General features: G+C 73.4%; 56 protein-coding genes, 2 tRNA genes and 1 pseudogene (1 of these 59 only partly in view). 23 read left to right on the top strand and 36 right to left on the bottom strand.

The features are described from left to right. Positions 1 to 180: 180 nt before the first annotated feature. From IEZ06_RS18940 to galU, 8 genes are all read right to left on the bottom strand, one after another. Positions 181 to 591 carry a VOC family protein gene (locus IEZ06_RS18940; protein WP_189238030.1) on the bottom strand — a complete coding sequence of 137 codons (411 nt, stop codon included), beginning with the start codon at positions 589 to 591 and terminating at the stop codon, positions 181 to 183. A 250-nt stretch (positions 592 to 841) separates the two neighbouring features. After that, positions 842 to 915, bottom strand: a tRNA-Ala gene (locus IEZ06_RS18935). Between the two features lie 57 nt (positions 916 to 972). Continuing rightward, positions 973 to 1,716, bottom strand: a complete 744-nt coding sequence (sepX, locus tag IEZ06_RS18930) for a divisome protein SepX/GlpR (RefSeq protein ID WP_189238029.1) — start codon at positions 1,714 to 1,716, stop codon at positions 973 to 975. A 124-nt stretch (positions 1,717 to 1,840) separates the two neighbouring features. Next, positions 1,841 to 2,485 carry a GNAT family N-acetyltransferase gene (locus IEZ06_RS18925; RefSeq protein WP_189238028.1) on the bottom strand — a complete coding sequence of 215 codons (645 nt, stop codon included), beginning with the start codon at positions 2,483 to 2,485 and terminating at the stop codon, positions 1,841 to 1,843. A gap of 75 nt (positions 2,486 to 2,560) precedes the next feature. Continuing rightward, positions 2,561 to 3,034 carry a MogA/MoaB family molybdenum cofactor biosynthesis protein gene (locus tag IEZ06_RS18920; RefSeq protein ID WP_189238027.1) on the bottom strand — a complete coding sequence of 158 codons (474 nt, stop codon included), beginning with the start codon at positions 3,032 to 3,034 and terminating at the stop codon, positions 2,561 to 2,563. 138 nt (positions 3,035 to 3,172) lie between these two features. After that, positions 3,173 to 3,643 (bottom strand): cyclic pyranopterin monophosphate synthase MoaC, encoded by a 471-nt coding sequence (gene moaC / locus IEZ06_RS18915; RefSeq protein ID WP_189238026.1) that lies wholly within the window; start codon positions 3,641 to 3,643, stop codon positions 3,173 to 3,175. A 43-nt stretch (positions 3,644 to 3,686) separates the two neighbouring features. Continuing rightward, positions 3,687 to 4,874, bottom strand: a complete 1,188-nt coding sequence (glp, locus tag IEZ06_RS18910; RefSeq protein WP_189238051.1) for a molybdotransferase-like divisome protein Glp — start codon at positions 4,872 to 4,874, stop codon at positions 3,687 to 3,689. A 38-nt stretch (positions 4,875 to 4,912) separates the two neighbouring features. Next, complete coding sequence (gene galU / locus IEZ06_RS18905) at positions 4,913 to 5,812, bottom strand: UTP--glucose-1-phosphate uridylyltransferase GalU (RefSeq protein ID WP_068902356.1); 900 nt, start codon at positions 5,810 to 5,812, stop codon at positions 4,913 to 4,915. 24 nt (positions 5,813 to 5,836) lie between these two features. Between galU and IEZ06_RS18900 the strand changes: the two genes are divergently transcribed. The 3 genes and pseudogenes from IEZ06_RS18900 to IEZ06_RS37500 form a co-directional block, all read left to right on the top strand. Continuing rightward, positions 5,837 to 6,424: a 5-formyltetrahydrofolate cyclo-ligase gene (locus IEZ06_RS18900; RefSeq protein ID WP_189238025.1), complete on the top strand. Its 588-nt coding sequence runs from the start codon at positions 5,837 to 5,839 to the stop codon at positions 6,422 to 6,424. Between the two features lie 208 nt (positions 6,425 to 6,632). Continuing rightward, positions 6,633 to 8,138 carry a potassium/proton antiporter gene (locus IEZ06_RS18895; protein WP_189238024.1) on the top strand — a complete coding sequence of 502 codons (1,506 nt, stop codon included), beginning with the start codon at positions 6,633 to 6,635 and terminating at the stop codon, positions 8,136 to 8,138. A gap of 292 nt (positions 8,139 to 8,430) precedes the next feature. After that, a pseudogene (locus IEZ06_RS37500) lies at positions 8,431 to 8,571 on the top strand (FmdB family zinc ribbon protein); the annotation flags it as partial. 201 nt (positions 8,572 to 8,772) lie between these two features. Here IEZ06_RS37500 and IEZ06_RS18885 read toward each other — a convergent pair. Beyond that, positions 8,773 to 10,818 carry an MFS transporter gene (locus IEZ06_RS18885; protein WP_189238022.1) on the bottom strand — a complete coding sequence of 682 codons (2,046 nt, stop codon included), beginning with the start codon at positions 10,816 to 10,818 and terminating at the stop codon, positions 8,773 to 8,775. Positions 10,819 to 10,928: 110 nt separating this feature from the next. Here IEZ06_RS18885 and IEZ06_RS18880 point away from each other — a divergent pair, with 110 nt between their 5' ends. The 3 genes from IEZ06_RS18880 to mscL all read left to right on the top strand — a co-directional run bounded on the left by IEZ06_RS18880 (position 10,929) and on the right by mscL (position 13,046). Then, on the top strand, positions 10,929 to 11,738 hold the full coding sequence (locus IEZ06_RS18880; RefSeq protein ID WP_189238021.1) for an S-methyl-5'-thioadenosine phosphorylase: 810 nt from the start codon (positions 10,929 to 10,931) through the stop codon (positions 11,736 to 11,738). Positions 11,739 to 11,904: 166 nt separating this feature from the next. After that, positions 11,905 to 12,555 carry an RcpC/CpaB family pilus assembly protein gene (locus IEZ06_RS18875; protein ID WP_189238020.1) on the top strand — a complete coding sequence of 217 codons (651 nt, stop codon included), beginning with the start codon at positions 11,905 to 11,907 and terminating at the stop codon, positions 12,553 to 12,555. Positions 12,556 to 12,641: 86 nt separating this feature from the next. Further along, positions 12,642 to 13,046, top strand: coding sequence for a large conductance mechanosensitive channel protein MscL (gene mscL / locus IEZ06_RS18870; protein WP_189238019.1), 405 nt, complete (start codon positions 12,642 to 12,644; stop codon positions 13,044 to 13,046). A 59-nt stretch (positions 13,047 to 13,105) separates the two neighbouring features. On the opposite strand, the gene IEZ06_RS18865 is transcribed toward mscL, so the two are convergent. Both IEZ06_RS18865 and IEZ06_RS18860 read right to left on the bottom strand, forming a co-directional pair. Next, a complete protein-coding gene (locus tag IEZ06_RS18865; protein WP_229798346.1) occupies positions 13,106 to 14,062 on the bottom strand; it encodes a M15 family metallopeptidase in 957 nt (318 codons plus the stop codon). A 471-nt stretch (positions 14,063 to 14,533) separates the two neighbouring features. After that, a complete protein-coding gene (locus tag IEZ06_RS18860; protein ID WP_203872001.1) occupies positions 14,534 to 15,235 on the bottom strand; it encodes a hypothetical protein in 702 nt (233 codons plus the stop codon). A 205-nt stretch (positions 15,236 to 15,440) separates the two neighbouring features. On the opposite strand from IEZ06_RS18860, the gene IEZ06_RS18855 reads away from it, so the two are divergent. Next, a tRNA-Arg gene (locus tag IEZ06_RS18855) sits at positions 15,441 to 15,516 on the top strand. 164 nt (positions 15,517 to 15,680) lie between these two features. On the opposite strand, the gene IEZ06_RS18850 is transcribed toward IEZ06_RS18855, so the two are convergent. The 4 genes from IEZ06_RS18850 to IEZ06_RS18835 all read right to left on the bottom strand — a co-directional run bounded on the left by IEZ06_RS18850 (position 15,681) and on the right by IEZ06_RS18835 (position 17,668). After that, positions 15,681 to 16,178, bottom strand: coding sequence for a hypothetical protein (locus tag IEZ06_RS18850; RefSeq protein ID WP_189238016.1), 498 nt, complete (start codon positions 16,176 to 16,178; stop codon positions 15,681 to 15,683). Positions 16,179 to 16,394: 216 nt separating this feature from the next. Beyond that, positions 16,395 to 16,742 carry a VOC family protein gene (locus IEZ06_RS18845; protein WP_189238015.1) on the bottom strand — a complete coding sequence of 116 codons (348 nt, stop codon included), beginning with the start codon at positions 16,740 to 16,742 and terminating at the stop codon, positions 16,395 to 16,397. Positions 16,743 to 16,925: 183 nt separating this feature from the next. Next, positions 16,926 to 17,216 carry a hypothetical protein gene (locus tag IEZ06_RS18840; protein ID WP_189238014.1) on the bottom strand — a complete coding sequence of 97 codons (291 nt, stop codon included), beginning with the start codon at positions 17,214 to 17,216 and terminating at the stop codon, positions 16,926 to 16,928. 11 nt (positions 17,217 to 17,227) lie between these two features. Beyond that, positions 17,228 to 17,668: a carboxymuconolactone decarboxylase family protein gene (locus IEZ06_RS18835; RefSeq protein WP_229798344.1), complete on the bottom strand. Its 441-nt coding sequence runs from the start codon at positions 17,666 to 17,668 to the stop codon at positions 17,228 to 17,230. A 109-nt stretch (positions 17,669 to 17,777) separates the two neighbouring features. Here IEZ06_RS18835 and IEZ06_RS18830 point away from each other — a divergent pair, with 109 nt between their 5' ends. Continuing rightward, entirely contained in the window at positions 17,778 to 20,693 is a 2,916-nt protein-coding gene (locus IEZ06_RS18830) for an AfsR/SARP family transcriptional regulator (protein ID WP_203872002.1), read from the top strand. 145 nt (positions 20,694 to 20,838) lie between these two features. On the opposite strand, the gene IEZ06_RS18825 is transcribed toward IEZ06_RS18830, so the two are convergent. Continuing rightward, complete coding sequence (locus IEZ06_RS18825; RefSeq protein WP_189238012.1) at positions 20,839 to 21,234, bottom strand: RidA family protein; 396 nt, start codon at positions 21,232 to 21,234, stop codon at positions 20,839 to 20,841. A gap of 136 nt (positions 21,235 to 21,370) precedes the next feature. On the opposite strand from IEZ06_RS18825, the gene IEZ06_RS18820 reads away from it, so the two are divergent. Next, positions 21,371 to 22,345: a helix-turn-helix transcriptional regulator gene (locus tag IEZ06_RS18820; protein ID WP_189238011.1), complete on the top strand. Its 975-nt coding sequence runs from the start codon at positions 21,371 to 21,373 to the stop codon at positions 22,343 to 22,345. Between the two features lie 152 nt (positions 22,346 to 22,497). On the opposite strand, the gene IEZ06_RS18815 is transcribed toward IEZ06_RS18820, so the two are convergent. Next, positions 22,498 to 23,031, bottom strand: a complete 534-nt coding sequence (locus tag IEZ06_RS18815) for a DUF4240 domain-containing protein (protein ID WP_189238010.1) — start codon at positions 23,029 to 23,031, stop codon at positions 22,498 to 22,500. Positions 23,032 to 23,282: 251 nt separating this feature from the next. On the opposite strand from IEZ06_RS18815, the gene IEZ06_RS18810 reads away from it, so the two are divergent. Beyond that, the gene (locus IEZ06_RS18810) at positions 23,283 to 24,338 is read left to right on the top strand and encodes a lytic transglycosylase domain-containing protein (protein WP_189238009.1); all 1,056 of its coding nucleotides are present in this window, start codon (positions 23,283 to 23,285) and stop codon (positions 24,336 to 24,338) included. A gap of 209 nt (positions 24,339 to 24,547) precedes the next feature. Here the strand turns inward: IEZ06_RS18810 and IEZ06_RS18805 are convergent, their stop codons facing one another. After that, complete coding sequence (locus tag IEZ06_RS18805; protein ID WP_229798343.1) at positions 24,548 to 26,713, bottom strand: DEAD/DEAH box helicase; 2,166 nt, start codon at positions 26,711 to 26,713, stop codon at positions 24,548 to 24,550. Between the two features lie 205 nt (positions 26,714 to 26,918). On the opposite strand from IEZ06_RS18805, the gene IEZ06_RS18800 reads away from it, so the two are divergent. Next, positions 26,919 to 27,305 (top strand): nuclear transport factor 2 family protein, encoded by a 387-nt coding sequence (locus IEZ06_RS18800; RefSeq protein ID WP_189238007.1) that lies wholly within the window; start codon positions 26,919 to 26,921, stop codon positions 27,303 to 27,305. Positions 27,306 to 27,451: 146 nt separating this feature from the next. On the opposite strand, the gene IEZ06_RS18795 is transcribed toward IEZ06_RS18800, so the two are convergent. Beyond that, positions 27,452 to 28,081: a TetR/AcrR family transcriptional regulator gene (locus IEZ06_RS18795; protein ID WP_189238006.1), complete on the bottom strand. Its 630-nt coding sequence runs from the start codon at positions 28,079 to 28,081 to the stop codon at positions 27,452 to 27,454. 38 nt (positions 28,082 to 28,119) lie between these two features. Here IEZ06_RS18795 and IEZ06_RS18790 point away from each other — a divergent pair, with 38 nt between their 5' ends. Continuing rightward, the gene (locus IEZ06_RS18790) at positions 28,120 to 28,470 is read left to right on the top strand and encodes a rhodanese-like domain-containing protein (RefSeq protein WP_189238005.1); all 351 of its coding nucleotides are present in this window, start codon (positions 28,120 to 28,122) and stop codon (positions 28,468 to 28,470) included. A gap of 20 nt (positions 28,471 to 28,490) precedes the next feature. Here IEZ06_RS18790 and IEZ06_RS18785 read toward each other — a convergent pair whose 3' ends face one another. The 11 genes from IEZ06_RS18785 to IEZ06_RS18735 all read right to left on the bottom strand — a co-directional run bounded on the left by IEZ06_RS18785 (position 28,491) and on the right by IEZ06_RS18735 (position 38,505). Beyond that, positions 28,491 to 31,262 (bottom strand): AfsR/SARP family transcriptional regulator, encoded by a 2,772-nt coding sequence (locus IEZ06_RS18785; protein ID WP_189238004.1) that lies wholly within the window; start codon positions 31,260 to 31,262, stop codon positions 28,491 to 28,493. Further along, positions 31,259 to 31,648, bottom strand: a complete 390-nt coding sequence (locus tag IEZ06_RS18780; RefSeq protein WP_189238003.1) for a hypothetical protein — start codon at positions 31,646 to 31,648, stop codon at positions 31,259 to 31,261. Before IEZ06_RS18780 ends, IEZ06_RS18785 begins: the two co-directional genes overlap by 4 nt. Further along, entirely contained in the window at positions 31,645 to 32,181 is a 537-nt protein-coding gene (locus tag IEZ06_RS18775; protein ID WP_189238002.1) for a TadE/TadG family type IV pilus assembly protein, read from the bottom strand. Before IEZ06_RS18775 ends, IEZ06_RS18780 begins: the two co-directional genes overlap by 4 nt. Further along, positions 32,178 to 32,567 (bottom strand): TadE/TadG family type IV pilus assembly protein, encoded by a 390-nt coding sequence (locus IEZ06_RS18770; RefSeq protein ID WP_189238001.1) that lies wholly within the window; start codon positions 32,565 to 32,567, stop codon positions 32,178 to 32,180. Before IEZ06_RS18770 ends, IEZ06_RS18775 begins: the two co-directional genes overlap by 4 nt. Before the next feature lie 27 nt (positions 32,568 to 32,594). Continuing rightward, complete coding sequence (locus tag IEZ06_RS18765) at positions 32,595 to 33,482, bottom strand: type II secretion system F family protein (RefSeq protein WP_189238000.1); 888 nt, start codon at positions 33,480 to 33,482, stop codon at positions 32,595 to 32,597. An 87-nt stretch (positions 33,483 to 33,569) separates the two neighbouring features. Further along, positions 33,570 to 34,478: a type II secretion system F family protein gene (locus IEZ06_RS18760; RefSeq protein WP_189237999.1), complete on the bottom strand. Its 909-nt coding sequence runs from the start codon at positions 34,476 to 34,478 to the stop codon at positions 33,570 to 33,572. After that, positions 34,475 to 35,167, bottom strand: coding sequence for a CpaE/TadZ family protein (locus IEZ06_RS18755; protein ID WP_189237998.1), 693 nt, complete (start codon positions 35,165 to 35,167; stop codon positions 34,475 to 34,477). Before IEZ06_RS18755 ends, IEZ06_RS18760 begins: the two co-directional genes overlap by 4 nt. Then, positions 35,164 to 35,745, bottom strand: a complete 582-nt coding sequence (locus IEZ06_RS18750; protein WP_189237997.1) for an SAF domain-containing protein — start codon at positions 35,743 to 35,745, stop codon at positions 35,164 to 35,166. The genes IEZ06_RS18755 and IEZ06_RS18750 overlap by 4 nt, the downstream gene beginning before the upstream one ends. 142 nt (positions 35,746 to 35,887) lie before the next feature. Beyond that, the gene (locus IEZ06_RS18745) at positions 35,888 to 36,976 is read right to left on the bottom strand and encodes a hypothetical protein (protein WP_189237996.1); all 1,089 of its coding nucleotides are present in this window, start codon (positions 36,974 to 36,976) and stop codon (positions 35,888 to 35,890) included. Further along, positions 36,970 to 37,530 (bottom strand): hypothetical protein, encoded by a 561-nt coding sequence (locus IEZ06_RS18740; protein WP_084008895.1) that lies wholly within the window; start codon positions 37,528 to 37,530, stop codon positions 36,970 to 36,972. Before IEZ06_RS18740 ends, IEZ06_RS18745 begins: the two co-directional genes overlap by 7 nt. Positions 37,531 to 37,704: 174 nt before the next feature. Beyond that, a complete protein-coding gene (locus IEZ06_RS18735) occupies positions 37,705 to 38,505 on the bottom strand; it encodes an oxygenase MpaB family protein (RefSeq protein WP_189237995.1) in 801 nt (266 codons plus the stop codon). A 126-nt stretch (positions 38,506 to 38,631) separates the two neighbouring features. Between IEZ06_RS18735 and IEZ06_RS18730 the strand changes: the two genes are divergently transcribed. Then, complete coding sequence (locus IEZ06_RS18730) at positions 38,632 to 40,395, top strand: histidine kinase N-terminal 7TM domain-containing diguanylate cyclase (RefSeq protein WP_189237994.1); 1,764 nt, start codon at positions 38,632 to 38,634, stop codon at positions 40,393 to 40,395. Positions 40,396 to 40,523: 128 nt separating this feature from the next. Here IEZ06_RS18730 and IEZ06_RS18725 read toward each other — a convergent pair whose 3' ends face one another. Genes IEZ06_RS18725 through IEZ06_RS18715 form a run of 3 tightly spaced genes read right to left on the bottom strand, consistent with a single transcriptional unit; the run spans position 40,524 to position 42,510 of the window. Beyond that, complete coding sequence (locus IEZ06_RS18725) at positions 40,524 to 41,264, bottom strand: DUF3618 domain-containing protein (protein WP_189237993.1); 741 nt, start codon at positions 41,262 to 41,264, stop codon at positions 40,524 to 40,526. Then, complete coding sequence (locus IEZ06_RS18720) at positions 41,240 to 41,638, bottom strand: phage holin family protein (protein ID WP_189237992.1); 399 nt, start codon at positions 41,636 to 41,638, stop codon at positions 41,240 to 41,242. The genes IEZ06_RS18725 and IEZ06_RS18720 overlap by 25 nt, the downstream gene beginning before the upstream one ends. Further along, a complete protein-coding gene (locus tag IEZ06_RS18715; protein WP_189237991.1) occupies positions 41,635 to 42,510 on the bottom strand; it encodes an ATP synthase subunit B family protein in 876 nt (291 codons plus the stop codon). Before IEZ06_RS18715 ends, IEZ06_RS18720 begins: the two co-directional genes overlap by 4 nt. Positions 42,511 to 42,790: 280 nt before the next feature. Between IEZ06_RS18715 and IEZ06_RS18710 the strand changes: the two genes are divergently transcribed. From IEZ06_RS18710 to IEZ06_RS18695, 4 genes are read left to right on the top strand one after another with little or no spacing between them, the layout of a single operon-like run. Then, positions 42,791 to 43,921 carry a sugar ABC transporter substrate-binding protein gene (locus IEZ06_RS18710; protein ID WP_229798341.1) on the top strand — a complete coding sequence of 377 codons (1,131 nt, stop codon included), beginning with the start codon at positions 42,791 to 42,793 and terminating at the stop codon, positions 43,919 to 43,921. Further along, positions 43,918 to 44,718: an ATP-binding cassette domain-containing protein gene (locus IEZ06_RS18705; RefSeq protein WP_189237990.1), complete on the top strand. Its 801-nt coding sequence runs from the start codon at positions 43,918 to 43,920 to the stop codon at positions 44,716 to 44,718. The genes IEZ06_RS18710 and IEZ06_RS18705 overlap by 4 nt, the downstream gene beginning before the upstream one ends. Next, positions 44,711 to 45,991, top strand: coding sequence for a sugar ABC transporter permease (locus tag IEZ06_RS18700; RefSeq protein WP_189237989.1), 1,281 nt, complete (start codon positions 44,711 to 44,713; stop codon positions 45,989 to 45,991). Before IEZ06_RS18705 ends, IEZ06_RS18700 begins: the two co-directional genes overlap by 8 nt. A gap of 31 nt (positions 45,992 to 46,022) precedes the next feature. Continuing rightward, the gene (locus IEZ06_RS18695; RefSeq protein ID WP_189237988.1) at positions 46,023 to 46,445 is read left to right on the top strand and encodes a hypothetical protein; all 423 of its coding nucleotides are present in this window, start codon (positions 46,023 to 46,025) and stop codon (positions 46,443 to 46,445) included. Between the two features lie 29 nt (positions 46,446 to 46,474). Here IEZ06_RS18695 and IEZ06_RS18690 read toward each other — a convergent pair whose 3' ends face one another. Then, on the bottom strand, positions 46,475 to 47,557 hold the full coding sequence (locus tag IEZ06_RS18690; protein WP_189237987.1) for an anti-sigma factor RsbA family regulatory protein: 1,083 nt from the start codon (positions 47,555 to 47,557) through the stop codon (positions 46,475 to 46,477). Next, on the bottom strand, positions 47,554 to 47,850 hold the full coding sequence (locus IEZ06_RS18685; protein WP_189237986.1) for an STAS domain-containing protein: 297 nt from the start codon (positions 47,848 to 47,850) through the stop codon (positions 47,554 to 47,556). Before IEZ06_RS18685 ends, IEZ06_RS18690 begins: the two co-directional genes overlap by 4 nt. 417 nt (positions 47,851 to 48,267) lie before the next feature. Here IEZ06_RS18685 and IEZ06_RS18680 point away from each other — a divergent pair, with 417 nt between their 5' ends. From IEZ06_RS18680 to IEZ06_RS18665, 4 genes are all read left to right on the top strand, one after another. After that, positions 48,268 to 49,563 carry an RNA-guided endonuclease TnpB family protein gene (locus IEZ06_RS18680; protein ID WP_229798339.1) on the top strand — a complete coding sequence of 432 codons (1,296 nt, stop codon included), beginning with the start codon at positions 48,268 to 48,270 and terminating at the stop codon, positions 49,561 to 49,563. A 169-nt stretch (positions 49,564 to 49,732) separates the two neighbouring features. Beyond that, on the top strand, positions 49,733 to 50,707 hold the full coding sequence (locus tag IEZ06_RS18675) for an NAD-dependent epimerase/dehydratase family protein (protein WP_189237985.1): 975 nt from the start codon (positions 49,733 to 49,735) through the stop codon (positions 50,705 to 50,707). Between the two features lie 451 nt (positions 50,708 to 51,158). Continuing rightward, positions 51,159 to 51,923: a hypothetical protein gene (locus tag IEZ06_RS18670; RefSeq protein ID WP_189237984.1), complete on the top strand. Its 765-nt coding sequence runs from the start codon at positions 51,159 to 51,161 to the stop codon at positions 51,921 to 51,923. 50 nt (positions 51,924 to 51,973) lie between these two features. Beyond that, positions 51,974 to 52,342: a VOC family protein gene (locus IEZ06_RS18665; protein WP_189237983.1), complete on the top strand. Its 369-nt coding sequence runs from the start codon at positions 51,974 to 51,976 to the stop codon at positions 52,340 to 52,342. On the opposite strand, the gene IEZ06_RS18660 is transcribed toward IEZ06_RS18665, so the two are convergent. After that, positions 52,323 to 53,129 carry an aspartate/glutamate racemase family protein gene (locus tag IEZ06_RS18660; RefSeq protein WP_229798337.1) on the bottom strand — a complete coding sequence of 269 codons (807 nt, stop codon included), beginning with the start codon at positions 53,127 to 53,129 and terminating at the stop codon, positions 52,323 to 52,325. The genes IEZ06_RS18665 and IEZ06_RS18660 overlap by 20 nt on opposite strands. Positions 53,130 to 53,207: 78 nt before the next feature. Between IEZ06_RS18660 and IEZ06_RS18655 the strand changes: the two genes are divergently transcribed. Then, positions 53,208 to 54,164, top strand: coding sequence for a LysR substrate-binding domain-containing protein (locus IEZ06_RS18655; RefSeq protein WP_203872010.1), 957 nt, complete (start codon positions 53,208 to 53,210; stop codon positions 54,162 to 54,164). A gap of 32 nt (positions 54,165 to 54,196) precedes the next feature. Then, on the top strand, positions 54,197 to 54,670 hold the 5' portion of the coding sequence (locus tag IEZ06_RS18650) for a GNAT family N-acetyltransferase (protein WP_189237982.1). The gene runs 93 nt beyond the window's last position; 474 of the gene's 567 nt are visible here — the first part of the coding sequence; its start codon is at positions 54,197 to 54,199; its stop codon lies beyond the right edge, outside the window.

Raw genomic sequence — 54,670 nt, 5'->3', positions numbered from 1 at the left:
CCGCTCTGACGGCGCGTTGGAGCAGGCCGACGGGTCGCACTCATGATCGGCCAAGCCGGCCTGGAGTTCCCCGTCGAGCTGCTGACGGCAGTGGATGACGCACCGCTCGGTCATGTGGCCGATCGGTCATGTGGCCGAAGCTCCTCACCCCGACCACATGGTCCGAGCCCCGAACGGCTCCTAACCGCGACCGGGCCAGACCGGGCCCTCGTCGGTCCAGATGACACCCTTGTTGCGGCACAGGCAGAAGGGGTGGCCGATCGGGTCGGTGTAGATCCGCCAACCGTAGCCGTCGGGGCCGATGAAGTCCTGCCGCAGCGTCGCGCCGAGGCCGAGGACGCGGCGCTGCTCGAACTCGATCTCGTCCACTTCGAAGTCGAGGTGGAACTGCTTGGGGTGCTCACTGTCGGGCCACTGCGGAGCGCGGTAGTCGTCCACCCGGATGAAGGCCAGCTCGACCTCGCCGAACTTGATGCCGGCCCAGTTCTCGTCGCTGCCTTCCTTGATCGGACGGCCCGTCACCTCAGCGTAGAAGGCCGCCAGCTTCATCGTGTCCGGGCAGTCGATGATGAAATCGGTGAGTCGCAGCATCCCGCGATCCTGCCACAAGCCCTCCGATACAGACGCTCAGCCGGAACACGCCCGACGGTTACCGCGCGCCCTCGCCCAGGAAGACCCACACGGCCACGGGACCGGAATCGCTCACCGCTGAGACATCCCGTCACCGGACTCCGCGAAACCCGGAGAGGCACGGTCCGGTGGATGGACCGTGGTCACCGGTTGGTCACCCGGCAACGCAGAAGGCCGCTCCCGATCTCTCGGAAGCGGCCTCTGGCCTGGGTGGAGATGAGGGGATTCGAACCCCTGACCCCTTCGATGCGAACGAAGTGCGCTACCGGACTGCGCTACATCCCCAAGACGTGGACTAGATTAGCAAACATCCGGGGGCGCTCGCGCCATCCGGGGCACCGATCAGTCTCCGACCGCGCGGCGGGACGGCTCGGCATACTGGTCGAAGAGCTCGTCGCGGTGCTCGGAGAGGTCGATGATCTCCGCCTGCGGAGCCGCAGCCCGCCGGGCCGCAGCCTCCGCGGCCCGGCGCCGGGCGCGCCTGGCACGTTCCGCGCGGGCCTGGGCGACGGCTCTGCGCCGTTCGGCGTCGACCTGGACCGCGACCCGCAGGACCGCCAGATGGACGCCCAGGAGGACCACCGAGGGCGCCACGCCCCACCAGGGGATCACCCGGACCGCCGCGGTCACCACCGAGGCCAGGAGCAGCAGCGCGCACCAGAGCGTCAGCCGCCGCCGCTTGGCCACGAGAGCCGCCCGGCGGCGCTGTGCGGCACGGCGGAGCTCCGCCCGCCGGTGAGTCTGGGCGCCCTCCCCGGCCGGGGACACGGCACCGGGCACGGCACCGGGCACGGCACCGGAAACGGCGCCCGGCGGCACCCGGGACGCGGCACCCGGCACCGAGACGGCCGCGGAGCCGGATGGCGCCGCGAACCCCACAGCGGGCCCCGTGGTCCCGGTGAGGGAGCCGGACGGGCCCTCCTCGCTCGGATCCTCGGACGGCACGCCGGTGAGGTCGTACGCCCCGGTGGCCTCGTCACGCTCGTCGACCTCGACGAGCGTGGCCCGGTCACGGCGCAGCCACATGGGCACGAGCACGCACAACCACATGACGACGATGGCGAGGTAGAGGAGGACGCTGCTCACAGTCGCCTCCGGGCAGCACGAAGGCACGCCTGACCGCGGGGCGTCCTCACTGTGCTCACGTCACGCACCGTAAGACCGCGTGTCACTATTTGACGAGTATTCAATTCGGTGTGTCGCCAGATCGTCACACCTCTTCGTGCGAGGGACCGCCGGAGGCCGTGGCCTCCCGGGCGTGTCGCCACCGCGCGAGCAGGCCCCTGGGCGCGTCCTCGACCGTGAGGGCGTAGCAGATGTGGTCGCGCCAGGCCCCGTCGATGTGCAGATGCCGGCGCCGGATGCCTTCTTCCCGGAAGCCGAGCTTCTCAACCACCCTGCGGCTGGCCTGGTTCTCCGGCCGGATGTTGGCCTCGATCCGGTGCAGCCCGGTGGTGAAGAAGCAGTGGTCCACCGCCAGGGCCACGGCGGTCGGGATGATCCCCCGGCCGGCCAGCGCGCCGTCCACCCAGTAGCCGATCTGGGCGGACCTGGCCGACCCCCAGACGATCGCACCCACGGTGAGCTGGCCCGCGAAGGCTCCCTCGTACGTGACGACCCACGGCAGCGCCAGCCCCTGCCTGCCCTCCCTGCGCAGCGTCCCGGCCATCGAGATGTACGGGCCCAGCCCGGTCCGGAACAGGGGCGTCTCCGGATTGCTCGGCTCCCACGGCCGGAGCCAGTCGGCGTTGCGCAACCGCGAGTCCCGCCAGACGCGCACGTCCCGCAGACGCAGCGGCCGGAGTCCCACCGGGCCCTCCGTCAGGGTCACCGGCCAGCCACGAAGTCGATCCACCCCTTCATCATCCCCCCAAGCCGCACCGGCGTGCCACGGAGAGGCCGCGAGAGGTCACGGAGAGGCCGCCGGAGGTCACCGGGGATGGTCTCCCCCGCGGATCTGGTCCACGGCGTGCCGCAGCACGGGCGCCAGTACGGCCATGCCGTCGCGGACCCCGCCGGAGGAGCCGGGGAGGTTCACGATCAGAGTGGAGCCCGCCTGGCCCGCCAGCCCGCGGGACAGGACGGAGGCTGGCACCTTCTCCCGGTTCGCCTGCCGGATCGCCTCGGCGATGCCGGGGATCTCGCGGTCGAGCACCCGCGCGGTCATCTCGGGGGTCAGGTCGGCCGGGGTCAGGCCGGTGCCGCCGGTGGTGACGATCACGTCGTAGCCGTCGGCCACCCCGGAGCGGAGCGCCTCCTCGACCGGCTCGCCGTCGGGGACCACCACCGGGCCGTCCACCTCGCACCCGGCCTCCGTGAGCAGCCCGGCCAGGAGCCTGCCCGAGGAGTCCTCGTACACCCCGGCGGCGGCCCGGTCGGACGCCGTGATCACCAGAGCCCTCATGGGCGACCCGCCTTCCCCGTCGCGACTCTCCCCGCACCGCGGCAGGCGTTCTTCTCCATCACGACTTCCCCCGCACCGCGGCAGGCGTTCTTCTTCATCACGACTCTCCCGCACCGCGGCAGGCGTTCCCGCCCCCGGTCAGGACCTCGTCCAGACGCCGGTCTTGCCGCCGGTCTTCTCCTCGACCCTGACGTCCGTGATGACCGCCGCCGGGTCGACCGCCTTCACCATGTCGATCAGCGCCAGCGCGGCGACGGCGACCGAGGTCAGCGCCTCCATCTCGACGCCGGTCCGGTCGGCCGTCTTCACCCTGGCGGAGATCTCCACGCCGTCGTCGACCACGGTCAGCTCGACCTTCACGCCGTGCAGCGCGATCGGGTGGCAGAGCGGGATCAGGTCGGGGGTGCGCTTGGCGCCCATGATGCCCGCGATCCTCGCGGTGCCGAGCGCGTCCCCCTTGGGGATCTCACCCGACCTCAGCAGGGCCACCGCCTCGGCGGACAGCAGCACCCTGCCGGTCGCGACGGCCGCGCGCGCCGAGACGTCCTTGGCCGAGACGTCCACCATGCGCGCCGCGCCGGTCTCGTCGAGATGTGAGAAACCGCTCATCCGCCTGCCCCGTCTCCTGTCCGATGCGGTCCGCTGCCCCCGTTCACAGGGGGATGATCTCCACGGTCGTGCCCTCGGGGAGTTCGGTGACGTCCTCGGGGACCACGATCAGCGCGTCGGCCTCGGCCAGGGCGGCGAGCTGGTGGGAGCCCTGCCGCCGCACCGGGGTCACGGCGCCCTGCGGACCGAGTTTCCCACGCAGGTAGGAACGCTTGCCCGCGGGCGAGCGGAGCGGCGCCGCGGTCACGGCCGTCACGGTCTCCGCGGGACCTGCGGGCAGGCCCTGCATCTTCCGCAGCGCCGGGCGGACGAACAGCATGAACGACACGAAGGAGGAGACCGGGTTGCCGGGCAGCGCGAAGATGGGCACCTGGTCGTCACCCACCACGCCGAACCCCTGGGGCATGCCCGGCTGCATGGCGACGCGCTCGAAGCGTACGGTGCCCAGCGGCCCGAGGGCCTCCTTGACCGGTTCGTACGCGCCCATCGAGACCCCGCCACTGGTGATCACCACGTCGGCCCTGACCAGCTGGGCGTCGAGCTGCTCGGCGAACCCCGCCGCGTCGTCGCCGACGATCCCGGCGCGGTAGCCCTCCCCGCCGGCCTCCCGGACCGCGGCGATCAGGGTGTAGCTGTTGGACTCCCAGATCTGGCCGGGGGCCAGGGTCGTGCCCGGCTCGGCCAGCTCCGCCCCGGTGGAGATCACCACGACCCGCGGGCGGGGCCGTACCAGCACCCGCCGGCGGCCGACTCCGGCCAGGATGCCGAGCTGGGCGGGACCGATCCGGGTGCCCGCGGTCAGGACCACCTCCCCCGCGCGCACGTCCTCGCCGGACAACCGGATCGCGTTGCCCTTCTGGACGGGCCGGTCGATCGTGACCCGGGCGGTGCCGCCGTCGGTCCACTCCACCGGGACCACCGCGTTGGCCCCGGCCGGCAGCGGCGCGCCGGTCATGATCCGCAGGGCCATCCCCGGCCCGAGCGCGTGCAGGCGGCCGTCCCCGGCCGCGACGTCGTCGACCACCGGCAACGTCACCGGGACGTCGGCGACGTCCTCGGCCCGTACGGCGTAGCCGTCCATCGCCGAGTTGTCGAAGGGCGGCAGCGGGACCGGGGAGGTGACCTCCTCGGCCAGAGTCGTGCCCAGCGCCCGTTCCAGCTCCAGCTCCAGCGGGGCGAGCGCCCGCACGGTGCGCAGGATGTCGCCGAGGTGCTCGTCGACCGATCTCATCGGGCTCATGTGGGCCGCCTGCAGGCTCGTCGGAAGGGTCATCGCGAGGCCAGGAACTCCTTGAGCCAGGGCATGAACTCCGGCGCGAGGTCGGGGCGGTCCGCGGCGAACTGCACGACCGTGCGCAGGTAGTCGAGCTTGTTGCCGGTGTCGTAGCGGCGGCCGCGGAACAGCACGCCGTGGACCGGCCCGCCGCCCTCGCCGCCGCGTCCGGCCAGGGTGCGCAGGGCGTCGGTCAGCTGGATCTCGCCGCCCCGGCCCGGCGGCGTGTTCTCCAGGACCTCGAAGACGGCCGGGTCGATCACGTAGCGGCCGATGATGGCCCAGTTGGACGGCGCCTCCTCGGCCGGGGGCTTCTCCACCAGGTCGGTCACCCTGACCACGTCGTCCTCGGCGGTGGCCTCGATGGCCGCGCAGCCGTACAGGGAGACGTGGTCCTCGGGGACCTCCATCAGCGCGATGACGCTGCCGCCGTAGGTGTTGCGGACGTCGATCATGCGCTTGAGCAGCTCGTCGCGGGGGTCGATCAGGTCGTCGCCGAGCAGGCAGGCGAACGGGCTGTCGCCCACGTGCTGCTTGGCGCAGAGCACCGCGTGGCCGAGCCCCTTGGGCTCGCCCTGCCGTACGTAGTGGAGGGTCGCCAGGTCGGCGGGCTCGCGGACCTGGGAGAGGCGCTCGTCGTCGCCCTTGGCCTCGAGGACCTCCTCCAGCTCGACGGCCCGGTCGAAGTGGTCCTCGATCGAGCGCTTGTTCTTGCCGGTCACCATGAGCAGGTCGAGCAGCCCGGCGGAGACGGCCTCCTCGACGACATACTGGATCGCGGGTTTGTCGACGATCGGCAGCATCTCCTTGGGCGTCGCCTTGGTCGCAGGCAGGAAGCGGGTGCCCAGACCCGCCGCCGGCACGACGGCTTTCGTCACGGGATCGAAGTCGGCCATATCAAAACCTTAGTGGAGGGACCTGTGGACAAGCTGAAGCTGCGCGCGTCGATCCGGCAGCGGCGTGCCTCTATCCCGGAGAACGAGCGTTATGCGGCCTCTGTCCAGATCCGGGAGGCGCTGCTGGACCAGCCGTGGGTGCAGATGGCCGGGCTGGTCGCCTGCTACTGGTCGACCGGGGCCGAACCGGCGACGCACGGGCTGGTCTTCGCGCTGTGGAAGCACGGCGCGACGGTGCTCCTCCCGGTGCTCCGCGACGACCTGGACCTCGACTGGGCGGTGTACGACGGGCCGGACACCCTCGCCCCCGGCCGCTTCGGGATCATGGAGCCGGTGGACGTACGGCGCGGCGTCGACGCGGTCAGGACCGCGGCCCTGGTGATCGTCCCGGCGTTGGCGGCCGACCGCTCCACCGGCGTACGGCTCGGCCAGGGCGGCGGTTCCTACGACCGGGCCCTGGCGCGGGTGGGGCCGAACGTGCCGACGGTCGCGCTGCTCCACGACGGCGAGCTGCTCGACGGCGTCCCCGCCGAGCCGCACGACCGGCCGGTCCGCTACGCCGCGCTGCCCGGCGGCATCGTCCGCCTGGGGGAGGGCCGATCCGCCGAATAGGACAGAATGGTCCCCGAAGCGAGAGGAGGGGACAGGTGACTCTTCGCTCCCGGCAAGGGAGCGGTTCCCCGCTTTTCCCGTCCGGGACGGGCGGCCCACACGCCCCGGCGGTTCCGCGCGGGGGCCCGCCACCAAGGGAGCGAACCCTCCGTTGCACGAACGCGCCGACCGTCTCACCGGATCCTGACGGACAGCCGATGGACATCCGATGGACATGAACGTCTGGCTGCTGCTCGGCGCGGGGATCGTCATCGCCTCCATCGTCGCGGTGCGCGTCGCCCACCGCAGCGGCCTCCCCAGCCTCCTCATCTTCCTCGGATTCGGCCTGGTCATCGGCGAGTCCGGGTTCGGCCTGCAGTTCGAGGACACGGGACTCGCCCAGCAGATGGGCCTGATCGCGCTGGCGATCATCCTGGCCGAGGGAGGCCTGACGACCACCTGGAGCCACGTCAGGGGATCCATCCCCACCGCCGTGGTGCTGGCCACCGCGGGCGTCGCGGTGAGCATCACCGCCGTCGCGCTCCCGGTGCACTTCCTGCTCGGCATGGACTGGCGGACCGCGCTCCTGCTCGGCGCGGTCCTCGCCTCGACCGACGCCGCGGCGGTCTTCTCCGTCCTGCGCCGCCTGCCCCTGCCGCCGCGCCTGTCGGGCATCCTGGAGGCCGAGTCCGGGTTCAACGACGCCCCCGTCGTCATCGCGGTGGTGCTGCTGAGCACCAACGCCTCACCCAGCCTCGGGGTCGCCCTGCTGGAGGTGGTCTTCGAGCTCGTGGTGGGCGCGGCCGCCGGCCTCGCGGTCGGCCCGGTGGGCGTGTACGCGCTGCGCCGCGTCGCGCTGCCGGCCGCCGGCCTGTACCCGATCGCGGTGCTCGCGCTGGCCTTCGTCGCCTACGCCGGCGCCGCGTCCCTGCACGGCAGCGGCTTCCTGGCGGTCTACCTGGCGGCGTTGGTCATGGGCAACTCGCAGATGCCGCACCGGGCGGCCAGCCGGGGTTTCGCCGAGGGCGTCGCCTGGCTGGCCCAGATCGGCCTGTTCGTCATGCTCGGTCTGCTGGCGAGCCCTTCGGAGATGTCCACCGCCCTCGTGCCGGGGCTGGTCGCGGGACTGATCCTGGTCGCGGTCGCCCGGCCGCTGTCCATCGTGGTCTCCGCCCTCCTGCTGCGGATCACGGGGGTCGACCGGCTGAACTGGCGGGAGCAGGCGTTCCTGTCGTGGGCCGGGCTCCGGGGCGCGGTGCCCATCGTGCTGGCCACCATCCCCTGGGCCGCCACGTCGATCGACGACGCCACCGCCAAGCTCGTGTTCAACGAGGTCTTCGTCATCGTGGTCGTCTACACCCTGCTCCAGGGGCCCACCCTGCCGTGGGTGGCCCGCAGGCTCGGGGTCACCGCGCCGGAGGAGGCCCGCGACCTGGCGGTGGAGTCGGCCCCGCTGGAGGAGCTCAACGCCGACCTCCTGCAGATCAGGGTGCCGCCGGCGTCCAAGCTGCACGGCGTGGAGGTGTTCGAGCTCAGGCTGCCGACCGATGCCCAGGTCACGCTCGTCGTCAGGGACGGCAAGTCGTTCGTGCCGTCGGAGTCCACCCGGATCAGGGCCGACGACCAGCTCCTCGTGGTGGCCACCGCCGCCTGCCGGGAGGTCGTCGAGAAGCGGATCCGCGCGATCAGCCGCCGGGGCAAGCTGGCCGGCTGGTTCGGCGAGCACGGCGCCTGACCTCCGGCGGACCGGGCCGGAGGACTCCGCGGACCAGGCCGGAGGACTTCGCGGGCAGGGCGGAGGGCTCCGTGAAGCGGGCCGGAGGGCTCCTGCGGACCGACCGGGGAACCCCCGCGAGCCGGCCGGGGAACCCCCGCGGGCCCGGTTGCAGGACGGTTGCGGGACCCCGGCCGGAAGGCGCACGCCGGAATGTGACATCCTCCGCTCGCGTTTATGCTTGTCGACGCCGTACCATTAGCAGTCGCGCCAGTCGAGTGCCAATCGGCGCGGACCGAATGAGGAGGAGAGCGTGCCCACTTACCAGTACGCCTGCACCGCCTGTGACAACCAGTTCGAGATCGTCCAGAAGTTCTCGGACGACGCGCTCACCGTGTGCCCGAGCTGCCAGGGTGAGCTGCGCAAGGTGTTCTCTGCGGTCGGCATCGTCTTCAAGGGATCCGGCTTCTACCGGACGGACAGCAGGTCGTCCGGTTCGAGCACGGTGAGCTCCACCACGTCGAGCTCCTCGAACTCGTCGTCGTCCTCCACGTCCTCCTCGGGGTCGACGGAGTCCAAGCCCGCCGCCGCACCCGCGGCCGCGGCCTCCTGACGGACGGGCTCACCCGCCGGCCCGACCCCACGACGACCGGGCTCAGCGCGGCGCGGGGCGGTCGGTCATCGCGCCGAGCATCTCCCCGGGCAGCCGGTCCAGCAGTTCGCGCAGCCCGGGGTGCTCCTCCGGATGCCAGTCCTGGATCACCCGGGCGAGCCCCTCCCTGGCCTCCGAGACCAGGCGGTCGGCCACCTGCTCCCCCTCCGGGGTCAGCTCCAGGCCGAGTCCGTCCGCCGCCCGGCGGACCAGGTCGCGCTCCACCAGGTGGGCGACGTACGGCCGTCCCCGGTCGATGGTCACGCCCGCCCGCTCCGCGAGGTCCGCGCCCGCCTGCCGGCCCCGGGTGCCCAGGCGGGCGATCAGCCAGACCGAGCCGGACGGCAGGTCGCGCAGGCCCGCCAGGTCGCCGAGCCGCCGGTAGTAGTCGCGGCGCATGGCCTCGTCCGCCAGCCGCCACAGCCCCCTCTCCACCTCGTCGAGCGACGACCGCTCGGTCGGCACGGCGCCGTAGCCCTCGCCCGGGTCGGTCGCCTTGGTGGTCTCCCGCAGCGGAAGCTCGGGCAGGAGCCAGGCCACCGCGAAGGCCAGCAGCGCCACCGGGGCTCCGAACAGGAAGACCCTGGCGATCGCGTCGGAGTACGCCTCCAGGAAGGCCCCGGCGACCTCCGGGGGCAGCCGCCGGATGACCGTCGGGTCCTGCTGGACCGCGATCTCGATGCCCGGCGGGAGCCGTACCGTCCGGGAGAGCGCGGCCAGGTCGTCGGCGAGCTGCGCGGTGAAGATCGACCCGGCCAGCGCGACGCCGAACGAACCGCCGATCGCGCGGAAGAACGTGGCTCCCGAGGTCGCCGTCCCCAGGTCCTCGAAGCCCACGGCGTTCTGCACCACGATCACCAGGACCTGCATGACCATGCCGATCCCGACGCCCAGGACGAGCAGGTAGGCGCTCAGCTCCAGGGCCCCGATGCCGGGGTGGATGCGGGAGAGCAGGAACAGGCCGAGCGCCGCGGTCGCGGTGCCCGCGATCGGGAAGACCTTGTACCGCCCGGTGCTCGTGATGACCTGGCCGCTGACGATCGAGGCGACGAGCAGGCCGCCCATCATCGGCAGCAGGTGCAGGCCCGACATCGTGGGCGAGACCCCCTGCACGACCTGGAGGAAGAGCGGCATGTAGGTGAGGGAGCCGAACATCGCCAGGCCCATGATGAAGCCGATCAGCGACGCCACGTTGAAGACCCGCAGCTTGAACAGGTGCAGCGGGAGCACCGGCTCCGGGGCCCGCTTCTCGGCCAGCCACCAGAGCACCCCCAGCACCGCTGCGGCGACGCCCAGCCCGATGATGACCGGGTCGCCCCACGGGTAGGTGCTCCCGCCCCACGTGGTCATCAGCACCAGGCAGGCGGTGGCGCCGCCGAGGAAGACGATGCCGCCGTAGTCGATGACGTGCCCGGTGGAGCGCACGCCGGCCGGCAGCGCCCAGGCCACCACGGCCAGCGCGAGCAGGCCGATCGGCAGGTTGACGTAGAAGACCCAGTGCCAGGACAGGTGGTCCACGAACAGTCCGCCGAGCAGCGGGCCGGCGACGCTGGAGACGGCGAAGACGGCGCCGAAGAACCCCTGGTACCTCCCCCGCTCGCGGGCGGGCACGACGTCCGCGACGATCGCCTGGGCGAGCACCATGAGGCCGCCGCCGCCGAGCCCCTGCAGCGCCCGGAACCCGATCAGCTGCCCCATGTCCTGCGACAGGCCGCACAGGGCCGAGCCCACCAGGAAGATCACGATCGCGGCCTGGAAGAGGGCCTTGCGGCCGTACTGGTCGCCGAGTTTGCCCCACAGGGGCGTGGAGACCGTCGAGGCGAGCATGTAGGCGGTCACCACCCAGGCGAGGTGGTTCAGGCCGCCCAGGTCTCCGACGATGGTCGGGAGCGCGGTGGCGACGATGGTCTGGTCGAGCGCCGCGAGCAGCATGGCGAGCATGAGCGCCCCGATGATGAGCCCCAGCCCCCTCCCGGGCCTCCGCTCCGCCTCTCCGGACGCCGTCCGCCGGGTCCGCCGCGCACTCGTCTCGTTCCCCCGATCGACCATGGGGCAGGTCATACCCCGTGTGTCCACACGGTCACATCGGCCGGCGGAGTTGTCCACAGGCTCCGCTCTCCGCCCTCTCGCGGGGCGGCCGTGACGCTAGTGTCTGCGCCATGGTCAATCGCGCGGACGTCGGGGTCATCGGCGGTTCAGGGTTCTATTCGCTGCTCGACGACGTCACGGAGGTCACGGTCAGCACGCCGTACGGCCCGCCGAGCGACGTCGTCAGCATCGGCCGCGTCGGCTCGCGGGAGGTGGCGTTCCTCCCCCGCCACGGGCGGGACCACCGCTTCCCGCCGCACCGCATCCCCTACCGGGCCAACCTGTGGGCCCTGCGCTCCCTCGGCGTGCGCCAGGTCCTCGCGCCCAGCGCGGTCGGCTCGCTCCGCCCCGAGATCGGTCCCGGCGCCCTCGTGGTCCCCGACCAGCTCGTCGACCGCACCTCCGGCCGCGCCCAGACCTACTACGACGCCGGCGGCGTGGTCCACGTCGCCTTCGCCGACCCCTACTGCCCGGTGGGCCGCGCCGCGGCCGTCGCCGCGGGCCGGGCCGCCGACTGGGAGACGGTCGGCGGCGGCACGCTGGTCGTCATCGAGGGCCCCCGCTTCTCCACCCGGGCCGAGTCCCGCTGGTTCACCGCCAACGGCTGGACGATCGTCGGCATGACGGGTTTCCCGGAGTCCGTCCTCGCCCGCGAGCTCGCCATGTGCTACACCTCGCTGTCCCTGGTCACCGACCACGACGCGGGCATCGAGACCGGCGAGGGGGTCACCCACGAGGAGGTCCTGGCCTTCTTCGCCGCCAACGTCACCCGCATGCGCGCCCTGGTCACCGACGTCGTCGGAGCCCTCCCCAGAGACCGCGCCTGCCACTGCGCCAAGACCCTGGACGGCCAGCAGCTCCCCTTCGACCTGCCCCGGTGACCTTCCCCGGTCCTGCCCGGTGCCCTTCGCCCCGCCTCCGGTGACCCTGCAGTCCTGCCCGGTGCCCTTCGGCCCCGCCTCCGGCGCCCTTCCGTCCGGCCTGCCTTCAGCCCCACCCGTCCGGCCTGCCTTCAACCCCGTCCGGTGACCTTCCGTGGAGCCAGCCATGCCCGTCGCCAGCCTCCTTCCCGGCCTGCGCCCGCAGGGCCGGCGCCTTCCCGTTCGCCGTCTCCTCGGCCGCCGCCACCGCCTCCTCGCCACCGTCCTCGCCGCCCTGGCCACGGCGTGCGCCGTGACCGGCCTGCGGCCCGAGACCTCGTCGGTGACCGTGCTCGCGGCGGCCCGCGACCTGCCCGGCGGCGTCCTGTCCGCCGCCGACGTGAAACCGGTCGCCCTACGACCCGGCACGGCCCCCGAAGGCGCCCTGAGGCCGGGCACGCCGGTCGCCGGGCGGGTCCTGGCCGGTCCCGCGCGGCGCGGGGAGCCCCTCACCGACGTCCGCCTGCTCGGCCCGAGTCTGCTGGCCGCCCATCCGCCCGGCACGGTCGCCGCGCCGGTCCGCGTCGCCGACCCCGAGAGCGCCCGCCTGCTGTCCCCCGGAGACGTGGTCAACGTGCTCGCCGCGCCGACCGGCTGGGACGGCTCCTCCGCCCCGGCCCGGATCGTGGCCGAGGGCGTGCCCGTCCTCACCGTCCCGGCGAGCGGGAGCGACCGGGGCGCGCTCCTCATGCTCGCCACGACCTCGGATCAGGCGGTCGAGCTGGCCTCCGCCCAGTCCGGCGGCCGGTTGTCGATCACGATCGCCCCTCCCCGGTGATGATCCGGCCGTGACAGGGTAATAGCGCCCGCACCCCCGAAAGTGAACGACCCCGGAGGCCTGGAGGCCCCGGGCAAGGAGTGGTCATGCTGAGTGGATTCAAGAAGTTCCTGATGCGCGGCAACGTGCTCGACCTCGCCGTCGCGGTGGTGATCGGCGCCGCTTTCACCGCCATCGTGAACTCCTTCGTCAAGGACCTCATCAACCCGCTCATCGCCGCCATCGTCGGCAAACCCGACTTCAGCCACCTGACGCTGAAAGTCGGCTCCGGCACGCTCACGTACGGCAACTTCCTCAATGCGACGATCTCGTTCCTGCTGATCTCGGCGGTCGTCTACTTCCTGGTCATCACCCCTTACGAGAGGATCACCGCCCGGTTCGCCACGCCGGAGGAGACGAAGCTGCGCGAGTGCCCCGAGTGCCTCTCGGAGATCCCCAAGGCCGCCGTCCGCTGCCGTCACTGCACCGCCCAGGTCTCCCCGATGACGTGACCCGACCCGAGGGAGGGATCGGCCGGGGAGAGCCCGGTCGACGGGAGGTCAGCGGGCGCTCAGAGGAGCGAGCCGAGCTTCGGGTCGTACTCCCAGTGCCACGGCTCGAAAGGGCTGGAGTAGGCCCACTGGGGGTGGAACCACCCGAACTTCTTGCCGTTGGCCTCCACCCAGTTGAACTCCGCCGAGCGGAAGTTCTGCACGCCCCCGCACAGGTCGACGGCGAGCCCCAGACCGTGGTTGCTGCGGCCCGGAACGGCGGCCAGGCCGGGACGCCGGTAGTAGACCGACTGCTGCTCGGCCAGGCTCCGGTAGGCGTCCGTCACGCACATGGGCTTGCCGAACCTCTTGCGGTAGGCCTCGTTCATACTGATGAACGCGATCGCCGCGTCGGCCCGGAGCTGGTGGCCCGGCTGCTGGAGCGGGCACAGGTAGGCCTTCGGGATCAGGCCGTTGGGGAACTCGCCCGCCGAGTTCACCTTCGTCGGATCACATCCGAGCGCCGCCCGGCCGACCTTGTCGATCTTGATGCCCAGTTTCACGAGCGCCTTGGTGAGCGTCTTCACCAGCTTGTCCGAACGCGCCTGGAGCGTCTTGATCTCGGCCCCCATCTGGGCCTCCGCCAGCAGCGTCCCCGCCCGCAGCTCCTGCGCCTCGGCCGCCAGCCGCTCGCGCTCCGCCTGCAAGCGGCTGCTCTCCTCCAGCACCTGGTTCCGCTCGGCGACGAGCTGGGTGACACCCGTCATCGCGCGCAGCGTGTCGCCGTTGGAGTCCCCGGACAGCAGGCCCGCCACGTCTCCTCCGACCGGCTGCTGGTAGAGCAGCCCGACGAGGTCGGACAGCGGTTGCCGCACCTGGGCGAAGGCCCGTTCGGCGGTCTGCAGCTCGCGCAGCTTGGCGGTCAGCGCCTTCTGCGCCTCACGGATCTTGGCGCGCCGCTGCTCCAGCGCCTTGGTGGCGGCCTCCAGGTCCTTCGCCGCCTTCTCAGCGTCCCGGCGGAGTTCGGTGAGATTCACCGGATCGCGCCGGGCCGCGGCCCGGACCCCGGCAGGCACGCCCTGCCGCGCACCGGCCGGGGGGTTCAAGCCGCTCGGCGAGTTCGCCGACCGTTCCGCGGCAGTGCGAGGTTTCGCATGCACCAGCGCTGCGGTGGCCTGGGATTTCGCGTGCGCCTGCGGTGCGGCGGCCCCGGCCTTCAGCGGCGCCTGCTGTGCGGCGGCGACCCCCGGTACGAGGGAAGTCATCGTCGCGACAACGACGATCAGACCCGCTGATCGACGAGGTAGCACGTTCGACCCCTCCGTTTGCGAACTCGTGACCCGGGTCAGGCACGCACGTTACTACAGCTCACCGGATGCCCGAGCCAGACTCCTCGCAGCCGCTATGCGCCGAACGCCCCATTCCGCAAGCTCCGCCCCAGGCTTCCCGCCGGTTCCACCCCGGCAGATCACAGGCGGTCTCCGGCCCTCCACCGATCCCGGGAGATCTCAGACCTTCTGCCGGTTGCCGTCCAGGCAGATCTCCCAGAGCCAGGTGTCCCGCCACTCCTGTGAGCACGCCGCCTCCGTGCCCGGCTCCTCCTCCTCGGCCGACGGCATCGGCGAGGGCGTGGGGGACGGCGCGGGCGACCGGTCCGGCGTCTCCTGGCCCGCGGACTCCGCGGGCTTCTGCGTGCGCGCCGTACCCGGCTCCTGCACCCTGCTCGGCGTCTCCTTCTCACCACCACCGGAAGCCCGCCGCTTCCGCCTCCTGTCGGTGGTCTCCGCCCCCTCCCCGGCCTCCTCGGAGGAATCCGTCGGCCGGGTATAGGACAGGCTGACCACGTCCGGCGGCATCCAGCCGTCGTACACCCGGTAGGGGCGCAGCGGCGGAGGCACCAGCCTGGGCTCCGTCGCCCGGTTCCCGACCAGTTGACCGTCCGTCACCGTGCCCCGGATCACCGTGTCTCCGGCCCTCGCGCTTCCGGGCGACGCGCCCGCCGGGTCGCCCTGGGCCGCTCCGATCGCGACGAGGGCTCCGGAGGCACCGGGCGACGCGGCCGCGACCGGCACGCCACCGCCGAACGCCTCCCGCCGCTCCAGATCTGCGAGGCCCCCACCGCTCACCGCCAGGTCGTAGCCGGCGACCTCGGCCACCATGAGGCCTCCTGCCAGCAGGGCCGGCACCAGCATCGCCACGCCCAGCACCATCGGCCGCGATGCTCGACGACCTGGAATCCGCTTCCGCCGCATTCTGATCACAGAGCGTGACAGTAGCCATGCCGACACCCCGGCGGCTCACCCGCTTGCCATCCCTTTGGCCCACCGCAGGCAAGCGATGACCCGCCGCCGCATCTCGATCTCTCCCCGACTGGGCAGAGGCTCGGTATCTTCGCTACTCTTACAGACAGCCCTTGCCTCCGTAGCTCAGGGGATAGAGCACCGCTCTCCTAAAGCGGGTGTCGCATGTTCGAATCATGCCGGGGGCACCATCTCCACCAGCCGTTAGGCCCCTGACCAGGGGCTTGACGCGCACTCTCCCAGCGATCACATGCAGCCGGATGCCGCCGTGCGCAGCCGTAGGGCAATGATCGCGAACCATACGCGATCCGATCTCGGCGACGTTTTCCCAGGTCGTAACCCGCGCCTCAACCTCTCACGGGATGAGTCGACGCCTGGAACGACGTGACCCCACAGCGAGTGCCACGGCCGCGAGAATGTACGCCACCGCGGCCAGCATGGCGATTCCGGGTTCCCCAGCGCTGGCATAGAAGTCCGGCTGAGCACCAGAGCTGACATCGTCCGTGACGATGTCGCGGGGAAGTTCTCCGAGGAAAAGCGCCAGATCGATGACCGCCATGACACCGAGAACAACCGTGACGACCGCCCCCGCCAACCACCACCGGCGGCAGCAGACGGCCGCGAGCAAGACCAGCAGCGGCAGACCGCCGGCGACGAAGGCGTCCAGGGCGAGGAGCGAACGCGCAGCAGTGCCGACGAAGAGGGCCGCGAAGGAGACGAGCGGCGTGTGATCTGCGCCGCCGCTCTCCGTTGCAGCGACGAGCGCCCAAGGCATCGACGAGGCAAGCACCGCCAGGACGAAGCATGGCCATGCGCGACGGACCGTGGACTTGCGTTTCAGCTGCTCAAACACCGGCAGAGTATGCCAGAGGCGCCCAGACATGCCGAAGGTCCCGGAACAGGTCCGGGACCTTCGGCATGGATCAGTGGTCAACCGTCGATGACGCGGAGATCCGCCGGTTGGCGCGGCCCGTACCGTCGAGCAGGCCGAGGAGGAGAAGCGGGCACCCCTTGGAAGTACGGAGCCGTCCCGCGTGGCGGGTTCCGCGCCGCTGGCGGATCTCCGTGATCAGCGGTGCCCCAGGACGTTGACCACGCGGCCGTCCGGGGCCCGGACGAAGAACCGGCGGACGCCCCACTCCTCGTCCTGCAGCGGGTGCACGATCTCGGCGCCGCTGCCGCGCATGGCCGCGTAGGCGGCGTCCACGTCGTCCACCTCGATGCTCAGGTCCGGGGTGACGGGTGCCGTCCTGTCACCGGTCGTGATGCTGACCTGCGCCCCGGGAGCGGACGGGGAGGCGAGGGTCACGATCCAACCGTGGTTCATGACCTCCTCCAGGCCGAGGAGACCGTAGAACTCCGCGTTCTCCCCCAGGGCTTCGGACCGGATGTTGGGGACGATCCGGCGGACGGACATCGGCGGCTCCTGCGGAAGGCGGGGATGTGCTTGTGGTCCTTCCAGGATGGCTCATGGGCTCCGGATCCGGCACCGTTCATCTCACGACGGGCCGGATCCACGGCTCTCGGCGGCATTCCGCGCCGTCGGCGATGGGCTCCGCCACCGCGGCCGGGGTGACGACCGCGGCGGCCCGGCGGGGACTCAGCGCTCGTCGACGACCCGGCCGTTCAGCGCCGTCGCGTCCCTGGTGAGCGCCATGGTCAGCGGGGCCTCCGGGAAGGTGGAGATGGCGGCGAGCGCGGCGCCCATCTGCGCGTCGCTCTCCCAGTGCCAGGTGTCGCTGTACGTGCCGTCCTCCAGCTCGACCAGCCGGGTCTTGCTCAGCCCCGGATGCGTCTCGCGGACGGTGCCGATCAGCGAGGCCCGGCGGGCCAGGAACTCCTCTAGGTCGGCGGGGTCGACGGAGTAGGTGTGGGATCGGACGACGGACACGGAGGACTCCTTCACCAGGTGCCGGCGATCTGCCGGATGGGGGCGTTGAGGCGGTTGAACAGGTTGGTCACGGCGATCAGCAGGAGGATCGAGGCGAGCTGCCGCTCGTCGAAGTGGTCCGCGGCCGCGTCCCAGACCTCGTCGGGGACCGCGTCGGTGCGGTCGGCCAGTCGGGTGGCGGCCTCGGCGAGTTCCAGGGCGGCGCGCTCGGCGTCGGTGTAGTGCGGCGCCTCGCGCCAGGCGGACACCAGGCCGATCCGCTCGTCGCTCTCGCCCAGCTTCCTGAGGTTCTTCAGGCCGGCGTCCACGCAGAAGCTGCAGCCGTTGATCTGGCTGACCCGCAGGTGCAGCATCTCCAGAAGCTCCTCGGGGACGCCCTGCGAGTGGGCGGCCTTGGCCAGAGCCTGGATCGGCTGCATCGCGGCCGGGATGATCGTTACGGGGTTCTTCATCCGTGCCTGCATCGTTCTCGCTCCTCCGACGTGGTGTCTTCCTGACAACTACGAGGGTGGATGTCCGGATTGATAGATTCCCGATGCGTCGACAATGGAAGGGCTATACGTGCAGATCCGTTTCACGCTGCTGGGTCCGGTGCAGGTGCTCGCCGACGGCGACGCGGTGGGGGGCATCGCTCCGCGGCATCGCGCGGTCCTCGCCTACCTGCTGCTCAACGCCGGTCGGGTGATCAGCATGGAGAAGCTGATCGACGCCGTGTGGGGACACGACCGGCCCGACACCGCCCGGTCGCAGATCCACGCCGCGATCACCGCCCTGCGCAGGGCGCTCCGCGGTGTCGGCGCCGACCACGTTCTCGGCACGCGGCCGGGCGGCTACGTCGCGCTCCCCGCTCCCTGCGGGCTCGACGTGCAGGACTTCACCGAGCTGGTCGCGGCGGGCCGGTTCCGGGACGCGCTGGAACTGTGGAACGGCGACGCCCTGGCCGACGTGCAGGCCGCCTATGCGCAGGGCGCCCGTGCGCTGCTGGACGACCGGCGGCTGACCGCGGTCGAGCGTCTCATGCAGGCCGAGCTCGACGCGGGGCGCCACAGCCGGGTGCTCGACGAGCTGGCCGGCCACGTGGCGGCCCAGCCGCTGCGGGAACGGCTCGTCGGCCAGCTCGTCCTGGCTCTGCACCGCTCCGGACGGCAGGCCGACGCCCTCTCCGCGGCCCGGTCGTACCGTACGGCTCTCGCCGAGGAGCAGGGCCTCGACCCCGGCCGCGCCTTCGCCGAACTGGAGCAGGCGGTCCTGACCGACGCCCCCGCGCTCAGGGTCACGGCCGAGCTCGCGGCCGAGGACCAGAACCGGGACCAGGCCGAGGACGAGGGCAAGGGCAAGGGCAAGGACAGGGACAGGGACAGGGTCCGGTCGGACTTCCTGCCCTACGACCTCCCCGACTTCGCAGGCCGTACCGCCGAACTGGACCGGCTCGTCGCGGAGCGGCGGAACACGGTCGTGACGATCGACGGCATGGCCGGCATCGGCAAGACCACGCTCGCCGTCCGCGCCGCCCACCGCCTGGCCGACCGCTTCCCGGACGGCCGGCTCTTCATCGATCTGCGCGCGCACACCGCGGGCCGGGACCCGCTCCCGGCCTCCGCCGCGCTCGAGATCCTGCTGCGGCAGCTCGGCCTGACCGACATCCCGACGGCGGAGAGCGAGCGGAGCGCCCTGTGGCGTGCCGAGCTGGCGCGGCGCCGCGTCATCGCCGTCCTCGACAACGCGGCGGACGACGAGCACGTGCGTCCGCTGCTCCCCGGCGTCTCCGACAGCCTCCTGCTGATCACCAGTCGCCGGCGGCTGACCGGTCTGGACGGCGCGCACGCGCTGTCCGTGGAGGTGCTGCCGTCCCGCGACGCCGTCGCGCTCTTCGAGAGCATCGTGGGCGAGCGGGCCGCCGCCGAGCCGGAGGCCGTGCACGAGGTGCTGGAGGCGTGCGGGTACCTCCCGCTCGCCATCCGGATCTCCGCGGCGCGCCTGCAGCACCGGCCCCGCTGGACGGTCTCCTACCTGGCCGGCCGCCTGCACGACGAGCGGCGGCGGCTCGCCGAGCTCGCGACGTCCGAGCGGAGCGTCGCGGCGGCGTTCACGGTCTCCTACGAGCAGCTCGGTACGGCGGAGCAGCGGATGTTCCGGCTGCTCGGGCTGGCTCCCGGCCAGGACATCGAGCCGCACGCCGCGGCGGCCCTCGCCGACGTCCCGGTGTTCGAGGCCGAGGGACTGCTGGAGGGCCTCCTGGACGCGCACATGCTCCTGCAGCGCGAGCCGGGCCGGTACACCCTCCACGACCTGCTGCGCGAGCACGCCCGCTCCCTGGCCGAGGCCGAGCGTCCGGCCGACGGCACGGACGGAGGCACGGACGGAGGCACGGACGGAGGCACGGACGACGGCGCGGACGACGGCGCACTCATGCGCCTGCTCCTGCACTACCTGCACCGGTCCCGCTCGGCGGTCAGGCGGCTGTTCCCGCACAGCGTCCCCGACCGGCCGAACATGCCGCCCCAGATCACGCCGGTGGAGCCCATCGGCGGCACGGCGGAGGCCGTCGACTGGCTCGACGCCGAGCGCGCCAACATCATCGCGACCGTGGTCCACGGGCCCGAGGTGTGCATCAGCCACCTCGCCGTGGCCCTGAGCCCCTACCTCGACCGCCGGGCCCACCACGACGACGCCCTGACCCTGCACGGCATCGCGCTGCAGCGCAGCCGCGCGCTCGGGGAACGCGCCATGCCGCCGGGCCGCGCGCTCGCCGACCTGTCCTGGACCCACTGGCGGCGCGGCGACTACGAGCAGGCCGAGGACTTCGCCCGCCAGGCGCTCGCCGCCTGCGAGGACCCGCATGAGCGGTCGCTCGCGCTCAACGCCCTCGGCAACGTGGCCTGGCGCCGCCGCGAGAGCGCCGAGGCCGAGAGGCGCCTCAAGGAGGCGCTCGACCTCACCCGGATCGCCGGCGACCGGGCCCGGGAGGGGTTCGTCCTCGCCGACCTCGGCATGATCCTCGTCCAGACGGGCCGCCACGAGGAGGCCCGGCGCCATCTCGACCTGGCGCTGGCCCTGCACCGGAAGGAGGGCGACCGGCTCGGCGAGGCACGGGTGCTCAACCACCTCGGCTCGGCCCTCCGGAACCAGGGCAGGGCCGAGGAGGCGATGGCCCGCCACCGCCGGGCCGGGGAGCTCTACCGCGCCATGGGCAACGGCAGCGACGAGGCCTCGGCCCTCAACGGGCTGGGTGAGGCCACCTTGGCGCTGGGTGACCCGGCGCGGGCGATCGACGAGCACACGGCGGCGCTCGCGCTCGCCGACGCGGTCCGCAACCGGCCCGAGCAGGCCCGGGCACACGACGGCCTGGCCAGGGCCCACCTCGGCCTCGGGCAGGACGACCGGGCGCACGAGCACGGGCGCGCGGCCCTGGGGATCTACGAGGAGCTCGGCGTCCCCGAGACCGACGAGGTGCGCGCCTTCCTCGGAGGCGCTTGAGCCTGACGGTGCTTGAGCCTGACGGTGCTTGAGCCTGACGGTGCTTGAGCCTGACGGTGCTTGAGCCTGGGGCGCTTGAGCCTGGGGGCGGTTCAGGCCCAGACGTGCCGCCTCCGGCGGTCCTGCCGGAGGCGGCGAAGCCGCATCACGCGACGGCGGTCCCCTCGAGTTCGACCATCAGGTCGGGGATCGCCAGCCGCGTCACCCCGAGCATCGTGGTGGGCGGTGCCACCCCGGCGGCGCCCAGTCGCGACGCCAGCACTCCGTAGTGCTCGAAGAGCCGGTCCACGTCGGTGGTGTAGACGTTGAGCCGGACGAGGTTCGCGAGGGACATGCCGGCCTCGCCGAGCACGGCCTCCAGGTTGTCGAGGCTCAGTGCCAGCTGCGCCGCCATGTCATCGGCGTGCTGGGGCTTGCCGTCACCGCTCATCGCGGTCTGCCCGGCGCAGTACAGGGTCCGGGTGTGCCCCGAGACGATCTCGCCCTGGTTGTACCCCAGCTCCACCGACCACGCCCACGGGTTGATCGCCGTTCGTTCCATTGCCGTATCAGCTCCATTCGATTCGTCGACATCACGCACGCCCGTCGGCTCGGTGGCCGCCGTCTCTTCCGTGATGCCGATCAGCCTCCCGGCAAATCACGACATCCTTTGTCGCGTATTCCGATAAAGTTTTCGCATGCGCGCCGACCGGCTGGTCTCGCTGGTGCTTCTGCTGCGGCAGCACGGTCGGCTCTCCGCGGCCGCGCTGGCCCGCGAGCTGGAGGTGTCCACCCGCACCGTGCTGCGCGACATCGAGGCGCTGTCCGCAGCCGGCGTCCCGGTCTACGCCGAACGCGGACGGCACGGCGGTTTCGCGTTGCTGCCCGGTTTCCGGACCGAGCTCACCGGACTGAACCACGACGAGGCGCTCGCCCTGCTGGTCGCCGGATCGCGGCGCGGCGCGCAGGCCTTCGGTCTCGGCTCGGCGCTCGCCTCGGCGATGCTCAAGGTGGTCGACGCGCTGCCCGAGAGCTATCGGGACACCGCGGCCGGCGCGGCCGAGCGGTTGCTCATCGACCCGGAGACCGACCTCCTCTCGCGCCGGCCGGCCGCCGAGGAGGTGCCCGACGCCGTGGTGGCCGAGGTGCTGCGCGCGGTGGTCGCCGGGCGCAGGCTGCGCATCCACTACGTGGCCGCGGACCAGGCCCCGCAGTGGCGCACGGTGGACCCGGTCGGCCTGGTCACCGTACGCGACCGGGGTTATCTGCTGGCCACGAGGTCCGGCGCGGACCGCACCTACCGGCTGTCCCGGATCCTGGCCGCCGAAGAGCTCGCCGAACCCGCGCAGCGACCGGACCGGGTCGACCTGGACCGGACCTGGCAGGAACGCAGCACGCGCTTCCGGACCGGTGGAGACCAGGTCGCCGTGCTGGTGCGGGTGGACCCGGCGCGGCGGGAGGACCTGGTGGGCACCGCGCTGGCCGTCCGCGCCGAAGCGGCCGACCCGGACGGCTGGCTGCGGCTGGAGGTGACCTTCCAGGACCCGAGGCACGCCGAATGGGCGCTGTGGCAACTCACCACGAACGCCGAGGCCCTGGCCCCGCAGTGGTTGCGCGACTCCCTGCGCGACCGCGCCGCCGCGGTCGCCGCCCGCTACGGGGTGCCGTCCTGAGAGCCGTCGCCCCGACCGACCGGCATCGCGGCCGGCGTCACGGCCGGCGCCGCCGGGTGCGGCCCGCCTCCCGGAGGGGCTTCCGGCGGGGCGGTCCGCGGCGTTCACCGGCCGCGCGGGGGACGGGTCAGCCGGGCCTGCCGGCCGACGGATCAGCCGGGCCAGCCGGCCGGGTTCGAGCACGACTCTCGGGAGATCCCCGATCCGGTGTCCGGGAAGGTCCCGTAGCGCTCATGGTGCAGGTGCGCGAAGAAGTAGCACATCCGCTCGCACTCGGCGTCCGGCACCGCCGTCTCCGGGTCCTCGGCCACCGCCGTGTAGAAGTCCCGGCCCATCGCCACGATGAAGCCGCGCGCGTACAGGAAGCCGTCGTCGGAGCCGTCGGTGACCGCCTGGACGTCGGCGCGGTCGATGTCGTGGAGCTTGCGCTCGACCACCCGGTCGAGATCGGTCAGCTCCTGCGCCGACAACCCCTCGCCCGCGGAGCGGAGGTTGCCCAGGAACTTCGGCAGAGCGGCCTCGACCACGGCGAGCGACGTGCCCTGCGGGTCCCCGCCGGGATCGCTCTCCCGGTGCGCCAGCACCCGTCGTGCCCGCTCGACCTCCGTCCCCAGCGGCGCCCAGGCCGCCTCCACCAGGTCCCAGAACCGTTCCTCGTCCCCCACCGGGAGCCGCTGATCCCTCACGTCCGCCGCCTCTCGTGCCCGCCTTGCGCTCTGTCCCGATCACAAAACCAGACGGCACCGACAACGGGCTCCCGTATTCGACGCCCAGGGCTTGGTCGTCGAGTCCCGGGGCTACTCATACGTCACCCCCGGCCACGTCCCCTTCCCGTTCGGCTGGTGAGCTGGCCCGCCCGCTCAGCCCCCGCCCGGACGGCTCACCGGCCGAGCGGGGAACCGGCCTGAGAGGTCATCGCTCGGGTACGTTGGGGCCGGTGGAGCAGCAGACGGAGACCTCACGACCTGACCTGTGGACGACGCCCGCGCGGGGAGGCTCTCCGGACGGCGGGCCGCCGGAGGCGTGCCCCCGGCGGCGCGGCGGGCCGGTGGCCGCCTCGCTCCTCGCCCTGACCGTCGCCGTCTCCGGCTGCGCCGCCTCGCAGGGGTCGGCCTCCACCGCCGCCCCCGCCGGCCGTACGGCGGAGCGGACGGCTCCGGGGAGGTCCGCGGCACCGGCCACACCAGCGGCGACGGCCCCGGCGACGCAGCCTGCGCGTGAGGCCGCCGATCCGCCCGCCCCCGGTACGGTGATCCCCAAGGACCCCGCCCGGCTGGCCCGCGCCCTGACCGACACCACCGCGCGGCTCCGTCGGGCCATCGACGACTGGATCCGCGACGGCGGCCCCGCCGAGGGGAGGGCTCCCGAGCCGGTGGTGCTGCTGGCCCTGTACCAGCAGCGCATCTACCGCCACCTCGCCCGCAACCCGAAGACCGCCTCCCGCACCTACCCCAGGTTGTCGAAGGCCCTGGCCGGGGAGGCGGAGGCCAACGCGACGGCCGGCCGCAACCTGCTCTCCCTGGTCCACCCCGTCAGCAGGCCCGCGAGGTTCCGCGTCCGGGAGCCCGAACCCGCCGGCGTCCTGCTCGAGCACTTCCGGCACGCCGAGCGCCGGTTCGGCGTCGACTGGGAGGTGCTGGCGGCGGTGATGTTCGTCGAGACGAAGTTCGGCCGCGTGCGCTCGTCCAGCCACACGGGAGCCAAGGGACCCATGCAGTTCATGCCGGGGACCTGGGCCGCCTACGGGATGGGCGGCGACGTCCACGACACCCGGGACGCCCTGCTCGCCGCGGCCAACTACCTGCGCGCCTCGGGCGCGCCGCGCGACTACCGGCGCGCGCTGTACGCCTACAACCACTCCTGGGCGTACGTCGACGCGGTGCGGCTGCACGCGCGCCAGATCAAGCGCGACATCCGGAACTACTACGCCTACTACAACTGGCAGGTGTTCGTGGTCACCACCCGCGGCGACCGCCGCCTCACCGGCCCCTGACCGCGCGGTCCCGGCGCCCTTCCTCCGGTGGGCGGCGGGTGGTCGACGTCGTGCCGCCCCGCGTGGACTACGCGCTGACGGGGAGGCCGGAAACGCGCTGCTCGGGCCGATGCGGGCGATGGGAGAGTGGGCCGTGCGTCACGCGGGCGCCGTGCTCGCCGCGCAGGACCGGTTCGCGGAACGGAGCCGGGACCACCCCGCACGGGAACCTAGCCGCGTCGTACGGCGAGGCGGCGTTGTTCCTCCTCGACGATCCGGCGTGCCAGCGCCTGTTCGGAGACGTCCACGGCGTCGGCGCTGGATTCGGCCAGGTCGCTCCGGCGCGCGTAGGCGTCGAAGAGTCTCTCCTTGGAACCCAGGATGTCGAGCATGCGCTGGTCGACGCTGTCCACCGCCAGGAGCCGGTGCACCTGCACCTTGCGCACCTGGCCCATCCGGTGGGCGCGGGCCACGGCCTGGGCCTCCGTGGTCGGCTTGACCTGCGGTTCGCACATGATCACGACGGAGGCGGCCTGCAGGTTGAGGCCCACGCCACCCGCCTGGATCTGGCCGAGCAGGACCGCGTGGCCCTCGATGTCGGAGAACTCGTCCACCAGTTGCTGGCGGCGGGCCGGAGCGAGGTCGCCGGAGATCGGCCCGTGCGCCCGGCCGTCCAGGGCGGCCCCGACGCTCGCGAGCACGTCCCGGAAATAGGAGAAGACCACGACCTTGAGCCCGTTGACCCGGGCGTCCTCGACCAGTTCGAGCAGCCGCTTCAGCTTGGCCGAGGTGGCGGGGGAGGCGTAGGCGGCGCGGCGCATGTCCATGAAGTTGCCCGCCTCGACCGCCTGCCGGTAGGCGGCGAGGTCGGCTCCGCTGAACTCCACCCACTCCTCCGCACGGACCACGTCCGGCAGTTCGGTGAGCACGTCCTGCTGGTTGCGGCGCAGGTAGGCGGGGGCGATGGCCTTGCGGAAGGCCCGCGCTCCGGCGGCGGCGCCGCTGCCGCGGAGACTCGCGGCCAGCTCCGGCTGCAGGTAGGAGAGCAGGACGCGGAACTCCTCCACCCGGTTCTCCATCGGTGTCCCGGTCAGGAAGAGCACCCGTTCGGCGTGCCGGCACCACTGGGCGACGGCTCTGGAGCGCCGGCTCTGCGGGTTCTTGACGTAGTGCGCCTCGTCGACCACGAGCATGCCGACCTCGACGGCGCCCGGCGCCTTCATCCGGTAGAGGCTGTCGAGGGTGACCACGGCCACGCCGCCCTGCCGTACCCATTCCTCCTCGGCCGCCGAACGGTCGGTTCCGTGCAGCGGGTGAACGCTCAGGGTGCTGCGTGAACGGAGTTCGCGCAGCCAGTTGATCAGGACGCTGGTGGGGCAGACCACCAGGAAGTGGGTTCTCCCCTCCGCCTTGAGATGTGCCAGGGCGGCGATGGCCTCGATCGACTTGCCCAGGCCCATCTCGTCACCGAGGACCACCCGGCGCTGGGCGAGGGCGAAGCGGGCTCCGAAGGCCTGGTATCCGCGCAGGGAGACCCTGCGGTGGGTGCCGTCGAGTTCCTGGGCGTCTATCTTCGCGACCAGTTCGTCGGAGAGCAGGCCGTGACCCGCCGCCCCGAACCCGCCCGCCAGTTCGGCGAGCAGGCCGTAGTAGTCCGGCGCGCGGAACTCGAAGTCGGTCCACACCTCGAACTCCGACGCCGCCGGGCGGAGCAGATCGGTGGTGACCTGGGTGAGCAGGAGACGGGTCTCCCGGGAGCGGCCGAGCAGCTCCGAGATCTCCGCGAGCGCCTCCCGGGCGCGGCGGCGGCGCTCCGGGCGGGTGAGCATCATCCGCAGGCGCCCACGGGCCGGACGCGCGTCCGCCAGCAGCGGTCCGATCCGCTCGTCCAGGGCGTGCGCCACCTCGCGGGCGCCCGCCAGTTCGGGGCCGGCCGTCACCAGCCGGTGCAGTGCGACCAGCAGGCCGGTGGTCAGGGGGTCGTGCCGCTCGACGTCGATGCGGACTCTGACGGCCTCCTCGACGGCCTGCGCGATCTGGCGCGCCGCGGCGTGCACCTGTTTCACCGTGCGCGTGCCGATCCCGGGGATCAGCTGCAGGTAGTACGGCGAGGACTCCAGGACGTCCAGGACCGTGGCGTATCCGGAGCCTTCCAGGGCGCCGAGGCGGAGCCGCCCGCCGGTCACGTCCTTGAGACGGGCGACGGGGATCGAGCCCAGCTCGGCCCGGGCCAGTCCGGCGCGGAGCGCGCCGAGCGCCCCTTCGGCCTCCTTCCGGGCCCGGGCGTACTCGCCGAGCAGGGCGCGCGCGTCTCCGAGCAGGCGGTGCGCGTCCCGGCAGAGGACGTCCGCCTCCTTGGCCGGGAGCCGCCCGCCCTCCGGTTCGGTCACGCTCACGCCCCCGTCTCGCCGGACCGGATCGATGAATCGCGGGGCAAGGCCCGGTAAGGCCCGGCCGATCATCAATCTACCCGGGAAGTCCCGGAGAAGCGCTCCAGGCGGCGTCGCCGGACGGTTCCTTCCCGCGTGTCCGCGCCGAGAGGCATCATGTCCACGTCAGTCGCCGCGCCCGCAGCGGAGACGGCGGAGAGAAGGGTTTCCCATGTCCGACCAGACGCTCACGGACGAACTGCACGAGGCCGAGCGGCGCCTGCAGGCGGCGCAGCTCGCCGGAGACGTCGGGGAGCTGGACCGGCTGCTCCACGAGCGGCTCGTCTTCACCGGCCCGCCGGACGGCGCCTGCGTCACCGACGCCAAGCAGCTCGACCTGGACAACCACCGCTCGCGGACGCAGGTCATGACGGAGGTCGTACAGGAGGACCTCACCGTGCTCGTCGAGGGGCGGACCGGCGTGACCTGCTTCCTGGGCAGGCTGGCGGGCACGTTCGCGGGCGAGCCGTTCGCCGGGCGGATGCGCTACACCCGGACCTGGGTCCACGACGACGAGTACGGCTGGCGCGTCCTGGCCGCCCACGCCGGTCCCGCCTGACGGTCCGGTGCCGATCGCCTGACAGCTCCGCTCCCGGCTTCCCCGTCGGTCCCGGCCGGATGTAGAAGCCGAATCCATACAAAGTGATCAGACCAAGGGGTGGGCGGCGGGCGGGGAGGCGAGCCTCCGACGGCTCCGGATGAGCGTCAGCCCCCGCCGAGCACGAGGGCCCGGACGGCCTGCCTCGCCCGCGCCTCGCCGTACTCCCCGGCCAGGGCCGTCATGTGCTCGGCCGCCAGCGGGGCGAGCAGCGCGTGCGCGAGCGGGTCGGCGTCGCATCCCGGACGGATCTCGGCGAGCAGGATCGCCGCGTGCAGACGCCAGAACCGGTAGGCGCCGATCCGGTAGCGCGCGCCGGGACTGGCGGTCTCGGACATGCGGACCAGGTCGAGATGGTCCAGCAGGTAGTCGAGGTAGGCGTCCACGAAGGCGGAGAGCCGCTCGGCGGCCGGGGCGCCGGGGCCCAGCGGAGGCGGACCGGACAGGACGGCCTCCTGCAGCTCGCGCTCGCGCTCGTCGAGCAGGGCCGCGGCCAGTCCCGACTTGTCACCGAACCGGCGGAACAACGTGCCCTTCCCGACCCCGGCCTCGGCGGCGACCGCGTCCATCGAGACGCCGTCCACACCCCTCTCCCGGAACAGCCTCGCCGCCGCCGACAGCACCTTCAGCCGGTTGCGCGCGGCGTCCGCCCGCTCCTTCGGCACTTCTCCCAGCAGCGTCCGCAGCGGCTCGCTTGACGAAACGGACCGCGGTCCGGTAACTTTCGGATCGTTCACACAAACGGACTATAGTCCACTTACCTTCGGAGGTCGACATGACCGCACTGATCAGCCGCGACGAGCTGAAGGCCGCGATCGAGGCGGGCACGGTCACCGTCGTGGACGCCCTCGGAGGCGCCTACTACGAGCAGCAGCACCTGCCCGGGGCGGTCGCCCTGGTGGAGGGCGAGGTCGCCGTCCGCGCCGCCGAGCTGCTCCCCGACCGGGACGCCGCCATCGTCACCTACTGCTCCAACCCCGCCTGCGGCAACAGCGAGGCGGTCGCCCGGCGCCTGTCCGCTCTCGGCTACACCGACGTGCGCAAGTACCGGGAGGGCATCCAGGACTGGGTCGAGGCGGGTCTCCCCGTCGAGACGGGCCTGCCCGCCGAGCGCGCGGGGGCGTGAGGGGAGACCGCACCCGCCGCTCACAGCTCGGACAGCAGACGCTCCGTCTCTCGGGTGGGCCGTACCCCCATCGCGCACAGGCGCCTGCGCAGGAGCGTCGCCGCCTCACCCGCCCGGTCCCGGTGGCCGAGCTCCAGCTGGAGGCGGATGAGGCGGCGCCAGGCCTCCTCCGGGTCCGGGTCCAGGGCGACGGCCCGCTCCAGGACGTCGAGCGCGGCCTGCGGGTCTGCGGGCGCCCGGAGCTCGGCGAGCCGGACGAGCACGTCGGTCTGGACCCGCCGCTGCCCGCTGCGCCGGTCGTCGAGCCACTCGCGGGCGAGCCCGTCGGCCAGCGCCCCGCGGCAGAGCCGGGCGGCGCAGTCCAGGGCGTCGATCCGCGACCTGTCGTCGGCGGCCGTGCCCGCCTCCCCGACCACGGCCTCGAAGTCCCACAGGTCCACCGCGACCATGGCCGGGTCGATGCGGTAGGTCCCGCCGTCCCCGGTGATGAACGGGGAGTCCCGGCGGCCCCGGTCCGCTCCGTCGGTGGCGGCCCGCAGCGCGTCGCGCAGGCTCCGCAGGGTGTCGTGGACGCACGCGTCCGCCTCCGTGCCCGGCCACAGGGAGGTACGGATCTCCCCCGTCCGCAGTCCCTGCGGGTGGAGGGCGAGCAGGACGAGCAGGAGCAGCCGGGGACCGTCCACGGGCACCGCCCCGGGGCGGCCCTTCGCCTGGACGACCGGCCGCCCGAGGATCGAGAGGCGTACGGGCTCCGGCCCCTCCCAGACGGGCAGCCCGTCCGCATCCGCCCGTTCCCCGGCGGAGCCGCGGGCACCGTGCCCACCGGAGGCACCGGAGGCACCGGGGACGCCGCCCGCGTCCGCCCCGCCGCGGTTCCCGTCTCCCTCCTCGTCATCCTCGTCATCCTCGTCGAGTCCGCTCCCGACGCGGTCGTCACCGTCCCCGGCGGCCGCCTCGGCGAGCAGGCGCAGGCAGTCGCCCCCGTCACCGGCGGAGAACCCGAAGAGCCGGGCACCGAGCAGTTCCTCGGCCTTCGACCCCCTCGCCTCGCCGATCCGGCCGTCCTCCCCGACCTCGCAGGTGGTCCCCGGGGGCCAGTCGCCCAGCAGCAGCGCCCCGGTGCCGGTCCGCGCGGAGGAGGCCAGCAGCGCGGCCACGTCCCAGTCGAAGATCTCCTCGGTCACCGACGCGACGAGCAGGACGGCGGGCAGCACCTCACCGGGATCGCGTTCCCGGAGCTCCGCGACGTCGGCGGCACCGCGTTCGATCAGCATGCGGCGCCGGGTGAAGTGCGCCTCGGTGAACCGGTCGACCGCCGCGTCGGCCGACTCGACGACCGTCAGCCCCGGCACGGCTCCCGCCAGGGCCTCCCGCCCGCTCCCGGCGGGGCCGAACAGCTCCCGCGCGTCCGCCGCACGGACGACGACCTCGGCGCGGAACCGCCCGGCCTGCCGCAGCAGGTCCAGGACGATCGCACGGGCGGACCGGGCGGCTCCCGGTCCCGTGAGCCCCAGGCTCAGCCCCGCGAGCTCGACCTCGACGCCGCTCCGATCGCCGCGGTGGCCGGCGAGCAACCGGTCCGGCACGTCGAGGGAGAACGCCTCCCGCACCAGATCGGCGTCGCACGGCAGCTCCTCGCCCCTGTCCACGTAGGTCCGCAGATGGGCCCGGCGCAACGCGCCGACGACGGGAACGGGTTCCTGCTCCTCCTCCGGACCGCTGCCCGCGCCCGCGCCCGCGTCGGCTCCGGCTCCGGCTCCGGTCCCCGTCCCGATTCCACTGACGGGTCCGCTCCCGGTCCCCGCCCCGACCCCGGCCTCCGGTCCGATCGGGGCCGGTGGAGAGATCCTCCGGCGGCGGTGGCGGTGGAAGCGGGCGGTGGCGTAGGCGGCGCTGATGCCGGCGGCGAACGCCGGGGAGACCACTCCGCCCGACGGGGTCTCCACGACGAGCGCTCCTGGGGACGCGGGCTCCGGCACGGCGCCCGGGACCTCGGGAACCGGAGAACCCGGGACCTCGGGAACCGGAGAACCCGAGACCTCGGGAACCGGAGAACCCGAGACCTCGGGAACCGGAGAACCCGAGACCTCGGGAACCGGAGAACCCGAGACCTCGGGAACCGGAACCTGCGGGATCCGGATGCCGGAGGCCGGTGGCAGACCGCCCGGATCTGTCGCGTCCTTCTCCAGGGTGATCCTTCTCATCGGGGCCGTGGGCCACGAGTCACCGGCGGCGGCCACCACGATCGTCGAGGGCTCCCGGCGGCCGGCCGACTGCGGGCCGGGTGGCGGGACCGCGGTGGTGAGCGCGCCGATCAGCCGCTCCACGACGGTCCTCAGCGGCCCGAGCAGCGGAAGGCGGAGCTCCACGCCCCGGGCCGCGACGGCGATCTCGGCGAGCAGCGCGACCGTGAACGCCGCCCACAGCAGCCAGAGCACACCGGTCAGGATCCCGTACGGCAGGCCGTCCGGGAGCGGGCCCGTGAGCATCCGCCGGGCCTCCTCCCAGGACGGGACCTCCCGCGGGAACCGCGGGACCGGCAGGCCTCCCAGGCGGACCAGCAACGCCGGGACGCCCGCCTCGACCACCGAGAGCAGCCCGATCACCCCGAGAAGGCGCGCCGCGCGCCCGAGTATCCGCCCTGTCCGCCGCCCCGCCCTCCGCAGTCCCGTCCGCACGGCCTTCCCGGTGGCCCGCGCGTCCGGCCGCCCCGCCGCGCACGCCCCCGCGCCCGTACCCGCCGCCTCCGCCTCCGCCTCCGCAGGAGCGGCGGCCCCCGGGGCCCTTCTCATCGCGGCGTCCCCGCCGTCCGGCGCTGCGCCGTCACCGACGCGCGGCCGGAGACCTCGAAGGCGCCCACCCCGGCGAGGCCCAGGATCCGGGGCGGCTGGACCACCCGGACGACGACCGTCACCGTGTCGCCGGAGACCTCCACCGTGGCGCTGCCGGAGGCCGCCGCGGCGTAGGCCAGCGCGGCGGTCCGGGCTCGGCCCGGGTCGAGCCGCACCTTCCCGTCGCGTCGGTAGGCGCCGAAGTCGAGCTGCCGGGCGCCCGACCGCGCGGCCTCGTACGCCTCGTTGACCGCCCGCACCCGGGCCGCGAGCACCAGGCCCCCGTCCACGACGATCCCGGCGAGCAGGAGCAGCGCTCCGACGACTCCCGCCGCGAACCCGTTCACCGCGACCTCCAGGAGGGGAGCGGCGCGGCGAAGGTCGAGGTGAGATCCACCCCGCCCGGAAGGTACGCCATCGCGACGTCCGCCAGCCGTACCCGGCAGGTGACGGTCACCGTGACGGCGCCGCCCGGCCGGAAGAGGCCGATGCCCACGTCCGTGCCCGCGGCCGCCGGACCGCCGCAACCGCTCCGGCCGGAGGCGAGCACCGCCTCGGCCGCGGACCGCGCCGCCGAGGCGGCCCCGGCCGGGTCCCGGGCGGCGGCCGCGGCCCGGGCGGCCTGGCGGGCGGCGCCGTCGACCTCCAGCCGTGCGCTGACCAGGCCGCCCGCCGCGACGGCGGTCAGGATCAGCACGAGCAGCAGCGGCACGAGCAGGACCAGCCCCACCGCCGCGGCCCCCCGCTCCCGCCGGGCCACCCCACCGGACAGAGGCCTGCCGCTCCGGGCCACCCCACCGGACAGAGGCCTGCCGCTCCGGGCCGCCCCACCGGACAGAGGCCTGCCGCTCCGGGCCGCCCCACCGGACAGGGGCCTCACCAGCCGTCTCCCATGTCCCCCGGTCTCTCCACCGGACCGTGCACGACCACCCGCACCGGGAGATCCAGGAACGGCACGACCGCCTGGGCGACCCCGCTGACCTCGGCGCGGGCGCTGTCCGCCGTACGGGACACCGATGCGCGCGCGTCGCGCAGCACCGGCCGCCCGAGCTGGGACAGCAGCAGCGACGCCTTCACCCGGCCGGCCTCCGCCCCGGCACCGTGGACCCGGGCGGACGCCAGCGCCTCGGCCGCCGTCGCCTCCGCGACGTGTACGGCGTGCCGCCACACCCCGAACTGCACGACGACCAGGACGAGCACCAGCGCGGCGGGGAACGCCACCGCCGCCTGGACCGTCGCCGCCCCCCGGTCGTTCCGGGTGTGCATCCAGTGGTTCAGGGTTCCTCCAGCCGCTCAGAGTCCGGCCAGGACCGAGGCGACGGCCGGGTAGCCGGTGAAGACCAGGAAGCCGAGGAGCAGCCCCGCGACGGGCAGGCCCATGCGCTCCGTCGCGGCGCGGGCGGCGATCTCGGTCTCGGCGAGCCGCCGGGCCCGGAGCTCCGCCGCCCTGGCGGTGAGCGAGGCGCGCAACCGGGTGGCGTCGGCCCCGGCGAGCCCGCCCGCGACGGCGAGCCCGGCCAGTTCGTGCACGCCGTACTCCTCCCCCATCCGCCCGAGGGCGGCCCAGGGGGGCCGGCCGGAGGTCAGCGCGGCCCGGACCGCGGCGCCGAGCCGCTCGAACGCCCACCCGTCGCCGGCCCGCGCCGCCTCGGTCAGCGCGCCGTCGATGTCGCGGTCCTCCGCCAGGGCGATGACGGCCAGGTCCAGGAAGGCGGAGAGCGCGTGGCGGAGCTCGTCCCGCCGCCGGGCCGCACGCGAGCGCAGCACCTGGTCGGGAGCGAGGAACCCCGCCGTCCCCAGCAGCGCGGACGTCCCGGCGGAGACCTGCCAGGGCGTGGGAGCGTCGGCGAACGCCGCGGCCGCGCAGGCGGCGGGGCCCAGCAGCGCGCCCGCGATCCCGACGACGGCCTTCTCCCCGAGCAGACCGCTCGTGCTGCCTCCGCAGACGGCCAGGTCGCGGCGGGCCGCGACGCCGGGCAGCCCCCAGGCGGCCAGCGGCCCGGCCAGCGGGCGGCCGAGGCGCGCGAGGAGGCCCGCGCCGGGGTCTGCGGGACGCACCGGGGTGCCGTGACGGAGCCGGTGGAGCTCCTGGGCGAGCGTGGGACGGGCGGGCCAGAGTCCGAACAGGAGGGAGACGAGCCCGAGGCCGGTGCCCGCTCCGAGCAGCAGTGCGAGCGCCATCAGGCATCGCCCCCAGCCAGGCGGAGCGGCAGTGCGAGCGCCATCAGGCATCGCCCCCAGCCAGGCGGAGCGGCAGTGCGAGCGCCATCAGGCATCGCCCCCGTCCGGGCGGAGTGGCAGGCGCGGCGGTCCGGGAACGCGGCCGAGCCGGTGGAGCAGGAGGAACGAGCCCGCGGAGACGAGGCCCACCGCCAGCAGGACGAGCTGTCCGGCCGGGGTGTCGTAGGGGGCGAGGAACTCGCGGTTGAACAGCACCAGCCCGCCCGCCGCCACCGCCGTGGCGGCGACGACCGCCCGGGCCGACGACCTGGCCCTGGCGCGCGCGGACGCGACGCGCAGTCGCACGGAGGCGTGCGCGCGGGCGGCCTCGGCCACCGCGCCGAGCAGGACGCCGAGCCGGTCGGCCCGCCGCCCGGCGGCCAGGATCAGCGCCGCGCACACCAGGTCGCCGGTCGGGTCGGCGAGCTCGTCGGCGAGTTGCCGGAGCGCCGCGGGGAGCGGCTCACCCCGGCCGACGCGGGCGGCCAGCCAGACGATCCGGGGCCGGATCGCGGCCGGTGCGATCGGCGCGGTCGCGGTGACGACCTGCTGCAGCCTCGTCGGGGCGACGAGGACGTCGCGGAGCATCTCGGCCCAGCCCGCGATGGCCTCGATCCGTTCCATGTCCCGCGCGTGCTCGTGGTCCGGGCCGAGCGCCCCCGGCAGGAACCAGCCGGCCAGCCCGGCCAGGACCGTGCCGACGGGCCAGTGGGTGAGCACGCCGACGGCCCCGGCCGCGAGGACCGCCGCGGTGATCCGCGCCGGCGTCCGGCGGTCGGCGCGCGGGCCGTACCCCCCGGTCCCCCGGAACCCCCGGGGGCCCCAGGGTCCCGGGTGGCCCCGATGCCCCTGGTGCTCCTGGCCCGCCTCCTGCCGGCGCAGTCCCGAGACGAGCAGGAGGAGCCCCGCACCGGCGCCCGCCCCGGCCAGCACCGCCAGCAGCACCTGAACGGTCACGCCACTCCTTCCAGCGGGGCGACCGAGGCGAGCGCTCCGGAGATCCGGCGGGCGGCCCGGACCAGGCGGGTCCGCTGCCGCCGCCCCTCCAGGAACGCCTGGGCGGCCGGGTCGTGGGCGATGTGCGCGCGGATCCGCACGCCGATCGCGTCGGTCACCTCCCGGGGCGGGTAGGCGCCCCGGCCGACCAGGACCAGCTCGGCGTGGGGCAGGGCCTCCGCCAGGCCCTCCAGGTGCGCCAGGTCCGCCAGCCGGGGACGCGCCAGGACCAGGACGCGGTCCATGCTCACGGCGAGCTCCGCGGCCGGGCCCGCCAGCCGCCCCAGGTCGGCGACCACGGCCGCGCCCGCCGGGAGTTTGCCGAACACCTCCGGCAGCGTGGCGCTGAGCGTCATGAGCGCGGCGTGCGCCCGGTCCGGCCGGGCGGGACCGGCGATCACCCGCAGGCCCCCGGGCAGGGTCTGCGTGTGGCGCCGCAGCGCCTCCGCGTCGCGCTCGCTGCGGGTCTCCGCGGCCAGCGAGACGGTTCCCGGGGAGGGTTCGAGCCGGAAGTGGCCGGCGAGCTCTCCGCCGGAGGCGTCCAGTTCGGCCAGGACCACGTCCGTTCCGGGCCAGGTGGCCGCGAGGGCGAGGGCGAAGGTGGTCGCGCCCGGCGAGTTCTTCATCGAGGCGACGCCGATGACGGTCACTGCGCCCCCTGCGAGACCTGCACCAGCGTGAACATGCCCTGCGCGACCGGAGCGGCGATCTTCTCCGCGTCGCTCCTCGGCAGCAGCAGCGTGACCACGGCGGGGCTCTGCGGCTGGTCGGGCCTGCGGACCTCGGTGACGACGGCGACCACGGACTGCGTCCTCGTGCGGGTCCCGCCGGCGCCCGCGGTGACGGCGTCGCCAGGGATCTCGGTGACGGCGACCCGGTCTCCGGGCGCCAGGCCCGGAGCGTACTGCCCCGGCCGCACCGCCGCCCCGATCAGCGCCTGGTCCGGCCGGGGGTGGGTGGCGCTCCCGCCGACGTTCTTCTCGGTGAGCAGGGCCCCGGCCACCACCGGGACCGTGAGCTTCCTGCCGACCAGGCTCGCGGCGCGGCTCGCCGGGATGAGGCCGGCGTCCACGGCCCCGGTCACCGGGCGCAGGTCGTCGGCGTCGAGGACGTGCCCGGCCGGGAGGTCGGACCGTACGGCCACCGCCCCCGACGGGGTCCCGGCCCGCAGGGTGATCGCGGCCGAGGCGAGCGCGCACGCCGCCACGAGGACGCCTCCGAGCAGCATCCTGCCGGCGCTCCGGCGCCTCCTCGGCGCACCGGTCGTCGGTCGCGCCGGTCTGACCGCCGTCGTGGCCACTGCTTCCCCCTCTTCGGACTGTGACGATCTGCAGACTGCGATGGTCTTCAGGCTGTGGTGATCGCCGTCGTCATGCGGTGACGACCGACTGCGACTCGGCGACGCGGAACTCCTCGCTCGCCGTGGTGGTCAGGGACGGGAGCGGACCGCTCCGCCCGCCGGCCGTCCAGGTGACCTCCCAGACGACGGTGGCGGTCACCCGGTATTCGCCGTTGGGGGCGTCCATGCTCGAGTCGAGGTAGGTGTGGCCGCAGGTGGGCGAGGGGCGGCGCGGGTCGTCCCGGCCCTCGCGGTAGGCCGTGCCCGGCCCCCGGCAGACCACCGTGGTGCCGTCGCCCATGTCCCAGTTCACCCGGGCCGGCCGGGCGAGGACGGTCGCGGTGGTCCCGCCCGCCGTGCCGGTGGCCGTACGGGGACGCCAGGACGCCCGCGAGATCGTGAGCCAGATCGGCAGCCGGACCAGTTGCAGGTCCTCGGGGCCGGGCGAGGAGCCGATCTCCGGCTCGGGCAGGACGAGGCGGTCCACCGCCTCCAGGACGGCGGCCGGGGGGACGGGGGTCCCGGCGGCCCGTCCCCCGCCCGCCTGCGGGCGGGGCTTCAGGGGCTTCAGGGGGTCCAGGGGATCGAGCGGGTCCAGGAGGTCCAGCGGGTGGTCCAGCGGGCTCCGGGAACCGTCCCGCGGATCCAGCGGGCCGCGGGGGTCCGGTGTGTACGGCAGGCCCGGCCGGCCCCGGAGCCCGGAGCGGCCGGCGCCCTCGGAGCGGTCCGCGCGCGGGTCGCCGCCGCCTCCGCCGCCCGCCGGGAGCCTCCCGGCCGCGGCCAGCCGCTTCCACCAGCGCCTGGCCCGCACGGCGCACCCCGGCCCGCCTCCGGAGCCGCACCCGATGAGCTCGGCCACACTCCCCGTCGCCTCGACCGCGCCCTCGGCGCCGGGGGCGGCGGGAGCGGCGATCCCGGTGCCTCCCCCGCTCCCGGCGGACCCGATGGCCCTCCCGCTCCCGGCGGACCCGGCCGACCCGGTGGCCCCGGTGGCCCCGGCAGGAACGGCGGACCCGGTACGGACGGCCGCCTCGGCGGCGGGGACGGCGGTCCCGGAGCCGGAGACCGCGGTGAGGGCCGTGCAGCAGAGGGTGGTGATCGCGGCGGCGTTTCTCAGCATGTCCCGGCCTCCTTGAGCACGAAGCTCCTGACGTACCAGGAGCCGCCGCGGAGGACGAGACCCGCGGTGGTCCGGTGCCTGCCGGTGGGGGCGCCCCCGCTCACCCGTTCACCGCTCCGCGTGCGGACCAGGAACCCGGTGTCGTCCACGCAGTCGATGACCTTGGCCCTGGTGGGCCCGGCCCCGGGTCTCAGCGAGGCGACCTCCGGGCTCAGGACCGGCTCGCCCCCGATCACCTGCTCCCGCTGCCGGGCGAGCCAGAGGCCGTGGCGCAGGATGGTCAGTGCGTCCCCGGTCGCGTGCCGGCCGAGGCCCCGGGCCTTCCAGTCCGCCGTCGCCGCCGCGGAGACGAACTCGCGCCACATGCCGCGGTAGGAGGCGAGCACGGCCTCCTCGGCGGCCGCCCGCGGGTCCGGCGGCGGGGTGGCCGAGGGAAGGGCGGTCGGCTCCAGGACGGAGACGGACTCGGCGGGCGCGGACTGACACCCGGTGAGCATGCACGTGACGACGGCCCAGGTCGTCAGCGGCCCATAGATGGCGCACCGTCGCCACATGACATGTCCTCGCTGGTCAAGAAGAGGTAACCACGTAGAGTAGTCACAGTAATGCGATGGGTCACCAAATTCCAGTAGCGAGGGCCATCACGCCGGGTCGGGGTCCGCCGCGGGGCGCGCCTTTCCTCTCAGGTCATGACATGGCGGGGCGCCGCCCGGCCAGGTCGCCTCAGGTCATGACATGGCGGGGCGCCGCCCGGCCAGCCGCCTGCGCAGGTCGCCCAGATAGCGGTCCCGGGGCAGCGTGCGGACCCGCAGCGGCAGTCTCGGGTAGACGACGGCCAGGAGCCGCATGAGCAGGCGGAAGCGCGCCCTCCGGGCGGGGGTCCAGCTCCAGCCGTACTGCTCGCGGATCGGCGCGGGCATCAGCCCCGCGGTGACGAGCCTGATCACCGGCAGGCCGGCGCGCGCGAACCACGGCACGTCCGGGTTGAGGACCTGCTCGGCGACGGCCCGCGAGGCGTCGCCGATCCTGAGGTTCGCCAGCATGCCGGCGTAGTAGACGCGGAAGTCGGCGTAGGTCCGCGGCATCGCGTCCGGCGGGCAGCCGAGGACGGTGGCGAAGACCTTCGACTGCTCGTAGTAGGCGGCGAGCTCGTCGCCGGACAGCCGCCGGAAGACCGCCTCGTAGACGTGCACGGCCGTGGCGAAGAGCGTGGCGGCCACCCAGACCTGCAGCTCGGGGTCGTCGGCCCGGTAGCCGGGGCCGGTCACCCCCTCGTGCATCCGCGTCACGGCCGCGCTCATCAGCTCGGCCTCCTCGCGGGTGCCCCAGGAGACGGCGTAGACCCACTGCATGGTGCCCCTGAGCCGCCCGAGCGGGTCCTGGGCGGTGTAGCTGTGGTCGTAGACCCCCTGGGCCACCTTCGGGTGGGCGGTCTGCAGCAGCGAGGCCGCCCCTCCGGCGACGAGCAGCACGGCCTCGCGGCCGATCACCCTGACCAGGTCGTCGTCCTCGAACAGTCCGTCACTCATGCGACCATCGTAAGTAAGCATTTACTTTACGACAAGCGCCGTCAGCGGACCCGCGTGTTTCCCTACACCGCGCGGCGGCCGTGCCGATGGGGGAAGGACATCGGCGGGACGAGGGGGAGGCGCGGGATGGCGGGGCAGGCGTTCCTCCTCCTGCTGTTCGCGCTCGCGGCGGCCGTGGCCGGCGTCGTGGCCGCCGTCGGCTGGCGGCGGCGCCGCACCGCACCCGCGGTCGGCACGCTCTCCCTGGTCTCGGCGGCGATCGCGGTGTGGTCCGCGGTGGAGGGACTCATCCTCCTGACCGGTGACCCGGGCACCGCCCTGCTGCTGGCGGCGGTCAAGTACGTCGGCGTCGGCGCCGCCATGGCGGGCTTCCTGTGCCTGTCCAAGGCCGTGGCGGACCGCGGCTGGCGGCTCCCGCGCCGCGCCGTACCGCTGCTCTCGATCGAGCCCGCACTGGTCACCGCGGCGATCGTGACGAATCCGGGGCACCACCTGTTCTTCCTCTCGATGGACTGGGCCGTCTCGCCCGAGATGCGCATCCCCGAGTTCGGTCCCCTGTTCTGGGCGCACACCGGCTACAGCTACCTGCTGTTCGCCGTCGGCGCGGCGCGGCTGGTCCGCGCGTGGGCGCGGGGCCCGCGCGCCCAGCGCCCCCTGTACGGCCTCCTCCTGCTCAGCGTCGCCCCCTCGACCCTGGGCAACGTGATCGGCCTGCTCGCGATCGTGCGCACCGCGGACCTGACGCCGGTCGGCTTCTGCGTCACCGCGGTCGTCGTCTACTGGCTGCTCGTCCACCGCTCCCTGCCCGAGCTGGTCCCGGTGGCGCGCGACCGCGTCTTCGACATGATCGGCGACGCGGTCGTGACCATCGACGCCTCCGGCCGGATCCTCGACCTCAACTCCGTCGCCGAGGAGGTGCTCCACCGGCTGAGGCCCGGCACTCCGGCCCGGATCACCGGACTCTCGCTCAAGGAGATGCTCGGCGGGGTCTTCACCCCCGCGGACGGCGGGGAGAACGACCTGGTCTTCACCGACGGCGCGGGCCGGCGGCTGGACCTGAACGTGCGCACCACCCCGCTGTACGACCGCCGGGGCGAGCGCGCGGGCTGGGCCATGGTCGCCCGCGACGTCACCGCGCTCAACCGGCAGCGGCACGAGCTGGAGCAGGCGAACTCACGACTGCGCAGGCAGCAGGACGAGCTGGAGCAGGCCAACGCCCGGCTCCGCGACCAGCTGCACACCATCGAGCTGCTCCGCACCGACCTCGCCGAGCAGGCCGCCCGGGACGCGCTGACCGGCCTGCACAACCGCCGCCATCTGATGGACGTGCTCCACCGCGAGGCCGCACCGGCCGCCGGGAGCGGCGGGAGCGGCGGGAACGGCGGGCGGCTCAGCCTCGCCCTGCTCGACATCGACCACTTCAAGCAGGTCAACGACCGCTACGGCCACCGCGTCGGGGACGACGTACTGGTCCGCTTCGCGGAGCTGCTCTCCGGCGGCGTGCGCCGGGACGACACCGTGGCGCGCTACGGCGGCGAGGAGTTCGTCGTGGTCTTCCCGGGCACCGACGCGGAGCAGGCCCGATCCCGGGTCGAGGCCCTGCTCGAACAGGTGGCGGCGGACCCGGTGCACAGCGGCGGCCACAGCCTGCGCGTCACCTTCAGCGCCGGCGTCGCCGCACTGTCTCCAGGACAGAGCCCCGACGATCTCCTGCAGGCCGCCGACGGAGCGCTCTACGCCGCCAAGCGCGGGGGACGCAACCGGGTCGAGACGGCCGGGCCGGACCCGCAGCCGGCCGGAACGGCGACCGAGCCGGACCCGCAGCCGGCCGGAACGGCGACCGAGCCGGACCCGCAGCCGGCCGGAACGGCGACCGGGACCGCGGCCTGAGCCCGAACGGCCCGATTCCCCCGCGGTCCGGCCACACCCCGCGACGGCGGCGGCCCCGCCCCCGGAGTCGTACCGGGGACGGGGCCGCTCGCCCGGGTGGGCCGCTCGGAGAGCGTTCCGGCCCGTGATCAGGAGCCGAACGTCGACCGGGTCTGGCCGGTCACCTGCTGGGCCTGCTCGCGGGCGTGGTCGCCGGTGGCCTTCGCCGCCTCGGCGGCCGTCTCCTTGACCTGGCGGCCGGCCTCCTGCGCGGCCTCCCTGGCCTCCTCGCCGAGGCGCTGGGCCGACTCCAGCACCGCGTCCTTGACCGGCGCGACCATCTCGCCGGCCTGGTCGCGGAGCTGCTCGGCGGCCCGCTGCTCGGCCTCGGTCTTCGGGATGAGGGTGGCCGCGAGCAGTCCCGCGCCGAAGGCGATCAGCCCGGCGGCCAGCGGGTTGCCCTGGGCCCCCCGCATCGCCTGCTCCGGCGCCCCCTTGACGGCCTCCGCGGCCTGCTGCGCACCCTGCTTGACGGTTCCGGCGGCCTCCACGGCGGTCTCCTTGATGGTCCCGGCGGCGTCGGCCGCCGTGTCGCGAACGGTTCCGGCGGCGTCGGCGGCCGTGTCCCGGACGGTCCCGGCGGCGCCCGCCGCCGTCCCGCGGACGCTGTGGGCGGCCTGTCCGGCCTGCTGCCGCACCTGGTGGGCGGCGTGCACCGGGGTGCCCATCACCCGCTCCCGGACCACCTGCATCCGCCGGCGCATCCGGCCGGTACGGCGCTGCACGATCCGCGCCGGGCTGGTCTTGTCCGCGAGCCGGTCCACGTCCGCCGCCAGCTCCGCCCGGGTGGCCGCGATCTCGGCCCTTATCTGGTCAGGTTCCGCGCCCATCGCGCATCCTCCTTGAGCGTTTCGATCGTCTGCTCGGGCTTGGGCGACACCTGCCGCAACCTGGCCTTGCCGGTCACGAACAGGGCCGCGCCGGCCCCCGCCCACAGGGCCGCGACGATGAGCGCGGCCCAGCCCAGGTCCATGACGTTGCCGAGGCCGAACATGACCGCCAGCGTCACCAGCAGCGCGACCATGTAGCCGGCGAATCCGGCTCCGCCGAGCAGGCCCGCGGCCTTGCCGGCCTTGGCGGCCTCCTGGCGGATCTCGGCCTTGGCCAGCTCCACCTCCTGGCGGAACAGCTTCGACAGGTCCTCCCCGATCTCACCTACCAGCTGCCCCAGCGAAGGCGGCTCGGGTTCGAGGGGCGAGCTCATCGCGGCTCACCGTCCCAGCCCGTCGGCGGAGGGGTGACGGGGGTCCCGGGGAAGCGCTCCTCCCCGAACGCCGGTTCGGATCCGGCCGTCCGGCCCGGGGTCGCGGGCGGGACGGGAGGCGTGACCGGTGCCGGCGGGACCGGCGGGATCGGGGTCGTCGGCGAGCCGGACGCGCCGGTACCCGCGGCGCCCCAGGTGCCCGCCGTACCGCCCGCCGTACCGTCCGCGGCGCCCCAGGTGCCCGCCGTACCGCCCGCCGTACCGTCCGCGGCGCCCCAGGTGCCCGCCGTACCGCCCGCCGTACCGTCCGCGGTGGCCGGGCCCCGGTCGCCCGCGCCGCTCCACGCGCCCGCCGTACCGGTTCCGGCGCCCGTCGGGCCGCCGGTGTCCGACGCGGCCTTGGCGATCCGGCCGACCAGGAATCCCGCGGCCAGCGCGCCGGCGAGGAACGCTCCAGGGCGGCGGCGCGCGAAGTTCTGGACCTCCTGCACCACGCCGGCCAGACCGTGCTCGTCCAGGTAGTCGGCCGCTCGCCGTCCTCCGTCGGCGACCTGCTGCACCACTCCGGAGACCGGGGAGTCGGGCTTGACCGCGTCGCCGACCGAGGCCAGTTCGTCGGCCCACTGCCGGATCCCCTGGGCGGCGCGCCTGCCCTGCTGCCGCGCCTGCTCGTTCGCGCGCTCACGCAGCTGGTCCGCCACGCGGCGGGCCTGCTCCTTGGCCTCTCCGGCCACCGCTCTCGTCTGCTCCTTGGCGGTGCCGGCCACCTCCCCGACAGCCGACCTGGTCTGCTGCGCGGCCTCTCTGGCCGTCTCGCGGAGCTCCCCGCCCTCTGCCGGGCGCTCCCCCGCCCTGGTTGGGTACTCGTTCACCGATGCCTCCAAAGGTCGTGCATCCTCGGTTGCCGCGGCCTCTGCCCATGTACCCTTCCGCCATACACAAACCCCTCGAAACAATTTCAAACCTCACTCATCCCGTTAATTCTTCTCATTCACCTCACACCCCCTGATTCCCCCAAGACCCCACCTGACCTGCGGCTTTTGCTCCAAGTCATCGTCAAGGTCGGTTTCCGGTGAGAATCCCGATTCCACCCCCGGGTACGGCCAGCGGAGTACGGACGGCATCGGTTCCGGTGCGTGATCGGGGGGTCCAGTGAAGACGGTTCGATGGGCGGTGGGCGGCGCCGCGCTCGTCCTGGCGTTCGGAATGGCGGCCTGCGGGAGCGCGAAGGAGGCGGGCGGCGGCGGCACCATGACCCCGGCCGGCACGTCCCCCGGCGCCACGGGCGGCACCGGGGCGTCGAGCTTCAAGATCGGCCTGCTGCTGCCGGAGTCGAAGACCGCGCGCTACGAGAAGTTCGACCGGCCGTACATCACGCAGGAGGTGGCGACGCTCTGCCCCACCTGCGAGGTCGTCTACGCCAACGCCAACCAGGACCCGAACCAGCAGCAGCAGCAGGTCGACTCGATGCTTACCAACAACGTCAAGGTGCTCATCCTCGACGCGGTGGACGCCAAGGCGATCGCCTCCTCGGTGGCGAAGGCCAAGCAGCAGGGCGCCAAGGTGGTCGCCTACGACCGGCTCGCCGGGGGCCCGGTCGACGCCTACACCTCCTTCGACAACGTCCAGGTCGGCAAGATGCAGGGCGAGGCGCTGCTCAACGCCCTCAAGGAGGGCGGCGACCCCAAGCGCGGCCCGATCGTGATGGTCAACGGCTCGCCCACCGACCCGAACGCGGGCGACTTCAAGAAGGGCGCCCACTCCGTCCTCGACGGGCAGGTGACCATCGGCAAGGAGTACGACACCCCCGACTGGAGCCCCGACCAGGCCAACACCCAGGCCGCCGGGGCGTTCACCGCGCTCGGCGCGGACAAGGTCATCGGGATCTACTCCGCCAACGACGGCATGGCGGGCGGCATCGCCCGCGCCATGCAGAACGCCGGGGTGCCCAAGGGGACCCCGCTGACCGGCCAGGACGCCGAACTCGCCGGCATCCAGCGCATCCTGCTCGGCACCCAGACGATGACCATCTACAAGCCGATCAAGCCCGAGGCGCAGAACGCCGCCCGGCTCGCCTTCGACCTCGGCTCCGGCAAGCCCGTGCAGGGCGCCACGACCGTGGACAACGGGAGCGGCTCCCCGATCCCCGCCCTGATCATCCAGCCGATCGTGGTCACCAGGGACAACATCAAGGACACGGTGGTCAAGGACGGCTTCTGGACGGTCGGGGAGATCTGCACCGCCGACGTCCAGGCCGCGTGCAAGGCCGCCGGGCTGTCATGACCGCCGCGAGCGGGGAACCGGTCCTCGCCGTCGAGGGGATCTCCAAGCGCTTCGGCGCCGTGCAGGCCCTGTCGGACGTCGACCTCGACGTCCACGCGGGCGAGGTGGTCGCCCTGGTCGGCGACAACGGCGCGGGCAAGTCCACCATCATCAAGGTGATCGCGGGCGTGGGCCCGGCCGACAGCGGCGAGATCCGCTGGGAGGGCCGGCCCGTCACGATCACCAGCCCCGGCGCGGCGCAGTCGCTCGGCATCGCGACCGTCTACCAGGACCTCGCCCTCTGCGACAACCTCGACGTGGTCGGCAACCTGTTCCTCGGCCGGGAGGTGGGCCGCCTCGGCGTGCTGGACGAGGTCGCGATGGAGAAGCGCTCCCGCGACCTGCTGCACACGCTCTCCATCAGGATCCCCAGCGTCCGCATCCCGGTGGCGTCCCTGTCCGGCGGCCAGCGGCAGACCGTGGCGATCTCCCGGTCGCTGCTGGGCGAGCCCAGGATCGTGATCCTGGACGAGCCGACCGCGGCCCTCGGCGTCGAGCAGACCGCCCAGGTCCTCGACCTGGTGGAACGGCTCCGCGGCCAGGGGCTCGGGGTGATCCTGATCAGTCACAACATGGTCGACGTGATGGCGGTCGCCGACCGCGTCGCCGTCCTGCGCCTGGGCCGCAACAACGGTTTCTTCGACACCGGGCGGACCACCCAGGAGGAGATCATCGCCGCGATCACCGGGGCGACCGACAACGTGGTCATGCGCCGCCGGGCCCGCACCGGCCGGGCCGGGGAGGATCCCGATGGCTGAGCGGGGAAAGCACCGGGCGGACGAGCCCGCGGGTCCGGCCGGACCGGCCGCCGAGGCCCAGTTCGACCCCCGGCTGCTCGTCCGGGAGAAGGGCGCGGCCGGATACGTCGAGGAGTTCAAACGCCGGGTCAGGGGCGGCGAGCTCGGCTCGCTGCCCGTCATCGTCGGCCTGGCCGTCATCTGGATCGTCTTCCAGAGCCTGAACAGCCAGTTCCTGTCCCCGCAGAACCTGTCCAACCTCAGCATCGACATCGTGGCGACCGGCCTCATCTCGGTCGGCATCGTCTTCGTGCTGCTGCTGGGGGAGATCGACCTGTCGGCGGGCGCGGTCAGCGGGGCGGGTGCGGCGGTGCTGGCCGTACTGCAGGTGAACAACGGCTGGCACCCGCTGGCGGCGATCGCCGCGGCCGTGGCGGTCGCCGCGCTGCTCGGGCTCGTCCACGGCGTGTTCTTCGCCGGGCTCGGCGTGCCGTCGTTCGTGGTCACGCTGGCCGGGATGCTCGCCTGGACCGGGTTCCAGCTCTGGGTGCTGGGGCCCAGCGGGACGATCAACCTGCCCTACGAGGGCCTGGTCGCCGGTCTCACCAGCACCTACTTCACCCAGCTCATCGCCGCGTACGGCCTGGCGGGCCTGGTCACGGCCGGGTTCTTCGCCGTCTCCGTCCTCGGCAACGCCCGCCGCCGCGCCGCGGGCATCCCCTCCCGGACGACGGCCGACATCATCCTGCGCACCCTGGTCCTGGCGTTCGTCGTGTTCGGCGTGGCCCACGTGCTCAACCAGTACAAGGGGCTGCCGCTGGCCCTGCTGATCTTCCTCGTGGTGGTGGTCGCCGCCGACTTCGTGCAGCGCCGTACCCGCTACGGGCGGAAGGTCTTCGCCGTCGGCGGCAACATCGAGGCGGCCCGGCGCGCGGGGATCAACGTGGCCGCGATCCGCGTCTCGGTGTTCATGATCTCCGGTGCGATGGCGGCCGTCGGCGGCGTCTTCGCGGCCTCCCGCATCGCCTCGGCCAGCCAGGCGACCGGTCAGAGCAACGTGCTGATGATGGCCATCGCGGCGGCGGTGATCGGCGGCACCAGCCTGTTCGGCGGGCGCGGGACGGCCTACTCGGCCCTGCTGGGCATGCTGGTCATCCAGTCGATCTCCTCCGGGATGGCGCTGCAGGGCGTGAGCAACTCGATCCAGTTCATGGTCACCGGAGCGGTGCTGCTGGCCGCGGTGGTGATCGACTCGCTCTCCCGGCGCAGCCAGAAGGCCTCCGGCCGCGCCTGATCGTCCTCTCCCGACGGGGTACGGTCTGCACATGTCTGAGCGCAGCATGCCGAACGACGCGGCGTCCTGGGTCTGCCCCCACGGGCAGGATGCCCGCCGCGGTTGCGTGACCTGCTACGAGGAGGCGTCGGCGCCCGGCCCCGGGACGCCCTCCTGGGAGGTCGCCGCGTGGTTCACCGCCCCCCGGCCGATCCCCATCAGGACCCTGCAGGACGTCCACCGGCACGGCCGCAGCTTCGCCATCGACCAGCCCTCCACCCCGCTCGTCTACCTGCTGACCGGCCGGACGTCCGCCCCCGACAGCGTGCAGGCCGTCGCGGGAGTGGTGGGGTTCCTGCTGCACAACCGCCACGTGGTCACCGGCTTCACCGTGACGGAGACGCGGGCCACCCTCCTGCCCCGCACCGACGCCGGCGGGACCCGCACGACGGACACCTGGCTCGACGCCCCCTGAGCCGCGGCGCGACCGCCGCGGCGGGTCCGTCAGGCGTTCGCCAGGTCCTCGGCGCTCCCCGTGTCCTCGGTGCTTCCCGTGTCCTCGGTGCTTCCCGTGTCCTCGGTGCTCCCGGTGAACCCGGCGCCCTCGATGCTCTTGATGTGTTCCAGGGGATCGGCGCCGTCGACGTCGAAGTACACGCGGATCGTGGTGCCGCCCTGCTCCGTGTGGACGCGGACCAGGTCGCTGAGGAGGTGCGTCACGAGCAGCCCGCGCGAGCCGAGCTGGTGGGTCGGGGTCGGGCGCCGGCCGGCGAGCGGGTCGGCGATGTGGCCGCCGTCGCTGATGTCGAACACCACCCGCTCACCCTCCTGCCAGACGCGCAGGGTCCCCGAACCGCCGCCGTAGTCGAGGCTGTTGGCCGCGAGTTCGCTGGCGATCAACCGCAGGTCCTCCAGGCGTTCGCCCGCCAGGCCGATCCTGGCGGCGTGCTCGGTGGCGAAGGCGCGGACCCGGCCCAGCGGGTCGTCGCCGAAACCCTGGCCGTAGTGCATCACCGCGGCGCCCTCCGGGGTGGGCAGTGGCCGGTTGCAGTCGCGCAGGACGCGCTCCAGCGCGTAGTGGGCGCTCGCCGACGCGCCGGAGCCGTCCACGAGGACGGGGTGGGTCATCCGCGCGTCCTCGATGACCTCGGGGGACAGCCCGGCGAGGTCGTAGGGGCACAGGATGGTGACGTCCCGGCCGGAGAACGCGAGGTTGATCAGCGCCTCGTGCTGGAGGCACGCCGGGTATTCGGCCGCCGAACGGCCCGGCCAGATCGGCTCGCCGATGATGCGGACGCGCCGGCCCGGGTGGAGGTCGGCGAAGGCCCGCAGCACGCCGGGGATGATGCGCCCGGGATTGCGCCCGGCCTCGCCCATGTCCAGCAGCCGCACCCCGGCCGCCGCCGGGCCCAGCGCCGCGCGGATCAGCTCCAGGTTCCCGCCCGGCACCGCCACCGCGACCGGGTCTCCCGCGGCCACGCCCTCCAGGACGAAGGGCACGGTCCCCGCGAGGTATTCGTCGGCGCCCCGGTAGAAGAGCGCCGGATGCTCGAAGGGCTCGGCGGTTGCGGACGGTGTGACGTTCATGGGCTCTCCACCACGACCGGAAGGCTGCCCGATCCGATCAGGGTCAGTACGGTTTTCAGTATGCGGGGCGGGTGATGCAGGAACATCCGTTTGCCAGCAGGGAGGGTGCCCGCCGCATCGGTGATCAACCATGTTCCCCGGACGTCGATGAATCCGAGCTCCGCCAGATAGAGGTGGACGTCCTCACCCCTGGAGGCCACCGCGGCCAGCGCCTCGCGCCACGCCGTCCTGGTCGTGCGGTCGATCTCGCCGATCACCTCGAGGCCGGAGAGGGGCTCGATCAGGTTGATCACGAGACCCGGCGGGGAGGACTGCCGGACAGGGGAGAGCGGCGGATCGGGCAGTGAGAGGCGGGGCGGGCCGTCCGGATTGGCCCTGGGCTGGATTGTCAAACGGACCACCCCGAAAATAGACAACCGACTGCTTCAACGTACCCGTTCTCCCTCCGGATGGGAAAAGGCGCCCCGGCCGCCTCCGAGGAAAGAAGCCCTGACCAGGGGGCGGACGGACCCGCTCATCCGCTCCGGGAACCGCTCATCCACTCCGGGTGGGGTTGCGAACTGCTTGTCGTTTCATCGAACCTCCTCAGGCGCTCTCAGGGTTCATCCGTGTCACCCCGCGGATCTCCACTTCCCATGGACAGCGCGTGACGATCCGACTACCATCGATCACATGTTCGATTCACTGCGCGGGGGAAGGACGCTGCTCCGGTGACATCACCGACCGCTCCCGCACCCACCCCGCCCGCGCACACCGCGCGGCCGGACCGGACCCGGCAGGGCTACCGGATCGAACTGGCGCCCACCCCCGCCCAGCGCACCCGGCTGGCCCAGCACGCCGGACTGGCCCGGGTCGCGGAGAACTTCTACCTGGAGAAGATCCGCGCCGCCCTGGACCAGCGCACGGCCGAGGCCACCTACGGCATCCCGGACGAGCAACTGACCCGGGTGCCCTGGACCGCCCCGGAACTGGAGACGCGCTGGCGGACCGAACGCGAGCACCGCTTCCCCTGGTTCACAGCCGAGAAGCTCTCCTCGCGGATCCCGAAGGAGGCCGCCCGCTGCCGCGCTGCCGCCCTGAAGAACTGGGCCGACTCCCGCACCGGCAGGCGCAAGGGACCGAAGGTGGGGTTCCCCACCTGGCGCAGGCGCCGCCACGGCCGCCGCTTCCGCTACGACGCCGACCGCGCCCATCCAATCGACACTCGTACCGTGGCGCTGCCCGGCATCGGCACCGTGGCCGTCCGGGAGGACATGACCTGGCTGACCAGCCGCCTGGAGAGCGGGCAGGCGCGGATCCTGGGCGCCACCGTGCGCGAGCAGGCCGGACGATGGTGGATCTCCTTGCAGATCGAGATCGACCGCACCGGCCTGAACACCGCCCGCACCGTCGACCCGCACGCACCCGCCTGCGGACTCGACCTGGGCCTGAAGGTCTTCGCCACCCTCACCGACGACGACGGCACCACCGAGGAGATCCACGCCCCCAAACCGTTGAAACGCTCCCTGAACAAACTCGCCCGCGCCAACCGCGCCCTGGCCCGCGCCCAGGACGGCAGCGCCAACCGGGCCAGGAAAGCCCGCACGGTGGCGGCCCTGCACCTGAAGATCGCCCATCAGCGCGCCGACTTCCTGCACCAGACCTCCAGCAGGCTCGCGAGAACCAAACGAGCCATCGCGATCGAGACCCTCAACATCGCGGGCATGGTAAGGAACCGGCGGCTGGCCCGCGCGATCTCCGACGCCGGCTGGGGCGAGTTCGCCCGCCAGCTGGCCTACAAGACCGGCTGGTACGGCGGGCACCTGCACGCGGCCGACCGCTGGTTCCCCTCCTCCAAGACCTGCTCGGCGTGCGGGCGGGTGCACCGGGGGCTGGCGCTGGCCGACCGCACCTGGAGGTGCGTCGGCTGCGAGACCGTGCACGACCGGGAGGTCAACGCCTCGGTGAACCTGCTGGCCGACATGCTGTCCACCCTCGATCCCGGCGGGGGACAGGCCACCGCCTGACCCCGATCGAAGACCATCTACGGACGTCGCCCGGAAGTTCCCCCCTTGAGGAGACGTGAAACGCCTGTGGAGACCGGGTGAGACCGTCGGGTGACCGGCGGCACCGGTCGGTGAAGCAGGAACAGGGAAAGAGAGCCACTGAGATTCTCTGAACGGAAGGATGCCTTACATGCGCATTCTGATCATCGGCGGCACCCGGTTCGTCGGCCGGCACATCACCGAGGCCGCGCTGGCGGCCGGGCACGACGTCTCCCTCCTGCACCGCGGCCGGACCGGCCCCGGCCTCTTCCCCGAGGCGGAGCACCTGCTCGCCGACCGCGACACCGGCCTCGCCGTCCTGGACGGCCGCGAGTGGGACGCGACGATCGACGTCAGCGCCTACCTGCCGTCCCAGATCGAGGCCCTGGCCGGCTCCGTCTCCACCGGCCGGTACGTCTTCGTCTCCACCACGGCCGTCTACGCCCGCGACCAGAAGCCGGGCTTCACCGAGGACTCCCCGCTCGCCGAGCTCGACGGCGACGGCCCGGTCCCGGACACCGTGACGGGCGAGACGTACGGCCCGCTGAAGGTCCTGTGCGAGCGGACCGCGAGCGGGCGGTTCGGCCCCGGCACGCTCGTCGTCCGCCCCACCTACGTGATCGGCCCGTACGACTACACCGGCCGCTTCACCTACTGGGTCAACCGCCTCGCCCGCGGCGGCGAGGTCCTGGCCCCCGGTGACCCGTCGGCTCCCATCCAGGTGATCGACGGGCGCGACATGGCCGCCTGGATCGTCGCCATGGCCGGGCGCGGCGACGGCGGCACCTTCCACGCGGTCAGCCCGCCCCCGCCGTTCACCTTCGGCGACATGCTTGAGGGGATCGCGGCCGAGGTCGCCCCGCCCGGCACCACGCTGACCTGGGTGGACACGGACTTCCTGCACGCCGCCGGTCAGGACGGCCGCTCGCTCCCGCTCTGGGGCGAGGGAGAGGACACCTCGATCAACACCGCCGACCCGTCCGCCGCCCGTGCCGCCGGCCTGGACCCGCGCCCCTTCCGGCAGTCGGTGCGGGAGATCCGCGGCTCCGAGGCGGACTTCTCCGTGGAGACCACCGTCGCCCCGGCCCGCGAGGCCGAGATCCTCGCCGCCTGGCACGCCCGGTAGCCGAACCGGGACCGGGACCGGGACCGGGACCGGGAATCCGCCCGGTGGCTCCACGCCTCGGGCGGATTCCCGGAGGGCCCGTCGCTCAGCCGGGACACGCGAGGCCGAGTGTTCGGCAGGTCCGCCGCCCGAAGGCTCTGGCCCGATCGTCGCCGGGGAGCGTCAACTGATCGGACCGATGTCTCGTCTTATGTTCATACGACGGTAGATCCGAGGATAATAGCGCTGAGCGAGCAAGGAGTAACCCAGCGTTTCACTGTTAACCGTCGGACACCGAGGTTATCTTGACGAGAAGCGAGCGCATCGAACACCGCATCGGGAAACCCGGAGGAGGTCATCATGGCAGTCCTGCACACGGAGGACCGGGAAGACGACTTCGTGATCATCGACCTGACTCACGAGGAGTACGTCCGGGCACGCCGGCAGGCACTCGACGAGCTGGGGCTCAGCTATGAGCAGCTTGCCGAGCAGGCCCGGAGGCGGGACTTCTCCTCACCCGACGCCCGCAGTCTCTGGCTCCGCATCAAGCCGGTCCGACCTCAGGAAGATCTTCAGTCTGGCGCGTGACTTCGCCTCGGACATCCAGCACGTCCTGAACGCCACCATCTGTAACAACGCGAGCATCAACGCGCAGCGGGACATCACTGACCCGAATATCATCGCCATCGGCAACCGGCTGACCGCGGCCTCCCTCCGCGGCGAGCTCGTGCCGATCTGCGCGCGCGGCAAGCCCACCGGATGGCTCAAGGTCGAATATCTCTGCGGCATCGACGATGCGGGCAAATACCTCATGGTCGTGAACGCTTTCGTCGGCGTCTACGCCGCCGACGAGACACGCACTCCCCTGTGCCATTTCGACTACGAACGCGATAAATCCGACGGTTACCCCGAGGCGCATGTCCAGGTGTACGGCGAGTCCAGCGCCCTGGCCACCTGGGGCGACCGCTTCACGGATCGCGGTCTTCACCGCCTGCACCTTCCGGCGGGTCACAGAAGGTTCCGCTGGATCCTTGAAGACGTCATCGAGTTCCTGGTCAGTGAAGGCCTGGCCGTCCCCCACAACGACACCTGGCGAGACGTCCTGAAGCCGGGTCGCAAGAAGTTCATGCAGAGCCAGCTCCGAGCGGCGATCCGCAACGACACGGAAACAGCGGTGCTCTACCTCAGCGAGTGCGACTACTCCATCCGTCCGCCCGAGACGGTACGCAGACGTTGACCGCCCCGCAGGACCGCACAGCCCTGGACGGTTCTGCCAGAATCGGCGGCATGCTGGAGATCCGTACGGTCGTGATGGGCGTCGGCGACATGCGGCGCGCGGTGGAGTTCTGGACCCGGGCGCTGGGCTACGTGCCCCGCGAGGGCGAGGCGCGCGACGACTGGACGGTGCTCGTCCCGGCCGGCGGCCACGGGGTCGCGGTGGCGCTCGACGTCAGCGCGACGCCCGCGCAGGAGCACCCGCGCGTGCACCTCGACCTCTACGCCCGCGACACCGCCGACCAGGCCGCCGAGGTCGAGCGGCTGGTCTCCCTGGGAGCCGAGCGGGTCGACTGGGACCTCTACCCCGAGGACCCCGACTTCGTCGTCCTCGCCGACCCCGAGGGCAACCGCTTCTGCGTCATCGACCCCACCCACTGACCCCGCCCGCCGGTCCCGACCGCTGATCCCCACCCTGCGGTCCCCGACCGGTGCCGCCTCTCCGGTCCTGCGCCTCCGGGACCGGCGCGGCCAGGGCCAGGTCCACGGCGCGCTCGACGTGGATGCGGGTGGAGTCGAACACCGGCACCGGGCTGTCCCGGCGGCCGACGAGCAGGGTGATCTCGGTGCAGCCGAGGATCACCCCCTCGGCCCCGCGGGCGGCCAGGTCCGCGATGACCCGCCGGTAGGCGTCGCGGGAGGCGTCCTCCACCCGCCCCCGGGTGAGCTCCTCATAGATGACGTCGTGCACCAGCGTGCGGCCGGGCTCGTCCGGGACCAGGACCTCGATCCCGTGCCCGCGCATCCGGTCGCGGTAGAACGCCATCTCCATGGTGAACCGGGTGCCGAGCAGTCCCACGGTGGTGAGCCCGGCGGCGGTGATCCGCTCGGCCGTCGCGTCGACGAGGTGCACGAACGGCACGGTGAGCGCGGCCTCCACCTCCGCCGCGACCCGGTGCATGGTGTTGGTGCAGAGCAGGACCAGCTCGGCCCCGCCGTCCTGCAGGGTCGCGGCCGCTCCGGCGAGCAGCCGCCCGGCCGCCTCCCAGTCGCCCGCCCGCTGCATCGCCTCGACCTCGGCGAAGTCCACCGTCAGCAGCAGGCTCCGGGCGCAGTGGTGGCCGCCCAGGCGGCGGCGGACCTCCTCGTTGAGCAGGCGGTAGTACTCCGCCGAGGACTCCCAGCTCATGCCGCCGATCAGGCCGATCGTTCTCATGGTCTCCGTCATGCACGCCATCCTGACCGGCGCGCGACCTCATAGGTAGACGTGTCCTCGTTGGCCGACCCCAAAGGAATACTTATACGTATGGCCCAGGGAATGGACGTCCACCGCCTCCTCGTCTTCCGGGAGATCGCCCGCGCCGGGTCCGTCGCGGGCGCGGCCCGTACCCTCGGCTGGACCCAGCCCGCCGTCAGCCAGCACCTGCGCCACCTGGAGCGGCAGGCCGGGACCGCCCTGGTGCTGCGCCGCCCGCGCGGCGTGCGGCTCACCGAGGCGGGCGAGGTGCTGCTCCGCCACGCCGACGCCATCGCCGTCCGGCTGCACGCCGCCGCCGACGACCTCGCCGCCCTGGTCCAGCTGCGGGAGGGCACCGTACGGCTGGCCGCCTTCCCCTCGGCGAGCGCCACGGTCGTCCCGGCCGCGATGAGCCTGCTGGGCCGCCGCCACCCCGGGGTGGACGTACGGCTCCGCGAGGCCGAGCCCCCCGAGGCGCTCGCCCTGCTCGCCGCCGGGGAGGCCGACCTGGCCGTGACGTTCGCGCACGCCGGGCAGGAGCCGGACGAGCAGCCCGGCCTGGTGCGGACGGCCGTCGGCGAGGACCCGGTCCTGCTGGTCCTGCCGCGCTCCCACCCGTGCGCCGCGGGCGGCGACGGGCCGGTGGACCTGCGGGAGCTGGCGGCGGAGAAGTGGATCGCGGGCTGCGAGCGGTGCGCGGCGAGCCTGCTGCGGACCTGCCGGGAGGCCGGGTTCACCCCCGACGTACGGCACGGCACCGACGACTACGTGGTCACCCAGGCGCTGATCGCCCGCGGCCTGGGCATCGGGCTGCTGCCCCGGCTCGCCCTGGAGGCCTTCACCGCCCCCGGCGTCGCCGTCCGCCCGGCCGCCGGACTGCTCCCCCGGACCCTGCACCTGGTGCATCCCCGCGAGGCCGACCAGATCCCGGCGGTCCGCGCCGCCGTACGGGCCCTGCGCGACACGCTCCGCGCCGGGCCGGTCCCCGTCGACGGGGCGGCGGCTCGACGGTGCAATTCGTCATGACATGCCGTACTCGTGCCGTCAGAATGAGGCAGATGACGACCTCCGATCTCCCCCGTGCCGCGTTCGCCCCTTCTGTCACCGTGTCGGGACTCGGCCTGCACCTGCGCGACTGGGTCGACGAGGACCTGCCGGCGATGGCCGCGCTCTTCGACGAGCCGCAGGTGGACCGCTGGACCCCGCTCCGCTCGCCGTTCACCCTGGAGACCGCGCGGGCCTACCTCGCGCGCGCCCGGGAGGGCCGCGCCGCCGGGCTCCGCCTCCAGCTGGCGGTCACCGAGGACGGCGGGGCCCCGCTGGGCGAGGTGCTGCTCTTCCGCGCCTCCCCGGACGAGCGCGACGCGGAGCTCGGCTACGCGATCGGCGCCGCGCACCGGCGGCGGGGCCTGGCGACCCGGGCCGTCCGGCTGATGACCGGCTACGCCTACGGCACCCTGGCGATGGACCGCGTGCTGCTGCGCATCGCCCCGGACAACGAGGCCAGCGCTGCGGTCGCGCGGGCCGCGGGC

Origin of the sequence: Planomonospora antibiotica (assembly GCF_014647955.1) — a bacterium.
GTDB classification, from domain to species: domain Bacteria; phylum Actinomycetota; class Actinomycetes; order Streptosporangiales; family Streptosporangiaceae; genus Planomonospora; species Planomonospora parontospora.
This window is presented reverse-complemented; position numbering and strand designations above follow the sequence as displayed.

Bases quoted from the DNA above. Each gene is read 5' to 3' on its own strand.
- IEZ06_RS18785 (WP_189238004.1), bottom strand. From the start codon at position 31,262: ATGAGAAGGGCCCCGGGGGCCGCCGCTCCTGCGGAGGCGGAGGCGGAG.
- IEZ06_RS18665 (WP_189237983.1), top strand. From the start codon at position 51,974: ATGCTGGAGATCCGTACGGTCGTGATGGGCGTCGGCGACATGCGGCGC.
- IEZ06_RS18700 (WP_189237989.1), top strand. From the start codon at position 44,711: ATGGCTGAGCGGGGAAAGCACCGGGCGGACGAGCCCGCGGGTCCGGCC.
- IEZ06_RS18940 (WP_189238030.1), bottom strand. From the start codon at position 591: ATGCTGCGACTCACCGATTTCATCATCGACTGCCCGGACACGATGAAG.
- IEZ06_RS18835 (WP_229798344.1), bottom strand. From the start codon at position 17,668: ATGAAGAACCCCGTAACGATCATCCCGGCCGCGATGCAGCCGATCCAG.
- moaC (WP_189238026.1), bottom strand. From the start codon at position 3,643: ATGAGCGGTTTCTCACATCTCGACGAGACCGGCGCGGCGCGCATGGTG.
- IEZ06_RS18745 (WP_189237996.1), bottom strand. From the start codon at position 36,976: ATGCTGAGAAACGCCGCCGCGATCACCACCCTCTGCTGCACGGCCCTC.
- IEZ06_RS18670 (WP_189237984.1), top strand. From the start codon at position 51,159: ATGAGCAGCTTGCCGAGCAGGCCCGGAGGCGGGACTTCTCCTCACCCG.
- IEZ06_RS18885 (WP_189238022.1), bottom strand. From the start codon at position 10,818: ATGGTCGATCGGGGGAACGAGACGAGTGCGCGGCGGACCCGGCGGACG.
- IEZ06_RS18820 (WP_189238011.1), top strand. From the start codon at position 21,371: ATGCGCGCCGACCGGCTGGTCTCGCTGGTGCTTCTGCTGCGGCAGCAC.
- IEZ06_RS18730 (WP_189237994.1), top strand. From the start codon at position 38,632: ATGGCGGGGCAGGCGTTCCTCCTCCTGCTGTTCGCGCTCGCGGCGGCC.
- IEZ06_RS18705 (WP_189237990.1), top strand. From the start codon at position 43,918: ATGACCGCCGCGAGCGGGGAACCGGTCCTCGCCGTCGAGGGGATCTCC.
- IEZ06_RS18750 (WP_189237997.1), bottom strand. From the start codon at position 35,745: ATGCTGCTCGGAGGCGTCCTCGTGGCGGCGTGCGCGCTCGCCTCGGCC.
- IEZ06_RS18740 (WP_084008895.1), bottom strand. From the start codon at position 37,530: ATGTGGCGACGGTGCGCCATCTATGGGCCGCTGACGACCTGGGCCGTC.
- IEZ06_RS18920 (WP_189238027.1), bottom strand. From the start codon at position 3,034: ATGAGGGCTCTGGTGATCACGGCGTCCGACCGGGCCGCCGCCGGGGTG.
- IEZ06_RS18725 (WP_189237993.1), bottom strand. From the start codon at position 41,264: ATGGGCGCGGAACCTGACCAGATAAGGGCCGAGATCGCGGCCACCCGG.
- IEZ06_RS18770 (WP_189238001.1), bottom strand. From the start codon at position 32,567: ATGCACACCCGGAACGACCGGGGGGCGGCGACGGTCCAGGCGGCGGTG.
- IEZ06_RS18845 (WP_189238015.1), bottom strand. From the start codon at position 16,742: ATGTCCGTCCGCCGGATCGTCCCCAACATCCGGTCCGAAGCCCTGGGG.
- IEZ06_RS18800 (WP_189238007.1), top strand. From the start codon at position 26,919: ATGTCCGACCAGACGCTCACGGACGAACTGCACGAGGCCGAGCGGCGC.
- mscL (WP_189238019.1), top strand. From the start codon at position 12,642: ATGCTGAGTGGATTCAAGAAGTTCCTGATGCGCGGCAACGTGCTCGAC.
- IEZ06_RS18660 (WP_229798337.1), bottom strand. From the start codon at position 53,129: ATGACGGAGACCATGAGAACGATCGGCCTGATCGGCGGCATGAGCTGG.
- IEZ06_RS18735 (WP_189237995.1), bottom strand. From the start codon at position 38,505: ATGAGTGACGGACTGTTCGAGGACGACGACCTGGTCAGGGTGATCGGC.
- IEZ06_RS18675 (WP_189237985.1), top strand. From the start codon at position 49,733: ATGCGCATTCTGATCATCGGCGGCACCCGGTTCGTCGGCCGGCACATC.
- IEZ06_RS18720 (WP_189237992.1), bottom strand. From the start codon at position 41,638: ATGAGCTCGCCCCTCGAACCCGAGCCGCCTTCGCTGGGGCAGCTGGTA.
- IEZ06_RS18880 (WP_189238021.1), top strand. From the start codon at position 10,929: ATGGTCAATCGCGCGGACGTCGGGGTCATCGGCGGTTCAGGGTTCTAT.
- IEZ06_RS18695 (WP_189237988.1), top strand. From the start codon at position 46,023: ATGTCTGAGCGCAGCATGCCGAACGACGCGGCGTCCTGGGTCTGCCCC.
- IEZ06_RS18690 (WP_189237987.1), bottom strand. From the start codon at position 47,557: ATGAACGTCACACCGTCCGCAACCGCCGAGCCCTTCGAGCATCCGGCG.
- IEZ06_RS18655 (WP_203872010.1), top strand. From the start codon at position 53,208: ATGGCCCAGGGAATGGACGTCCACCGCCTCCTCGTCTTCCGGGAGATC.
- IEZ06_RS18825 (WP_189238012.1), bottom strand. From the start codon at position 21,234: ATGGAACGAACGGCGATCAACCCGTGGGCGTGGTCGGTGGAGCTGGGG.
- IEZ06_RS18875 (WP_189238020.1), top strand. From the start codon at position 11,905: ATGCCCGTCGCCAGCCTCCTTCCCGGCCTGCGCCCGCAGGGCCGGCGC.
- galU (WP_068902356.1), bottom strand. From the start codon at position 5,812: ATGGCCGACTTCGATCCCGTGACGAAAGCCGTCGTGCCGGCGGCGGGT.
- IEZ06_RS18860 (WP_203872001.1), bottom strand. From the start codon at position 15,235: ATGGTGCTGGGCGTGGCGATGCTGGTGCCGGCCCTGCTGGCAGGAGGC.
- IEZ06_RS18765 (WP_189238000.1), bottom strand. From the start codon at position 33,482: ATGGCGCTCGCACTGCTGCTCGGAGCGGGCACCGGCCTCGGGCTCGTC.
- IEZ06_RS18790 (WP_189238005.1), top strand. From the start codon at position 28,120: ATGACCGCACTGATCAGCCGCGACGAGCTGAAGGCCGCGATCGAGGCG.
- glp (WP_189238051.1), bottom strand. From the start codon at position 4,874: ATGAGATCGGTCGACGAGCACCTCGGCGACATCCTGCGCACCGTGCGG.
- IEZ06_RS18895 (WP_189238024.1), top strand. From the start codon at position 6,633: ATGGACATGAACGTCTGGCTGCTGCTCGGCGCGGGGATCGTCATCGCC.